We start from the raw sequence: 57,050 nt of genomic DNA on the forward strand, positions 1-57,050 counted from the left end.
GACGCCCGTAATCGGTTCACTTCATGCCTGTCCACACCCTCAAGATGCTCTTGATCAGCACAAACGCACAGACCTAACGAAGCACTACTAGGCCGTGTGTCGAGGTCACGGGCCCGGGAGCCGCGGGACGAGCGCTGCGGCCTGTCCGGCTGTGGCGGAGGCTGGTTCAGGGGTCGGCGGCGTGTTCGGTGAACTGGCCGCAGGCGCGGAATCCCAGTCCGCGATAGACGGGTTCTCCGTCGGCCGAGGCCTGTAGGACCGCGATGCGAAGGTCCCGGTCGCGGGCCGTGCGGAGTGCCGCGCGGGTGACGGCACCGCCGTAGCCCCGGCGGCGGTGGGCGGCCAGGGTGGAGATGTTGTAGATCCCGGCGACTCCCGCGTGGTGAAACACCTCGGCGGTGCAGACCGGGCGGCCTCCCATGTAGCCGACCAGATAGTGGGCCGGGCACTGCGCGGCCAGTGCCTGTGAGGCGGCCCGGGCGAAGAACCGTCGGACGGTGTCGGCAGGCGGATTCCAGTTCGCGGCCAGAACCGTGGCGTAGTCGGCGAGTTGCCCGGGCGTGGTCACTCGCTGAATGTCCAGACCATGGACGGCGGGCGCAGGAGCGACGGTGTCGTCCAGTTCGGCCCACATCGCCGTCTCGCGTGCGGACACCGGCAGACCCGCGGCCGTCAGACGGGTGGTGAGGTCCGCCGGCGTCGAGGCGGGCCCGACCCACCAGGAGAAGGGGCGTCCGGTGCGGGCCAGTGCCTCGGTTGTCTCGGTGATGCGATTCGTAGCCTGATCGGCGGTGAACCGGGCCCCGGCCACGATGTTGAACGTGTCGTCGCCCAGGCCGCTGTCCGCGACCAGCAGGTCACCCGCCTCCGTTACGGTCGCACCGCTCATGCCTCGGTGCAGGTGGCAGGCGTGTTCTGCCAGGTTGCGTTCCATCCGGTCCAGCAGGTCGGGCTCATCGAAGGAATGATCATTCACAGCGGTCGATCCCAGCACGAGTGCGCGAAGACCGCATGCGTTTTTTTGGGCCGCTCTCGATAGCGGCGAGCCGGTGAACGGCACATTCGGCCGGGATCAGTGCCCGCGGATCGGCCACGGCGAAGCCCCCAGTGCCTGTGCACCGGGGGCCTGCCCGAGCCGATCGGTGGTGCCTGGTCCGGCTACGGAACGAGCTTGAGGAGCTTGTTCGGTGAACCGGTGCCGATGCCTGTGAGGACGTTGCTGGTCGCCCCGTTCACCAGGGCGGCGGCCACGGTGGCAGGGGTGGCGCCCGGGTGAGCGGTCAGGTAGAGCGCCGCCGCGCCAGAGACGTGCGGGGCGGCGAAGGACGTGCCGCTGCCGGTGTAGGTGGCGGTGTCCGAGGTGTTCCAGCCGGCGGTGATGCTGCTGCCGGGGGCGAAGATGTCCACGGTCGAGCCGTAGTTGGAGTAGCTGGCCCGCGCGTCGGTGCTGGTGGTGGCGCCCACGGTGATGGCGTTGGCGACCCGGGCCGGGGAGTAGTTGGCCGCGTTGGCGCCCGAGTTGCCCGCGGCTATGGAGTAAGTGACGCCAGAGGCGATCGAGTTGTTCACCGCGGTGTCCAGCGAGGTGCTGGCGCTGCCGCCGAGGGAGACGTTGGCGACGGAGTTGGCGACGTGGTGCGAGGTGATCCAGTCCACGCCCGCGATGACGCCCGCGGTGGTGCCGGAGCCGTCGTTGCCCAGAACCCGCACCGCGACGATCTTCGCCTGCTTGGCCACGCCGTAGGTGCTTCCGGCGACGTTCGTGGCGACGAAGGTGCCGTGGCCGTAGCCGTCCTGCGCGGTCGCGTCGTTGTCGACGAAGTCGTAGCCGTAGGAGGCACGGCCTCCGAACTCCTGGTGGGTGATGCGTACACCGGTGTCCAGGACGTAGACCGTCGCGCCGCTGCCACCGCTGTCCGGGTAGGTGTACGTCCCGCTCAGCGGGAGGTTGGTCTGGTCGATCCGGTCCAGGCCCCAGGGCGCATTGGTCTGCGTCCCGAGTGCGTGCACCACCTGGTCCTGTTCCACCGAGGCGATTTCGGGGTCCGCGGCCAGACGGCGGGCCTCCGTAGCGGTGAGGGTCGCGGAGTAGCCGTTCAGCGCGGAGGTGAAGGTCCGCTTGACCGTGCCGCCGTACCCGGAGATCAGGCTCTTGCCGCGCTGCGCGGTCGCCTTGAACCCGGCGTCGTGCTTCAGGGTGACGATGTAGCTGCCGCTCACGGCGTGGGTGCTGTCGGCGTTCAGCACGGTGCCTAAGGCAGGGGCGGCCGCGGCCGGGAGCGCCGTGGCACTCGCGAAGAGCGCCGTCGCGGCGGCGGTCGTGGTGATCGCCGCGGCGATCCGCCGCTTGATGGTGTGTCTGGCTGCCATGGGGGATGGTCCTCCTCGGTCGGCACGCGTCGATGGGGTGGCGCCGCGTGCTCGGACGGATACGGCTCCGGTGATCGGTGCCGTAGAGCGACGATGTGCCGACGAGGAGTAGCGTTTCAAGGCTTCGCTGGGATTGTCATGAGCGCGCCATTGTCGAGTCATGAAATGCCATCTTCGGCAATGTCTCGGCAATGTCTCATCGGTTGATGCGGGGTGTATTGGCGAGTAACTTCGCCAGTCGGTCAATCGGCCCTTTCCTCTCCGCGCCCGGGCGACGGTGCGGTCGATCGTCTCGTCCTGGAGGGCGGGCGGTCCGTGGACCGCCCGCGACCGGGGGTGGTGGGTCCGTGCCCCACGGGCTCGGCTCTCGCGGTGGGACTACGGCGTGGCAGCGGGTCCGACAGGGGCGTCCCCGCGCAACGTGATGCGGTGCATGACGCGGTGCTGGTCGCCGTAGTCGCGGTTGGCGTAATGGGACGTGCCGCGGTTGTCCCACAGGGCGACGTCGCCCGGCTGCCAGCGATGACGGACCGTGTGCTCGGGCTTGGTCAGATGGGCGTAGAGGATGTCGAGGATGCCTCGGCTCTCGTGCTCCGAGACACCGGCGATGTGGGAGGTGAATCCCGGATTGACGAACAGGCCCTTGCGCCCGCTCTCGGGGTGCACCCGGACCACGGGATGCTCCACGGGGACCAGGTCCGTGAAGACCTCGCCCTCCCAGATGTTTCCGCGACCACCGCGCTGCTGGGCCAGGTAGTAGCCGAACTCGCGGCTTCCGTCGTGGACCGCGGTCAGCGGATCGATCAGCGCGCGCACCCCCGGCGACAGCGATTCGTACGCGAGTTGGCTGTCGGCCCACGAGGTGTCCCCGCCGTGGGGCGGCAGGACCACGGCCCGCAGGATGGAGATCGCCGGCGGGCGTTGTACGAAGGTCACATCGGTGTGCCACACGTCGGCGAATCCGTTGTCCTGGCTGTCCAGGGAGTACACCTCGTCCGGCACGGCGGCGCCGGAGTCGTGCACCGGATGGCCCGCCGTCACCTCGCCAAGCCGCCGTCCGAAATCGATCTGCGCGTGGTCGCTGATGTCCTGGCCCGGCAGGAACAGCACCTTGTACGTGACCAGCGCGGCCCGAACCGCCGCGACCTGCTGGTCGTCGAGGTTGCCGAGATCGACTCCGTGCACTTCGGCACCGAAACTGGGCCCCAGCGGGGTGATCCGCAGGTTGGTGGCGCGGGCGTCGTCAGAGTGTTCGGTGAGGACGGTCATCCTTGTTTCTTCTTTCCGTCACGTCGGCTGGTGGGAGTCCGGCGCACGGGCCGGGTGGAATCCGGTGCGTCCACCGGTGGGTCTCAGGCCGCGGCGGCCTTCACCTCGTGTGCGACACGGGCGCGCAGTTCGGCGAACTCGGCCGAGCCACGCAGCTGTTCAGCGTCGACATCCCCGCGGGGGAGTGGCACGGGCAGGTCGAGGACGACCGTTCCCGGGCGCTTGCTGAGCACCACGACCCGAGAGCCGAGGAACACGGCCTCGTCTGCGGAATGGGTGACGAACACGGCCGTGCGACCGGTCCGGGCGGTGACCAGCCGCACGTCCTCCTGGAGCCGCTCGCGGGTGAGCGCGTCCAGCGCGGCGAAGGGCTCGTCGAGGAGGAAGAGCGGGTTCTCGGCGGCCAGGGCACGAGCTATGGCGAGGCGTTGCTGCTGGCCCCCGGAGATCTCCCAAACCCGACGTCCGTCCGTCCCGTCGAGGCCGACGCGCTCCAGCAACTCGGCTCGCCGTACTGCCCGTTGCTCCCTGGGGACGCCCGCGTAGCGCAGCGCCAGGTCGACGTTGCCACCGACGGTGCGCCACGGGAAGAGGCGCGGTTGCTGGAACACCACACCCGCGGCCTCTCCCGGCCGGGGCTCGGCGCCCGAGACGCGTACGCTGCCGTGGGTGGGCCGTTCGAACCCGGCGATCAGCCGCAGCAGGGTGCTCTTCCCACAGCCGGACGCGCCGACGAGCACGAGGAACTCCCCCGGCGGCACGTCCAGTTCGACCGGCCCCACGGCCGTGACCGCCTCGGAACCCCGGCCGTAGCGGTGGGTGACGTTTTCCAGCCGTACCGCACCGGCCCGCTCGTTCCGTTCCGGGGTCTCGACGGCCGCCGTGCTCTGCTCCTTGCTGCGGATCTCACTTGATGCCATCGGGCAGCCCCTTGAGGTACAGCGCCTTGCTCACGGTGTCCTGCGAGGGCGCGGCGTCGATCTGCTTCTGGTCGGCGAGGAACGCCCCGGTGTCGGTCAGATACGAGGCCAGCTTGCCGGGGCTGCCCTCGGTGCCGAGCCAGTCGGCCGAGGCGACCTGCTCCGGGGTGAGGAAGACGCCCTGGGTGAGCTGGGCCTTGGCGTCGGCGAGGCTGATGCCCAGTTCATTGGCGACGGCCTTGGCCGATCCCTGGGGGTCTGACGTGATCCGGCGCAGGCCCTCGGCCTCCACCTTCCGCCACGTCGCTATCGCCTGAGGGTCCTTGGAGATCAGCGCGTCGGACACCACGGCCAGGTCCAGTGTCGGTTTTCCGCGAGAGCCGATCTCTTTGCTGCTCACGAGCTGGGTTCCCGTCTTGCGTAGTTCGTCGAGGGTCGGCAGCCAGACATAGGCGGCGTCGATGTCACCCCGCTCCCACGCGGCGAGGATGGGCTGCGGCTGAAGGTCGATCAGTTTCACGTCGGATGCCTTCAGACCGGCCTCCTCCAGAGCGGCCAGCAGGCTGTAGTGCGAGGTCGAGGCGAAGGGGGTGGCGACCGTCTTCCCCTTGAGGCCGGCCACATCGGTGATGTTCGTCGACTTGCGGGCCACGAGGGCCTCGTTCTCCCCGGCCACGTCGAGGACGAAGGCGACCTTGTACGGGATCGGGGAGGAGCCGGCGATACCGCGGGCGAACGGACTCGACCCGAGGGCCGCGATGTCGAGGGAGCCGCCGATGAAGGCCTGGTTGACGCTGGCACCCGAGTCGAACTTGATCCAGGTGATCCTGTAGTCGGGCAGGGCCTTTTCCAGGAGTTTCTGGTTCTTGACCAGCAGGTCACCGCTGGGGAAGGCGAAGTACCCGATGCGCAGGCGCTTGGAGCTTCCGGAGGATCCGCCGTCGTCCGACGAGCAGCCGGTGAGAGCGACGGTGGCCGTGCCGAGGGCGGCGGCGAGCAGGGCGCGGCGGGTCGGTCGACCGGTGGGTGGGCCGGGGACGGTTCTGGAGGCCGAAGAGATCATGAAATGCCGTTTCTGATAGGGGTGGTGGTGGGGGTCAGGCGTGCCCGCGCCAGGGCACGACGGTGCGTTCGAGCCGCAGCAGCAGCCCGTCGATGACGAGGCCGGAGATGCCGATGGCGGCGATACCGACGATCACCACGGGGGTGTTGTTGTAGTTGGCGGCGTCCTTGACCATGCCGCCGATGCCCGGCAGACCGTTGACGAGTTCTGCGGCGACGAGCGAGGAGTAGGCCACTCCGACGGATAGCCGCACTCCGGTGAAGATCTCCGGCAATGCCGACGGCAGGATCACGTCCTTGACGACGTCACGGCGCGATCCGCCGAGTGCCCGTGCCGCCTCCTGCAACTGGCGCGGCGCGGCGGCGACGGCCGTGGTGGTGGCGACGGCCACCGGGGGAAACGCGGCCACGGCCAGCAGGGTGATCTTCGGCTCCTCGTTGATGCCCAGCCAGACGATCAGGAGAGAGAAGTAGGCCAGGGGCGGCAGGGTCCGCAGAAAGGTGATCCACGGCTCGAACAGCGACCGCACCCAGCCGACCGTGCCCATGACCAGCCCGAAGACCAACCCGAGGACGATGCCAATACCGGCCCCGAACGCGATGCGCCGCAGGCTGATGCCCAAGTGCTCGATCAGATAGGTGCCGTTGTAGCCGCGGACCCCGTCGTGGGTGGTGGAGACGTCGATGAAGGCGTCCCACACCTTCACTGGCGGCGGTACGAGCGTCTCGCTCCATGCACCGCTGGCAGCCACCACCTGCCACAGGACCAGGAACAGCACCAAGGACCCCAAGGGCAGGGCGAGTCGTCGCGTGGCGGCACCAGTCAGAGCGGAGGCTGGCCAGCGGACGGTGTTGGCTTCCGTCAATGGCGGGAGGTCGTTGGATACCGGCTTTGCAGGGGTGGTGGACATGTGGGGCCTCCTGAGGGCCTCGGACGCGACGGAAGAGCTCGTCCGCCAGATGTGGAACGGCACGGAGGTCGACGGACAGCGTCGACCGGACCGGAACGGTTCAACGAGTGGGCGGGAAACCGGGCGGAAGAACGCCGAATGCCTCAGTGGTGGACGCACGGAACACGGTCCGAGAGGGGTTCGGACGGGCGGGGCGTCTCAGAGGCGGGGAGTCAGAGACAACAACACGAAGCCGTACGGCGGCACAGGTCGACCACGAGGGGGCGCGACAGTGCTTCGTGCATCATGGGGCTGGTTTTACAGCAGATCGGAGCGCCGCACCAGCAGTGTCCACGCTGTGGAACGGGCCTGTCTGTCAAGGAAGTTGAACGCTCACACGGGTCGGGCGAAGTCGTCGATGGCGTATGACCACCGGTGTCGCTTGGCCGCGCCACGATTGTCGCTCAAGTGCCGTCTGGACCTGCCAGTGATCCGACCTGTAACCCGGATGTCCAGTGATCGAGGTGAGATGGCTGGCTCCCCTGCGTCGTTGGTGTCGCACGACTGACCGCCTTCCCCCCGTCGTTCTCCGCAGGGTGTCTCTCGCCCATGAGAAACCGTGGGTTTGAAGGATTTTGCCCCATGCGAGCCCTAAGCGGTTGACGCGTTCCTCCCCAGCCTGGCGGAGCGATGTTGGTGCAGGCTCCCCGGTGCCCCGCCCGGGCAAGGTGAGCATCGAGCTTGTGGAGGCGGCGCGGGCCCGGAGAGCACGGTGGTCACGGGTGACCCGGGAAGGGAAGAGGGCAAGGGCCTTCACAGTGCTTTGCCCGGGTTGAGGATGAGGTGTGGATCGAAGGCAGCCTTGAGGCGTTGCTGGAGGGCGTGCTGCTCGGGGCCGAGCTCTTGGGCGAGCCAGTTCCGCTTGAGCGTTCCCGCTCCGTGCTCTCCCGTGAGGGTGCCGCCCAGGCGCAGCGCTGTGCGGAAGATGTCGCCCGCCGCGTGCCGGGCTGCGTCCGGGATGCCGGGGGTGTCGGAGTCAAGGACGAGGACGGGGTGGAGACTGCCGTCGGAGGCGTGCGCGAAGGTGAAGATCCGCACTCCGCGGCGCTCGGCGATGGCCGTTATCTCCCGTACCGCTGAGGCCAGTTGGGTTCGGGGAACCGCGATGCCTTCGATCAGTACGCGGCCCAGTCGCTCCAGGGAGGGCAGGGCGAGACGGCGGGCCGCGAGCAGCCGATCCGTCTCCGCCGGATCGTTGGTCGTCTCGATTGATGTCGCCCGCTTCCACAACAGCTGTACCGCCCCTTCGGCATCGGCCGCCGCGGACCGTCCCTCCCACTGCAAGAGCAACAGCGCACCGCCGTGCAAGCGCAGGTCGGTGCCCTGCGCGTCGTCCACGGCGGCCAGCACCGGTCCGTCCAGCAACTCGGCCATGGACGGCTCAAGTCGGGCCGCGGTGAGCGCTGTCACCGCGTTGGCGCCCTCGGCGAACGTGGCGAACGACGCCGCGACGGTGACCGTCGCCTCCGGCAGTGGGCGCAGCCGCACCGTCGCGGCGGTGATCACGCCCAGAGTTCCCTCGGAGCCGATGAGCAAGGCTGTCAGGTCGTATCCGGCGACACCTCTGACTGCGCGGCTGCCGGTTCGTATCGCGGTGCCATCCGCGAGAACAACGTCCAGGCCCAGCACCGCGTCCCGGGTCACTCCGTACTTGGCACAGCGCAGCCCACCCGCATTGGTGGCGATGTTGCCGCCGATGGTGGAGATGGCCGCGCTGGCCGGGTCCGGCGCGTAGCGCAATCCGAACTCGCCTGCCGCGTGGTCGAGTTCGGCGATGATGACGCCCGGTTCGACAACGGCGATCTGTTCGTGCGGGTCCAGGTCGAGGATCCTGTTCATCCGGGACAGGTCGAGTACCACGCTGTCCGTACCGGCGTTCGCGCCGCCGGCCAGCCCTGTCCCAGTCCCGCGTGGCACCACCGGTATCCGCAGCGCGTGCGCGCGCCGCAGCGTCGTCCGCACGTGGTCGCTGTTCGCAGCGTGGACTACGGCCAGCGGCACGCCGTCCGGGCGGTTGCCGGAACGGTCGGCGGCATACGGGGCGGTCGTCTCGGGGCCGCTACTGAGGGCTGACCGGGGCAGGTCACGACGCAGATCGGCCAGCAGTGCGTCGGTCGCGCGGGGCGGAGTGGGCGGGTACGTCATACGTCGGTCCTCCGGATCGAGTCCAGGGCTTGCACGGAGGCAGGGTGCCGGCCGTCCCGGCGTGTGTCCGTACGGGGCGAAAGAGCACCCTGCTGGGCGCGGTCGGTGCGAGCCGCGACGCGCCGCTGAAGAAGGTACGGGCAGCCGTCGCCGGACGGATGCCTGCTCCGCCAGGTCGTGTCGCTCGTCGCCGAGACAAGGGCGGCAGGTGTGGCGTCATGGGCGTGTGCGAGGCGTCAGATGCTGGACCTGGCTGACCGGCTGAACCTGTCGGGCGAGGCGAACCACCCGCAGACCTGTTCTGCATCGAGAAGGCGGGTGGCGTTCTGCGCCCCGGGACTTGGCGTACCACTGACAACCCGGATCGACACCATGAGATGCCCCGCTCGCGGAACCGACCGGGACGCTCACGTCAGGGGGCGGGCACGTACTTGTACCCCACCCGTCGCACTGTCGCGATTCGTTGCCGGTGAGCCGTGCCAAGCTTTCGGCGCAAACGTGCGATGTGCACATCGACGGTGCGTCCGTCCCCCATGTGGGTGTGTCCCCACACGTGCTCGACCAACTGTTCCCGTGTGTGGACTCGATACGGATGAATCACGAGTCGGGCAAGCAGCGCGAACTCCATGTACGTGAGGTCGAGTTCGTCTCCGTCCAGTTCGGCGACGTGACGCTCTGTGTCGATGCGGATCGAGTCACCGGCCGGTACAGACTTGTCCGGCGTGCGTGCCAGGAGCGGTACGGTCCCGGGGGCGACGGGATGGATCTGTGGCCGCAGTCCTGTGCCAGCGAAGAGCGCGGCCGGGTCGACCCCCTTGGGGAGCAGCACCAAATAGCCGACGAGCGCTGATCCGTCGTCGGGCGGTGTGCGGTCCCTTCCTTCTTCCGGTCTGCCTTCGTGCACAAGACGCAGGCTAGGAGAAGCGGCTGGCGAGGTGTGGAGCAAGGCTGCGTGAGGTGGGGATGCCGAAGTCATGGCTGTAGTCCCTTCCCTGGGTACGGGGAGTTGTACGGGCGGCACATCGGCCGTCGCGCCAGAGGGGTGGAAACCCTGACGAGCCGGAGCGACTGCTCGATGGGAGGCCCATGGAGACCCGGTGCGGCGATGGCTCAACCATCTGTCGGACCTACGGGTCAAAGGAGGTAGAAAAGACGGGCGATCAGATGTTTCGCAGATCGCCGGTTACTTTTCTAGGCGCGTCGGCAGACGGCGCTGGCCACTCGACGGAAGTCGACGTGCCGACGGCGTACCAGGGGCACTTGCGCGCGGGACATGGCTCCATGGTGAGTCAGTACGATGGCGGCGTCAACGTTTCTCTACTTAAACGGTAGGGATAGCGCGGGGAGGCCGGGGCTCGATCGGCTTGGTTACCCGTTGAGGGCGAGGTTGTGCACGCTGGCGATGTCGCGAAAGGCGTGGTGGACACCGCTGTCTTCGAGTCGGCAGTCGCGGAAGCGGGCCGGATGCTGGTGGAGCGGAGAGTACCTTGTCCCCTCGAGAACGTGACCATGAAATGGGCGGTCCGCAGATCAACCCGGCGGGCTTCCTGGACAGACGCTTCAACGGCTACCTGGGAGTCAGGCTTCCGCATGAACTGGACGCCGAAGTTGATGCTTTCGTCACCGCGTACATGAACTCCCCGGAGCCCCTCGACATGGACCCGTGGGCCGCAGGGGTGTTGAGTGCCTACGGCAAGCGCATGGCGTCGGTGGCGGTCAGGACCCGGTCCCCCGAACCGCTGCGGCGCCGACTCGTGGCCATAGGCCTGGCCGAGGCGTACCTTGAGGACCCGCGCAACAACCTGTACGGATTCACCGCGCTCCATGACGGCGCGTCGCTGATCGGCACTCCGCTGCGAGATCTCATCGCCAAGGTGGCCCGCTCCCTCCCACCGTCCGGCGTGGCGGCACTGCGCGACTTCGGTGAGCGCGAGGACCGCCACAAGTCCATCGAGTCCATGGGACTCAGACGGACCGGCGTGGGCGAAACCTTCCTCTGCCGGTAGTGCGCGAAGCCAAGTGAGCGACATCCACGCGCCACAGGGGACCTGGAGACTGCTCCGGGACGGAGAAGTCGTGTGCACCCTGCACTACCTTCGAGCCGACCAGCCGTTCTTCATCTCTGAGGTCGAACCCTCGCCGGGCTGGCCCTCCGTGAAACCATACTTCGATGAGCTGTCGGCAGTTCCCCGCCCTGACAAGGACGGCCTTCGAACTGCGCGGGCGCTGAAACGGCTTCGTGCGCTTCAACTCGTCCTGGAGGACATGGCGAGCGGACGAGTTGTCGACCGGTACTACCTGGCCATCGACGACGACCTAGCAACTCTCCGAATCAGTGGTTCTTGAAAATCAGGCTGATTCTCGACCTGATGGGGAGCGCCACGGGGAATGAAGTGACGGGGTGAATATGGAGGATGAAGTCCTTCCGCACCGAAGGCGGCCGCGCAGGCGAGGCGCACCGGGTTCTGGCCTCCCTACCGCATCGGTCTGAGCTGCAACGAGGGAGTAGTCGCTCACTGTGTAAGTCAAATTAAGGGATAAATAAAAGGGTAATGCCTGCTAGGCTCTCTTGGTGATGTGGACGGCGGCAGGTGAGGGGTGAGCGGTGACCGGACTCAGACTGCGCGATCACCAGGTTGAAGCCGTGGCCGCCATCGTGCGGGGTCTGGACGTCCCACCCGGCGGGATCCCCTCCAACGGCCTGCGCGGGCAGGTGCACGCGGCGTGCGGGACCGGCAAGACGATCATCGCCGCCGCGGCGGCGAAGCGGATCGCGCCCAGGGGACGCGTCCTTGTGCTCGTGCCGACACTCGATCTGCTGACCCAGACCGTGCGGGCGTGGCGCGCGGCCGGCCACAACGGCCCGGCAGTCGCGGTGTGTTCGCTCCATGACGACCCGGAACTGTGGAACCTGAAGGTCCGGTGCACCACCAATCCCATCCAGCTGGCGCTGTGGCACGGTGACGGGCCGATCACCGTCTACGCCACGTATGCCTCGCTCGGCGTCCTGGCTGACGCCTTCGCCGGTGCGTACGGCCAGCAGCTTTCCCCCATGGACCTGGTGTGTGTCGACGAGGCCCACCGCACCAGTGGATCGCTGGGAAAGGCGTGGGCCGCCGTCCACGACCAGGTGGTCATCCCGGCGGCGCGGCGGCTGTATCTGACGGCGACGCCGCGGATCTGGCAGGAGCGCCCTGCGCACTGGGAGGTCACCGAGGGGGTGCGTAACGCGCTGCCGGAGGAGATGGCGGCCTCCATGGACGACGAAGACGTCTTCGGTCCGGTGCTCTACAGGCTCTCCACGGCGTCGGCGGTCTCCCGCGGTCTGCTCGCCCGCTACCAGATCATCGTCATGGAGCTGAGGGACCCGGTCGTCACCCCGGAGCGGCTGATGGGCGATGAACGGCGCAGTGAGGAGGTGCGCGGACAGCGCCTCGCGGCACTCCACGCCGCGCTGCTGCGGAGCATGGCGGAGCACAACCTCAGCACGTGCATCACCTTCCACCACCGGACGATCGAGGCACAGGCCTACGCCGAGGGCCTGGAGCGCGTCGCGGCGAAGCTGCACGCCGACCAGCCCGAGACGTACCCGGCGACGATGTGGGCCGACTGGCTGTGCGGCGAGCACGACCCGGAACACCGGCGCCAGGTCTTCGGGGAATTCGCCACCACCGCTATGCGGGCGGTCCTGTCGAACTGCCGGGTCCTGGGTGAGGGTGTGGACATCCGGGCCGTGGACTGCGTCGCCCTCCTGGACCCCAAGGGGGCACCCCACGACATCGTCCAGGCCATCGGCCGGGCGCTGCGGCAGCAGCCGGGACAGAACAAGCTCGCCTCGCTGATCGTGCCCGTCTTCCTGCAGCCGGACGCAGGGCCGGAGGACATGTTCACCTCCGGCTCCTACCGGCCGCTGGTGCAGGTCCTGCAAGGACTGCGGGCTCACGACGAAGAGGCCGTAGAACTGCTCGCGATCCCGCAAGAGCCGCAGAAGGCCGACGTGCAGCCGTCCACACACATCGGCACGCCGCCCAAGGACGGCGAGGAAGAAACCCGCCTGCTGCTGCGCTTCGCCACCCCGCGCGATCCGCGCATGGTCGCGGACTGGGTGTCGTTCAACGTCATCGACACCGAACGCCAGGACTGGGGCCGCGGCTGGTCGGCCCTGAAGAAGTACACCGAACGCGAGAAACACGCCCGGGTGCCCTACGGCCACAAGGAAGGCGCCTACCCCCTCGGGCAGTGGATCGCAGAGCAGCGACGGGCGTACGGGGCCGGGCAGATGAACGGCCAGCGCGCCGGGCGGCTGGAGAAGCTCGGCATGGTCTGGTCCGTCGCCGACGAACGCTTCCAGGAGAACCTGGAGGCCGCACGCGCCTACTACGACCAGCACTGGACACTGTGCGCGCCCAGGGATGCGACGGCACTGGATCGGCCGGTGGGGCAATGGCTGTCCAACCTCCGCCGCGCCGGCGCGCTGGCCAAACACCCCGACTGGGAGACCGAGTTGAAGGCGGTCGACCCTGACTGGAACCCACAGTGGCCGGCCGACTGGCAGCGCCACTACGCGGCCGTACGCGAGATGCTCGTCGAGGAGAGCATGCCCGCCTCCGTCGAGCCCGGGGTCACGGTGCATGGCATGGACGTCGGCAAATGGCTGGCCCGTCAGCAGAAACCTGAGGCCTGGGCGGACCTGACGGAGGGCCAGCGCGAGCGACTGGAGCAGCTCGGCGTCCTACCGCAGCCCGCGCAGCAGGAAACCCCCGCACGAGCCCGCAAGAGCGGCGTCGACGCTTTCGAACGCGGACTTGAAGCCCTGCGGCAGTACAAGACCCGGGAAGGCCACCTGACCGTTCCCCGCAAGCATGTCGAGACCGTTGTCATCGACGGCCAGGAACACCCCTTGAAACTGGGCGTCTTCTTGTCGAACACGAAATCGCGGCGGGACAGACTCACCACCCACAGACTCCGCCAGCTCGCCCTCCTCGGGCTTGACTGGGCAACTTAGGCGACCGGTAAGCACCGCCCACGGCTACGTTCCACGTTCTGTGGGCCTCGTCGATCTCGCCGGGCTGGTTGCCGCGCTCAGCCTCTGGCGAGCATGGCGACCAACTCGCTTGCCCTGAAGGGGTGTTGGGTGAAGGTTGGTCCATCGTCCCGTGAGGTCAGACGCGGAAGCACTGCGTCGCGGCGACGCCCGCCCAGGCGGCGGTCGCGATGACGAACAGCTCTATCGCCTCGGTCACGTGGCCGAGGGTGAGGACAACGACGGCTGCGACGAAGACTGCGCTCCCCGCTGTCGTTAGGCACACGGCACCCCTCCAGAAGTTGGGTCGATCGAGTAAAGAAATAGGTTAAATGCAGGGGGGATGCTGGTAGTGTTCATGATGGAGGTGCGCATCGCATGGCAACCGAGGAAGAGCTGTTCGCGAACGTCGACGCTCTGCTGGAGGAGGAGCCGCAGCTCCCGCCCCCGGCGGAGCGGGCCCGGCTGCGGCAGGCCGCCGGGATCACGCAGGCCCGTATGGCGAAGGCCCTCGGGGTGACCGAGCAGACTGTGAAGAACTGGGACAATGGCAGGAGTGAGCCGAAGGAGCCGCGGCTGTCCGCCTACAGGCGGCTGCTGGACGGCTGGGCGGCGAAGTACCCGGCACACACTGCCCCCGCCGCACCCGCCCCGGCCCCCGTTGTCGCCTCGCAGCCGGAGGTGCCCGAGACGTTCACCCGCGTACCCACCGTCGAACAGGACGAGGCTGAGCCGGACACCGGCGTCACGGTGAAGCCGGTACAGGAGCGTCCCGCGGCCCGCCCGGCGACGTCGCGGCGTTCGTCGCCAGCACGCGCCGCCGCGCCCGTGGTTGACCCGCGCTTCCCGCACGGTCCGCTCGCCGTGCTGGATGGGGATGGCTCCGCGTACGGCGTCGGCGGGATCGTGCTGGACTGCCCGGCGACCACGATTGCGCAGCTGGTGGAGTGGACGCTGAAGGAGTCGGCTCTCGGCGCGGCGCGTCTGCACAAGAACGGCAAGGACTCCGACCCGCTGATCGTCCTCACCGCGGCGGCCGCGGTGAAGTTCGGTCTGCCGGAGCGCCTGGAGGACCGCCGGGGTCTGCGCCTGGATGAGGACCATCCGGTCGTCAAGCAGATCACCCGGGCGAAGTGGCAGTTGACGAAGCGCGGGTTCGGCCCGTGGGTGCGGATCTATCGCAAGGCGCAGGGGCGCGAGCGGCAGTGCGTACAACTGGCCATCCTGCCGTGGGACGCCCTCGATACCCGGTCCTGGCCCGGCGTCACAGACATGGAGCCGGCCGACATCGCCCGCGTCCTGGCGGTGTACGCGACCCGGGTCATCACCCCTCGAGGCTCCACGGCCGTCAACGGCCTGGAGCTGATGACCGCGCTGCGCCCGCCGACCCGCGCCGTGCGCGACGCGGAGACCGGCAACTGGGTGAGCGGTCACAACCCGGGCTCTCTCGGCACCGAACCCATTCCGCCCGCGCCGCCGGAGGCCCGGCCCGAGCACCCCGTCGCGCAGGGCTGGAAGGGCGGGTTCCTCAACGAGGAGGCCTACCAGTGGGTGCGGCCGGTTGACCTGCTGACCGCCGTCGAGGTGACGCTGCCGTTCGTGGTCGGCCTAGACCTCAACACGGCGTTCCTCGCGGCCGCGGCCCGGCTCACCGTGGGCCTGTCCGCCCCCGACCACTTCCACGCCCCGACGTTCAACCCGAAGATCCCCGGCTGCTGGCTGGTCGACCTCTCCCACATCGCGCTGGACCCGCGCCTGCCCTCACCGTTCACCCCGGACGGCACCCGGCCGACGGGGCCGGCCTGGTACCAGACGCACACCGTCGCCTACGCCCAGGAACTCGGCCACAACGTCGCCCCGATCGAGGCCTACCTGCGCCGCGAGACCGGCGCCTACCTGGACCCGTGGCACGAGCGCCTCAAGACCGCCTACGTCGACACCCTCGCCGACCTCGGCGTCACCAAAGACCTGTCCGACGCCGAGTTCCTCGCGGCGATGGAACGGCACAAGGAGATCGACCCGGCCCTGACCGCCGTGCTGGCCGCGATCAAGGGCACGGTCAAGGGCGGCATCGGCAAGCTCTTCGAAGGGCCACAGGGCCGGGGCTACAAGGACGGCGACCCGTGGCCGGCCATGCAGCGCGCGACGTGGGCCCCGTGGATCCGTAACGCCGTCATCTCCAAGGCGCGGGTCAACATGCACCGCAAGCTCAACAACATGGTCAAACTCACGGGCCGCTACCCGCTCGCCGTGCTGTCCGACTGTGTCGTCTACGCGAGCCCCGGGGACAGCCCGCTGGACATCCTCCCGTACGCGGCGTCCGGCAAGCCGCAGCCGGGCGGCTTCCGCCTCGGGCCCACCCCGGGCCTGGCGAAGCTGGAAGGCGTCCAGCCGATGCCGTGGGCGGTCGACCTGATGGAACAGGGCTACAACCCCGCCCGCCACATCAAGGGCGGCGACTCCGTCCTTGACGAGGGGGAGTAGGCCGTGGCCACCGACACCGGCTGGACTGCCGCTTGTGACGGATCCGCCACAAGCGGCACGTCGTTGCCGGAGGACGGCGCGGAGCCGGAGCGGACGTCGGATCGCCTGGAGGCCCTGCAGCGCTCCCTGCGTACTTGGCGCCGCTCACCGCGCGTCGAGCTGTGGCGGCATGACCTGCGCGAGACACGCGAGACCTGGTTTCGGCTGGTCGATCCCGACAGCCGGGACCTGACACTGAAAGGGCACTGACGTGGCGCGACGGATCCGTCCCACAAACGCAGACCGCGACGACGCGATCATCGGCGACGCCGTCGAGCGCGCCAGCCAGGAGAAGTTCACGCGCGAGCCGCCCAAGACACTCCAAGGACGAATCAACTTTCTGCTCAGGCAGCTAAGGACGACCAAGGCCGTCGCGGCGGAGCTAGGCATCAGCCAGCGTTCCGTGGAGCGTTACCGCAAGGGCGACCGCAAGCACCCGCCGAAGGCGGTCGCTGACCGCCTCGACGCAGCGGTACGCGCCCGCTGGCAGCCGCGGGTGCGGTTCCAGAAGCAGAAGGAGGCCGCCACCACGGGCGGCATCACGGTGGAGACCAGAGCGCGGTTCGGCTACGACGCTCCCGGCGGTACCACCGACGACGGCCGCTTCCGGCGCCTGACCGTCCGTCTGTCGGCCGCCTACGCCCGCCGCCTGTTCGACGCTCAGCAGGGCCGTAGCAACGAGTCACCGAACGAAGTGATCGCCGAGGGCCTCCAGGAGCACTATTTCAAGGACAACGGCCTCCGTGCTGACCACCTGGAAGTCGAATTCACGGATATCGATTACATCGACATCGAATATTGAGAGCTCTAAATGGCGAACATCAATTACCCCTTCTATGACCGAGCGCTCCACTTGGCCAGTTAGCGGAGAGTTGGCCAATCCCACTGCGTTGTCACCGATCACCCCATCACGGCATCTTTCCGGGAGAGGCGTTATGCCATCGATCGAGACCTTGCTCCACCGACGCACCGACCTATCTGCCTTCGTGGTCCACTTCACTCGCGACACCGCACGCGCCACCGCCGGTGACAACTTGAAGGCGATCTTGGAAGATCAAACGATCGAGGCTCGCAACGTCTTCGGCATGGCGGGTGCCCTGGCCAAGAAGCACGAAGCCATCGCGGACACTCAGCGGACGGTCTGCTTCACCGAGACGCCTCTCGAACACGCCTGGATGATGTGCGAGCGGATACCCAACCGCGCTATGAGCTTCAGCGGTTACGGCCTGGCGTTCACACGCACTTTCGCGCGGCGCATGGGCGCCAACCCCGTGTGGTACCTCGACATCACACCTGGCCACAACTGGCTGACCGTCCCGATCAACAACATGGTCGACGACGCCTGAGAAATCGCCTGTGACCCGTCCGAGGGAGGAGGGGACGCGGCGGCGAAGGCGGACATCCTGCGTTTGACTCCCTTCATCGAGCAGATGGGGAAGCCTGCGGGGACGCGCAAGGAGTTCTGGTGGGAGCGGGAGTGGCGCCACGTCGGCGACTTCCACTTCCGCTTCGCGGACCTGGTGGTGGTCTTCGCTCCGGAGGAAGAGCACGACGAGTTCGAGGCGTACCTCAGGGAGCTGAAAGAGAAGGGGAGGCTCCCCAGTCTGGTCGACGCCACCTGGGGGCTCGAGCGGATGATCGCCGCGCTCGCCAGAGTCGTCGAGTCCGGTCCGTTCCCGGAGTAGCGCAAGCTCAGCCGTCGAGGGGGTTGCGCTGACGTGCCTCGGTTGCCTGGGCACGAACGTACGGGTCAGCGTCTGTTGCCAGCAGGTCAAGCACGGCCGAGGTCGCGGGCTCCGCGGCGGGAAAGCGGCTCAAGGCGATCGCGACCCAGGCTCGAACGCGGGGGTTGTCGTCGTTCGCGAGCGAGCGGATCTTCGGCAGGGTTCTGGGGTGCTGAAGGAAGCCGAGGGAGCTGAGGGTGGAGATGCGCACCTGCGGGGAGGGGTCGTTCAGCAGGTTCAGCAGCATGTCGATGGCCGTCGGCTCTGTGCCGTGGCTGCCGAGCGTGCCCACGACCACGCTGCGGACCCTTTCGTCAGAGTCCTGCGCAGCGTGGGCGAGCAGGTCGAGATCGGCTGGTTCGGGGTGGAAGCCGAGCAGCCAGATTGCCGCTCTGCGAAGGTCCTCATCGTTGCTGACGGCGCACGGCAGGAGGATTTCGCGCGCGGCGGCGGGGTCTTCCTGCGCGAGTACGTGGAGCCTCGTCGAGAGGGAGTCCTGGTCGTCACCGAGGTTGCGGGAGTAGGCCCGCAGCAGGGCGGCAAGGGATGCGCGGCCGGCGGTCTTGGCCAGAATCCGGGCGAGCACATGACGGGCGTACCAGTTGCCCGCCTCCATGGCTGCTGCGAGATGCCGTTCCAGGTGCGGAATCAGCTCCCCCTCGTTGGGCGGCTACGAGCTCTTCTTCGATTTCTGCAAGGTCGCCGAGGTCGCAGTCCGGATCCGTGAGTCCGTCCGCCAGTTCATCAAGGCGCAGGGTGAGATCATCCGCTGCCCGTTGGTCTTCCAATCCGTCCTCCTTGTGGACTTTCACACCGCACCGAACCTGCCACTGCGGGTCTCCCTACTGCGGTCACGGAGCGGATTGTCCAACAGTCCGCTGGCAAGGGGGAGTTGGGGCGGCTCTGGCCGGTCTCGTACGGCTCGGGGTCCCGCGGTCATCTCGCACCCACACCTTCAGCCTCTTCATGAGGAGGATTTCGTGCCGTACGACCACGACGACCATGATGGCGACCTCGCCCGCCGCCGCCAGGTCGGGCGGGTCGCCTACACCGAGAAGGCATCGACCATGCCGACCGGAGCCACCTCGTGGCCACCGATGAGATCGCCGAACGGCTCAGAGAGCCGTCGGTTCGATCATCGAGGACCACACCGAGCAGGATCGTCTCGACCACCCGACCCACGCTCCAGAACACCTTCGGCATGGAGGCCCCCTGGGTGGGGTGCTGACCTGTTGATTTACAGCCCATTAGGTCGCTGACCTGCGCGAACGTGTCTTTCGGCGTCTTTCATAGGGGTACCGTTTTGTGCCGCGCAAACTCCCCAGAGCCTCCCCGAGCGAGGAGAAACTCCCCAGCCCCTCCCCAGGGGGAGTGGCTGCGGAGCGCCCGGTGCAGTGCCGCCTGCCACGAGTCTGTCCGCGTCACTCGTCAGTTGGTACTCGTCGTGTAGCTGCCGTAGTGGCCCACTTCTAGGACCTGTCTGACAAAACGATCAGCACTGGCGGAGCCAGAGGACCAGGGAGGCGACGTGGAGTCCGGCGAGGTAGCGGGCTGCCAGCTTGTCAAAGCGGGTGGCAACGGCACGGAACTGCTTGAGTCTGCCGAAGCAGCGCTCGACGACGTTGCGGGCCTTGTACTGCTCGGAATCGAAGGCTGGCGGTCGCCCGCCGGCCGATCCACGGCGCTGTCGGCCTGCGATCTGGTCGGCTCGTTCAGGGATGACCGCTCGGATGCCGCGCCGCCGTAAATCGGAACGGATGGCCCGCGACGAATACGCTTTGTCCGCGATCACCGTCTCGGGCCGACGGCGCGGTCGACCTGCCCGGACACGGGGTACCCGCACTGCCTCCAGCAGCGTGTCGAACACTGTGGAGTCGTTGATGTTACAGGAGTGACGATTACAGCCAGCGGAAGCCCACGTCCGTCCGCTGCGAGGTGAATCTTGGTGGTCAGACCGCCCCGGGACCTGCCCAGAGCCTGTTCACGCGCCCGACGCACCGGATCAGCCAGTTCGTCCGGCGCGGGTGCCCCTTTTTGCGAGCTCCCGCAGCGTGCTGGTGGGCACGGTTGATGGCCGAGTCGACAGACACCGTCCAATCCAACGCGCCCACGGCGTCGTCATGGACTTGGACGTATTGCAGTAACCTTGCCCAGGTGTCGTCCCGTTCCCAGCGGGCGAATCGCTCATAGACGGTCTGCCACGGGCCGTAATGCTCGGGCATGTCCCGCCAGGGTGCCCCCGTCCGCAATCGCCACAACACACCGTTCACCACCTGCCGGTGACCCGCCACGGCCGGCCGCGACCATCAACACGCGGCAGGAGCGGGGCTATCCGCTCCCATGCCGCATCCGTCACCTCACCTCGACCCACCACAAGATCCATTATCAGGCTGTCCGGTGTGATCTCCCTGCCAGGCGTCAGGCATCCGCCGCCCCCGCCGAGCGTGACTCCCTTCCGCTCCGGCAGGCGAACCACTCGTCAAGCTGTCGTCGGATCCGCAGGGAAGAACGAGAACGAGCTCGCCGGCTCTCCGAGATGAACAGTCCTGGCGTAGGGGGTGAATACGGGAACGGGAGCATCGGCTTTCATCTCCCAGTCACTGGCGTACCGGCACTCCGTCGACGAGGTCCTCAGCAGCTCAACGTACTCACCGAAGGAAGCACCCTTGAACCGTCCGCCGAGAGACACGGTCTTGCTCTCATGGTCGAAGACGGGCACGGGAGTATCGCGCAGCATCCCCCATGCACTGGCGTGTGTGTTCGTCTCTCCGCAATCGATCATGAAGTCCACCCAGAGGGCGAAAGTCAATGCTTGACTGGCCAACATCATCTCCCTTCCACGGACCTTGTAGCGGCAGGCCACGTTGTCACACCACCGGCCGACCCTCACATCCTCTCCGAAGGCTCCCCTCCAGGCGCAGTGGTTTGTCAGACAGGTCCTAGTGGCGCCAGGCCAGTCGATCCTCCGGAAGGCTTCCGCTTCTACGACCTCCGCCACGCCGGACACACTCTCTCAACCCGCTCACGATGGTCCACGCCGGCCCGTCCTCCGGGAAAGCCGCGCTGATCTACCAGTACTCCGACGACGACCGACAGCAGGAGGGTGCAGCCGGTCTGGATGCGACCGTACAAAGCAGGCCAGGAAGCTGCTGCCGTACCAAAACTGGCGACAGCCCACCCCGATGATCAAGTATCTGGCACGCGGCGACTGATTGCTGAGGTCAGCAAAAGGGGCCCGGTTCAGATGGCCTGGGCCTTTGTCATGGAGCCGGTGACGACAATCGAACTCGCACTCTCAGCTTGGTAAGCGACGGCGCTTGGCGTGCTGGATGGCTTCTGAGCTGCACAGATGCGTCGCGGTGTGGTGGTTGCGAGGGCCTGGTGGCGCCGCTGTTGACCGTAGTCGTCCATCCCAAGGGCGCGATGTTCCGCGACGGGCGGATGTCGCGCTGATGTGGCTCTCTTTCTGCCCGAGGTCTGTCGGGGCGTAGGCGGGCCGTCCGAGGTCATTGCGACTGCACATGGATGGCGGCGTCCGAATGCGAAGAATCACTCATCTCGGTAATTCGGCTGATTGGGCGTCAGGGACGCTGCTAGCGTCCACAAACGTCACACGGGGAGTCAAATGCCCCGCCCGCCCCAAACGCCAGGATGACCGTGAAGATCAAGCGCGTTCGCATCGAGAATTTCTGCTGTCTGCACAAGGTGGACGTGACCTTCGAAGACATCACCTCCTTCATCGGGCCGACGGGGGTCGGCAAGTCCACCGTGCTGCGTGCGCTCGACTGGTTCTTCAACGGTGAGAAGGGCGTCGCTCTCAGCGACGACGACATCCACTCGGCGGCCGAGGGCGGCCGTATCTCCGTGGAGGTTGAGTTCGACGGACTCACCGAGCAGGATCGCGAGACCCTTGGGCGGTATGCGCCCGACGGCGCCGCGAGCGTGAGTATCTGGCGGACCTGGCAGAACGGCGAGGACAAGATCACGGGCAAGGCTCTCGCGTACGGGCCGTTCGAGGAGGTGCGCAAGAACGAGAAGGCCATGGAACTACGGCGTGCCTACGACCAGTTGAGGGAGAGCGACACGAGCCTGGGACTGTCAGCCGCCGGCACCAAGGACAAGGTCCTGGAGGCGATGCGCACGTGGGAATTGGCCAATCGCGACCGCCTCACCGAGGCCGAGGTCGAGGACACGCACTTCTTCGGCTTCGCCGGGCAGAGCCGCCTCGCCCAGCTGATCGACTTTGTGTTCGTCTCCGCCGACCTGCGGGCGTACGAGGAGGCCGACGATCAGAAAGCGACTGCGCTAGGCCGTATCCTCGACCACGCCGTGGACCGCTCGCAGGCGAACGAGCAACTCGGTGAGATCGAGGAGAACGCTCATCTGGCCCGGCAGGAAGTACACAGCAAGGTGTATGGACCGGTGCTGGACGAGGTGTCGGCCGCGCTCTCGGCGGAGGTCGCCAGGTTCACCACCGGACGCGACGTGGTCGTGACCCCCACGGTGCAAGCTCCGAGGCCCGCCCGGACGACCTTCCAGGTGAGCATCCGGGACGGTGCCGCCCATACCCCGGTACACCGGCAAGGACACGGCTTCCAGCGCGCCCTGATCATCGCCGCGCTGAAGTACCTCGCCGATCGCAGGCGTTCGGCCGACGGCATGCGGACGCTGTGCCTGGCGATCGAGGAGCCCGAGCTCTTCCAGCACCCTCCTCAGGCGCGGACTTTCGCGAAGGTGCTCCGCGAACTGGTCGCCACCTCGTCGCAGGGGCGTACTCAGGTCATGTACGCCACCCACAACCCGGTCTTCATCGATCCGAAGGGCTACCACCAGATTCGACGCCTGTGCCGTGCTGCCGGTGAGGAGCATCCCGCCACCGAACTGTGGCAGGCCACGGAGGAGGATCTGTGCAGGGCCTTGGACGGGTTCGTCGACAAGAAGGTGATCAGGAGCAGGACTGAGGGCACCCTGGGCGGTGCGCTGGCGGAGGGCTTCTTCGCCCATGCCGTGGTGCTGGTCGAGGGGCGTGGGGACGAGGGAGTGATCACCGGTTGCGCGGACCGGTCGGGGATCAACCTTGGCGCGGAGGGCATCAGCGTCATCGAGGTCCACGGCAAGGACAACCTCATGATCTCCGACGCACTCTTCAGCGCCCTGGGCGTGCCCTGCTACGTCGTGTTCGACGGCGACGCCGGGATGGAGGAGCGCAAGCGGGCGTCGGTGCAACACCTCATCCCGCAGCAACGGCAGGACAAGGAGCAGGAGTTCGAGCGCCAGGCGCGGAAGAACCGGACCAAGAACGCGAATCTTCTGCAGTACCTGGGTGCGGTGCCCAATCCCCAGCCCGCCGACGAGTCGACCGGCCGCTACACCGTGTTCGAGGACACTCTGGAGACCCACCTCGACCAACACTGGCCGACCTGGGAGGAGCGCAGGCAGGAACTCGTTCGTGCCGGCGAGGGCATCGACGGGAAGAACGCGGCGACCTATCTGGAGACGACCCGAACGGCCGCTACGGAGCCACCGTTCCTGCTCCACGCCTTGCTGGAGAACGTCCGGTCGTTGACCGGGCGACGGTAGCCAACTGGTTGCCTCACGCGGGCTCGCAGTTCGACAGCCTGTTGAATCTCTGCGGCTGTGTCGACGGAGTCCTCAACGACACAGTCGCAGAGCCCCTCCAAAAGGTTAACGAACCATGCGGACATGGGCTGTTCTGCGGGACCTGCGTTCAGCTCTTCTGCGGCCAGCGGTTGCGACTCGATGCAATCGGTCGCGACCACGCTTGACCTGCTCGCCCGCGCTGGCGCCGTCGCTCCCTGTTCCTGCAAGGTGTAGCGGCCCGCGATGAGGACGCGGTCCAGATCCGTGCGTCGAACCAGTTCCGCCAGGAGCCGGTCACTGTTCATGCTGGCGCCGATACTGCCGATCACGCCCTCGTCGCGCAGACGTACCAGTGCGGGCATGGTCTCGGCGACAGCCTGATCCAGGTGGTCGTCGGGATCGTGTACGTGGACGATGTCGAAGTGGTCCGTGCCAAGGCGCCGCATGCTGCCTTCCGGGCTGCGCAGCACACCGTCCGCGTCGAAGGCCGGCACCGGTGGGCGGCCTACGGCGATGCTCCAACCCACCTTGGTGGAAAGCTGATAGGAGTTCCGATCGAACGGCGCGATCGCCTGCCCCAGACGCAGCTCGGACAGGCCGTTGTCGTACTTCGGTGCGGTGTCCAGCAGCGTGGAACCCAGTGCGAGTGCCCGGTGCACGGTGGCCACCGCGACCTCTGGATCGACCGCCGTGTAGAGGTCCCCGATGGGTGCACAGCCGAGTCCGCGGACAGCCGTTCGCGACGCTTCGGCTACGGGCGTAACTCTGGCAGCCGACCGTCTACGGCGAGTTCGCCGACATAGACGGGTATTGGCAATGGGTCCACCTCGACTATGCCGTGTTTTAGAAGCCGATCGTCTGGCGACGGTCGAGGATCTTCGCAAGGTGCCATCTGCGCCCAGAGGCAAGCACCTGCACGCTCCGCAGTCTGGTCCGGTAGATGCGAAGTGGATGATGGTTCGGTGACGAACATCAGTGACGACCACGTGAAGGTCCACTTCCGCATGGAGATAGACGAGGACGGATGGCCGCCGGCGAGTGTCGAGAGCCTGTGGGCTATCGACCTGGGCGATGGCAGGGTGCGGCTGGACAACACTCCCTGGTTCGTCCGCGGAGTCGCCAGTGGTGACGTCATCAGGGTTCAACCGGATGATGACGGTCTCCTCTGGGCCGGAGAAACAGTGGAGCCTTCGCAGAACTGCACCATCCGGCTCATCGTGCTGAAGGACGACGGATCTGCCGCTGCGCGGCAGAGCGTACTGGAAGTCTTCCATCGCCTCGGCACGACGGGCGAAGGCATCGAGCGGTTCAGGATGGTGGCCTTGGACATACCGCCGCAGGCAGACCTGCTGAAAATCCGCGAGCTGTTGGAGCACGGCGAGACGAAGGAATGGTGGCACTGGGAAGAAGGCTGTATCACTGCCGCCTGGGAGGCCACTGCGCGACCGTGAGGGCAGCGGTGCTCCGTCCCAGCCTGTAGGCGGCCCGGTGCACTCGCTGGCGTTCTCGCCCGACGGCACCCCCTGGACACCGGCGGCCTCGACGGCACTGTGAGACTCTGGGCCCCGGCCACCCCTGACCTCATCGGAGAACCCCTCGTCGGCCACGGCGGACCAGTATCAGCGGTGGCGTTCTCACTTGACGGGACCGTCCTCGCCACAGGCGGTCACACCGTGCGCTTATGGCTCGTACCCCGATCAACATGAGCGCTCGACAACAGCCCTCACGGCTCGATGGCACGCGCTCGAGGTTGGGTGGCGCAGGATATGCGCCTCCAACTGGTGGACGAAGTTCGTTCGCTATACATTCGAACATGTGAGCGACAATCCGTCTCGTCTTGAACTGCTGCACTTCGCGCGGCGCGTTGTGGTGCAGCAGGCGACTACGGCCCTGGCGCAACTGGACGAATGGATCGCGGCCGAGGAGCGCCGTGAAGCCGAGAGCCGGAAGCGGGAGGCAGCCAGGCCCGCGCCGCCGGATTGGGTGGTCGAGCGAGGTCCGGACCGTAAGGCAGTGGTCGCGGTGCACCGGGGGCACTGCTGGGGTGCGGGGAGGTATCGCGCTTCGGTGACCCGGGCTCAAGCTGTCGAGGTGCTGCAGCAGCAGGTGCCGGCGTGCCCGGAGTGCCGGCCGGATGCGGCGCTCGGACTGTTGGGGTAGGGCCGCGGTCGTGTGTGAGTGCGCCGTGTGTGACGGGGTGCTCCGTTGACGGCGGGTGGCGGTTCCGCTTCCGTCCAGCGCGTGGGCGGCTGGACGGAAGCGGGGCGGTTCCCCTTCGGTGGTTCTTGAGCACAAGGGGGGCCGCGCGGCCTTCCGGACTGGAAGGTGCGACGCCGGGGAGGCGTCCGCTTCTATGGTGTGCCATCCCGTCGGTGCCGCAGTGAGAAGTACGGTTTCGCCACCAAAAGCGTTCATTCCGGCGTGATTTGCCCGTAGTTATGGCGCTCTTGGAGTAACGGGCGGGCCGGGCAGGGGATGCGGCCTATTTGTTCCGTAACCCCGGGATCACATTGAGTGGTGTGCGCCCGGCGCACCATGCTGTCCTCCAGCTCCTCCGGGGCGCGTTTGAGCACCGCCCCGGAGGAGGTCTTCCGGACTTCTTCATTCCTCAAGGGAAGGTGCGATGACAGGAAAGCAGGTGATGACCGTGACCGTACTGGTGGCGGTTCTCGTATGGAGCACGGTGATGACCGTGCTGGGGCAACTCGCGGCCATGGCCGCGCTGTTACCGTCGCTGGGCCTCCTGGTCCAGCAGATCGTCACCGCGCTCGGCGGCAGCACGGACACCCGGCCCGTCCCGCCCCCGGCCGCCGCGGCCGGGAGTGAGGAGCCATCCCGGTGACGCCGCCCCAGACACCCGACCAGCCCGGAGAAGACCCTCCCAGTCGCCGGGGCCGCCCCGCTGAGCCGATCTGCGAGAGCGCCGGTGTGGCGCACCGGACGTGGCTGGAGCCGGTTCGTGGCCGGCTCACCGCCAGCGGCCTGACCCTCGACGAACTCGTGAACCGCTCCGGCTACTCCAAGACCCGGCTGTCCGAACTCCTGCGCGGCAAGGGCTACTACCCGGGCTGGGAGATCACCTACAGCGTGGTCCGGGCCCTGGAGATCCCCGTCGGCCCGGTCCGCCAGCTGTGGAGGATGGCCGCCGTGGAGGCAGACAAGGACACCGCCTGGATCACCAGCCGGATCCAGGACGTCCAGGCACCCGCCCCCGAGGAACAGCCGGTGGCCCACCTCGCCTTCACCCAGGCCATGGGACAGCCCTACACCGCCTACGCCCGCGCCTTCCTCCAGTCCGACCAGCGCGCCCGCCAAGTGGTCTCGGAGACCTTCGACATCCTCTGGCTCACCTGGGACGAAGCGACCGCAAGCCCCGACCTGCCCCGCCACGCCTGGCTCCTGCTGCGCTCACGCGTCCTGGCCCGCGCCCCCAAGCGGCCCGGCGGGCGCCCCGACCTGCGGGCCGCGGCGTTCTCCACGGCCTCCCAGGCCGGCATCCGCGATCTCGCCGAGCGCCTGGCCCACATCGGCAGACTGGCGCGGTTCTTCGACACGATCGCCGGCCTGCCCCCGGACCAGATGGACGTCATCGTCCTGCGCCATCTGTGCGGCATCGGCCTGGACGCCGTGCCCGGCATCGTCGGACTGGCCCCGGCCATCACCCACACCCTGGACCACCACGCCCGAGGGGCCCTGCACGAGCTGCACCCCGACACCGACACCCAGGAGTGATCACCCCGCCATGAGCACCATCGACGACCTCCTCGCCCAGTCCCTGCTGCTGCACCAGCCGCACGTCCCGTGCGACGTCGTCCCCTACGACGACCTCGCCCACGACGACCCCACGGCCGGCCACCTCCTGAGGGACGCCGGACCGCAGACGGCAGACGACAGCGCCGCGCAGCATCTCACCGCCCTGTGCGAGGCGGTCGTCACCCACTGCACCATCGAACAACTCGCCGACTTCCTCACCGAACACGTACCGCAGCCCAGGACCGCCCGGATCCTGGGCTGCGCCCTGCAACTCGCCGGCGCCGACGACGGCGCCCGCTTCTGGTGGCAGTTCGCCGCCGGCGCCGACGACGTCCCCGCCTCCTACTGCCTCTACCTGCAACACCTCACCCAGGGCGACCCCCACGCCGCCGCCCTGTGGCAGACCTGGCCAGACACCCCCGAACTCCTCGACGACGGACCGGATGCGGCCGGTCCGGTCGAGGACGCCCCGGCCTACCGGATGATGACCGCCGACACCAGCCTCACCACCGTCCTGCGCGTCCTCAGCCGCCTCACCCGCGCCAACCCCCGCAGGCACACCCCGATGGCGCAGGCCGTCATCGAGTTCGTGTCCGCCGAAGTCGCCGTCGCCGCCCATCGCCACCCCGACCTCGAGCTCCCCCTGCCCGGAGACGACTTCGCCGAACTCCTGGAGATCCTCGCCATCGCCGCCTCCGACACCGGCCGGCACACCACCGCCACGGACACCGTGACGGCCACACCCCGCAACCTGCCCAACCGGCCACGGGACACGGACAGCGACAGCGAGTGCGCTCCGGCCCGGATGCCGGACCCCGAGAAGGTCCTGATGAACGTCACCGCCGACGGCCACGACGAGCCCGCGATCACGGACAGGTTCTTCAAAGAGGCGAGCGCCGCCTGCGATTGGGAGGCTGTCACCACAGACAGCACGGAGACACGGGGTACCCGCACGTCTTACTACCTCAGCCGCCTGCGTATCCGGGCCGCCAGAACGTTCTCACCCGCACCCTCCGGATTCGGCACCTGGGCCCCCTCCGGCTTCGGGTCCCCGAGCTTCCGCGGGATCTGAGACACCGCCAACGGATGGACGGGTGCCTCCTGGCGGACTTCCTCTCTCCACGGCCTCGCCGCGACGGTCATCGCCGTGCCACGCACAATCCGTGACGCCGACGGCCCTCTCGCTGGCACGAAGAATGAAGGAGCTGCGTGGCTTTTCCCGCGTACCCGGTTGGGTTACTCCGGGTATCAGAGAAGGTGCGGGTGCCGTCGGGTTGAAGGGGGGCGTGTGGTGTCACTCCCGGGAGTGAAACGGGCGCTATTGGGGAACCTGGCGGTTCGGTCGAGAGTCCACACAGACATGTAGCAGATCTTGTTGTTGTACATCTGCCGTATGAGGTTTCCGATTACCGGTGTTGTATTCCTGAGCGCGCGTGTGCCGGGAGCCCTGTGGCTATAGATTGTGTTTCCGTCCGAACGTGACTGCCTCAGGCTGCCCACGGTCGGGGGTGCGCGGGCCCGCAGCGGTGATCAGAGATCGCCGCAGGCTGTGCCGCGTGTGACTGTCTCGTGCGGTGACCGGCGGCTGAAGAGCTGGTGAGCGCGGCAGGGACGGCGCACGCTGCTTCATGTTGTTGTGTATCAGTCAGGAGTTCCAGGTGCCCGATCCCTTTCCCATGGCATCGGGCATGCCTGAGTCGGGTTCAGGAAACCCGAATATCCCGTCGCAGAACGGGGATAGCCCGGATGTAAACAGCGCTCCGGAGCGGCGGCCGGCGGGACACGGTCCGACTGCCGATGATGCAAATATCTACGTCCGTGAGGCCAGTACGGCAAATGGTCGTTCAGATACTGCGCCTGAAGACTTTCTGGATTTTCTGGACCGTCTGTCGGAACGGGTCTTCGCAAAGAACAAGGAGGCGTGGCCTGCCGTGCTCCAGTTCGCCCTGCTCCTCCTGCTGCTGTCGGCGTCGGTGATCACGCTTATGGGCGTCAGTGTGATGGCGGCCCATGCTGCGGGTGTTCCCGGCTGGGCCATCGGTGCGGGGACAGCGGCGTCGGCGGGCGGGGCGGCTGCAGTCAAGGCGAGCCGCCGGCGCACGACCGGTCGCTCCGGGAGCAACCGGGGTCAGGGGCAGCAGGGGCGCGGTCGACGTCCTAACCGGGGTCAGGGATCGCACCGCCGCCGTTGACTGTTGTGCCCTGGTGTCCAGCGGTCCCGGTTGTGTGACCGACGGGCGGGACGTCTGCTGTGCGGCGGGTGCGATGCGTGAGCCCGACGGCCGCCAGGACGGTGGCTGCGACCTGTACGGCCAGGAACACCGCCGTGCGCCCCGAAGGGGGTGCGGCAAGTGCTGCCGCGGTCGCGGTGGCGAGCCCGAACGCAGTACAGGCGGCGATGAACACGGCGGACGACAAGGTCCGCCTGTGCCCGGAACGCGGGCGCCGGTGGCTGCCGCCCGGGTGGTGCGCAGAAAAATCGTACGGAGGGAGCCCCTCCGTGTGGTCGGTTTCCTGTGCGGTCATCGTGGCCCCCACGGCATCGCCCCTCTTCACTTTCCGTCACTGAACAGTTACCCATCATCCAGGGTCCGGGACCCGTGCCGCTGGATATCGGCACATACAACAACGCAACTCTTGTCCAATGGGTTCTTCCGCTCGCCGTACTGCGGTCAGACGGTGATGCCGGTGCGCAGGACAACATCTGTTATCGCCGGCTTCCCAACTGAGGCGTCGACACTCTCACCTTCTGACCGTCCCTGGTCAGTGAAGCCGTTATCGGAGAGTCTGGAGGGATGCTGCTGCCGCCAACCCATGGGAAGACCGAACTCATCGAGGTCGTGCGCATCACCGACCCCGCCAGGCACCTCAGTTCGGAGGATCTGGCGGGCGAGACTGCCGCCATCTGGGAGGGCGACCAAGCCCAGCAGGCCCTGTCTCTGATCGCCGACCTACCAGGCAGTGAGCTGTACCGCTGCTTCCTCCCAGGCTGGGGCATCCGGGCACACCACTCCACCGATCAGCTCTTCGAGATTGCCTTCTGCTTCCGCTGCCACGGCGCTCGCGTCTGGGGGCCGGATCTTCCTGTCGAACAACAAGACCAGACATTCGACGCGCAGAGCCCTGCCGCACTCGAACTGCTCCGCCGATTTCGCTCGTGCCTGCCAGACTGAAGCGCAGGTCTCCCCGACCACTGACGGCGACCGACCAGCCGGCCGCCCACCACGCCAAAGGTAACGTGGTCTTCGTCGGTCCGGCCGTGAGATGTGAGCATTCCGACGGTGGAGGGGCCGTGTTGGATTCCGAGGACGATGAAGGTACCCGGGTTGATACGGCTGCGGCCGGTCAGGCCGCCGGGGCCCTTGCCGTGTCCGCTTCGTCGGCGTCCCCGGCCGAACGGGTGTTGCTGGACTGGCTGGAGGCGCACATCGCGCTGCTGAACCGCCTGGATCTCGATGGCACCGTGGGCTGGAGGTACCGGTCGGTGTATGAGCTCGTGTCCGCGCACGGCCGCTGGTTCACGCCCGCAGTTCTTCCGGCGCAGGTCCGGCCGCTGCCGGAGCGGCAGTGCTTCGCCAACGCGGCGGCCACCGAGCGGGAGCACCCGCACCTGGCCTACGCCGACGGCTTCGCCGTCGCTGCCGGCAGCCCCGCACCAACAACCCACGCCTGGTGCACGGACCCGGACGGCCAGGTGATCGACCCGACCTGGTCGGAGTTCGGCGGCAGCGCCTATCTGGGAATCGTCCTGCCTCCGCGGCTGAGACCGCACGGGCCTCGCAGCTGGGGAGTCCTGGAAGCACCCGACTCCCTCTTCCCGTTGCTGCGCAACGGCCTGTGAGCGGGACGGCCTCGAGACTGAGCTTGCTCTTCAGCCCCTGCGGCTGTCGCGCTCGGTGATGCTCTTGGGGCGGCTCAGACCGTGGTGTGCGGTCGTTGCCCCAGGTGGTGTCAGCGGTCGGTGTTGGCGGATTTCTCCTCGGCCTGGGGCACGGCCACGGGCTCTGGTGTGGCGGGGGCGGTGTAGAAGACGGAGGAGCCTTGCTTGCTGCGCTGGGCCTGGCTCTTAGCCACGAGGCCCTCGGTGGTGACGCGGACGACCTTGGTCTTGATGTTGCGCTCGGGGTGGGCCTGGCTGAGTGCGGTGGAGATTTCCGCGGCGGAGCGCGGCTCGTTCTGCTCGGCGAGGTGGCGGCGGATGAGTTCCACCAGGGTAGGCCGGGCCGCCGTGGTGCTGGTCTTGGGCGTGGGCCTGTGGGCGGCCTGCTTCTCGGCCGTCGTATTCCGCACGGCCGGGACCTTCCGTGCCCTGCGCTTACCAGTGGGTGCAGCCTCGGTCTTCTGCTGACGCGAGGGCGCTGCGGCTTTCTCAGCTGCGGCCGACGGCCCGTCAGGTTCGTGCGTGACACCGAGTGCCTGCTGGACGTTGACCAGCACGCTGTGGTCCTGCTGCAGAGCGGCCAACTGGTGCTGCAGAGCGGCGATTTCCGCGCCGATACGTTCCTGCTCCTTCACGTTGCTTTCGAGGTCGCCAGCGACCTGGGCGATGTACTGGGATGTCAGTCCCGTGGCGACAGTTGTGCTCTCGGACATGATGCTGGCCTTTCCTCGGTGTACGGCAGTGGTCCAGACTCTTGACCTCGAACGGGGGCAGCACTGTCTCTCTGCTGTACCGGCACTGCAGACGCTGTACCTACCGAAAACTACCTTGATGTAGAGATACTACGGACAGGCAGAACCTGTAGTTCCCCCTCAGCCTGTCCGTCCCGACCGTGTTCGGGCCGACAGGGTGTACGCCTCCCGCAGGAACCGTGCCCATCTGCGCCGCCGCGGCATCCGCTGCACTATGCCGGACATCACCGATCAGGCGCGCAACCGCCGAAAGCGCGGTTTCCGAGGCTGCTGGCCACCACACTTCGCCCCGGACGACTATCGAGAGCGCCACATGGTCGAGTGTGGGATCAACTGAGCTTCTTCAGCCGCCCCTCTCGCGAGTGAAGGACCGTCGCGTGTTGACGATGTCTGTGAGCAGGGCGACCAGCGCCGTGCTGACCTGAACCGCCGCCCTGGATGTCACCCGATCGGTGGCCGTTCTGAAGAAGCTCAGTATGTGGCCAGCAACATCAAGCGCCGCCGCTACACCGCCGGTGCCTTCCTGACGTCGGAGACCGTCATGATGAAGATGTACGGCGTCGGCCGGCACACCGTACGATCCGCCATCGGCGAGATGCGCGGCATGGGGCTCGTCGAGTCACTCCAAGGCAGGGGCACCAGGACGAACCATGCACGAGCTCGTAGGAGTTGTCTCGAAACAGGAGGGGCGTGACTGCGCACGCACCGTGTGCGGGGAGACCAGGGCCAGTGTGACAGCGTGTGCCGGCCCTAGGGCGGGCCCGGAGCGGGCCGGCTCGTGTCGCAGGGCTACCGATGCTGTGCCCACCACCCGATGCTCGCTACCAGTGCTGAGCCAGTCGCCCATGCTGCGCCACGTACCAGACTGAAAAGTGCGGCACGGCCCAGCCTTCGTGTGTCGAAGGTGGATTTCTCCATGGGTGTGACCTCCTTGGTGATCGCCGGGCGTCTCTGCCGGCAGGACCACCGTGCCGGTGGAGGGCGGGGGATGTCTGAAAAGGCGGGCACAACGGGCAATGTCCTTCTACGCTCCTGGCTATTGGGGGTGCCCGCTGTGCCCGGGGCGGGCACCCGGGCACAGCGGGCACCAAAGACGGGGGCACAGGTGGGAAAATCGGCCAAGGCCCGTGCCTTGTATGACGCACTACGCGCTCTAGAAGAAAAGGCGAAAAATTCCTATTCCAGACACGGGTCGAATAGGTACTCGCACCGCGAAGTCGCACGGCAGGTTAACGACAACTCTTCGCTGAGCAGGCGTCTCGGAGAGTGGCTCAACGAGGACTGGGACGCGGCGAAGACACCGGATCCCAGCAGCGCAGACCGGCTGATGGCTGTGATCAGTTGGTGGAGCCACTGGGCCAAGGAACGCTTCGACCAGGGTAAATGGGCCACCCTCCTGGAAGAGGCCCAGGCTCCTCACATGCCCAAACTCAGTCGTACGCAGCGAGAGACGACGATCGCACGCGCCGATGCTGTCGAGAGTAGTGCAGCGATACAACGGATAGGGGTGGGGCGTCCTCTGGCGGAGATGACCGACCCATTCGATTTGGAGGTGCACCGTGCCATCGCCTCCCCGGCCGCAGGATTGCCCTTGCTGCCTACGTACATGCGCCGCGGTCATGATCGGGCCCTTGGCGAGGTGGTAGCACACTCCATAAGCGGTACCAGCCAGATCGCAGTGCTGGTGGGCGGGTCATCCACCGGCAAGACGCGTGCTTGCTGGGAGGCCCTGCATCTGCTGCGCGCGCAGAACGAGCCATGGCGGCTGTGGCATCCCATCGCCCCGACGCCTGCTGATGCTCTGCTCTCCGGGCTCAATGACATCGCCCCGTATACGGTGGTGTGGCTCAACGAAGCCCAGACTTACCTGGCAACGAACCCGGGTGGTGAAAAGGTAGCAGCTGGGTTGCGCAGCCTGCTGCGTGACGTGGAGCGGAAGCCGGTCCTCGTGCTGGCCACTCTATGGCCGAACCATTGGGACACCCTGACCACGCGCTTGGATCCGGATCTGCACGGGCAGGCACGGGAGCTGCTGAGCGGGCGCAAGATCGATGTGCCGGATATGTTCACGATCGCTGAGCTTGTCGCGCAATCCAGCGCAGTAGGCGCTGACTCGCGTCTCGGTGAAGCCGCCAAACACGCCCGGGACGGTCAGGTTACTCAGTACCTGGCCGGGGTGCCGGTCCTGATGGACCGCTACCAAAGGGCACCGCCCGCAGCCCGGGCGGTAATTCACGCTGCCATGGATGCTCGCCGCCTGGGAGTTGGCCGTCGCCTGCCCATGGCGTGGTTGGCCAGCTCAGCTCCGGGATATCTCACCGAAAGTGAGTGGGACTCCGAAGGTGACGACTGGCTGCAGCAGGCCGTCGACTACGTCACAACACCCTGCAACGGAATTCCGGGCATGCTCACCTCTGTCAGGAGGGGTGCCCGGCGAAATCAACGTACTCGCACAACCAACAGCCCTGTTTCCGCCCATTCCAACCCGCCTGAGGTTGGGCCCCTCTATCAGCTGGCGGACTATCTCGAACAACACGGCCGCTGGCACCGGGTCGGCGAGATGCCCCCGATCGACTTCTGGAATGGGGCCGCTTCCTATGCGCTCCCCGCCGACTTGAAGGCCCTCGGCGATGCCGCCTGGGCCCGCGGCCTGTATCGCGATAGCGCACAACTCCACAAGCGTTGTGCCGCGGGAGGAGATGTTAGCGCTGCGCAAAGTCTCCTCAGTCATTTCCACGTGCTGCACCCAATCGATCCCCGCCCGGCTCAATGGCTCGCCGATCATGTTGCTCTCGATGACCCGTCTGCTGTGGCATGGGCGTTACAAGCATTGCGACAGGTGGGAGCTCACGAACACGCCGCGGCCTTGCTGGCGCGGCGCCCCGAAACCGCTGTCACCCTGGCTCGGCCTGGCGCTGTGGCGCACTTGCTCAAGGCGTTGCGGGAGGCGGGGGCGCACGAACAGGTTTCCGGGTTGCTGGCCCGGAATCTCGGAGCACGAGCGACCCTCGGATACGCCTACGGCTTGGGCCAACTGATGGAAGAGCTACAGAGGGCGGGGGCCAATGAACAAACCGCCATCCTGGCTGAGCGAGTGGCCACTCATGCGGACGTCGCCAACATAGACTCCGTCTGCTGGCTAATGGACGGCTTGCGGAAAGTGGGCGCATACGAATCGGCCGCACTTCTTGCTACCCGAGCCGTCGTTGCTGTTCCCCTTGATGACCCGGACAGTGCGTTGCGCCTGCTGAACCGTCTACCCGAGGAGAAAAGGCAAGAGCAGATCACGATCTTGTTATCCCGCGACCCAGCTCACCACGCCCCCCTCGACGATCCCGGCAGTGTCACTCGATTGCTGACGGCGCTGCGGGATGCAGGTGCACACGAGCAGGCTGTACATCTGGCAGACCGGGCCAGCAACGAAGTCTCGCTCTCAAGCGCAGACACCCTCGCCCGCCTGTTGTGGAGGCTGCGAGGAGCAGGTCACCTCGAACAGGCCGAACGGCTGGCAAATCGAGCCGTGGCTAAAGTTTCTCTCGCCGACCCAGAGGCCGTCGCCCGTCTACTTGAGGAACTTCGGGAGTCCGGTACGCACGACTGCCTCACTGCACTGCTCGCGCGTATCCCGGATGCACTGACTGACCTAACTGATGCGTATGGTGTCGCGCGGCTGTTGGAAGAGCTGCGAGCAGCTGACGCCAATGATCAAGTCAGAGAGCTGCTGGCCCGCGACCCAGCCGCTCAGGCTGCCCTCGGCGACCCTGATGCCGTCGCCCGCCTTCTGTGGAGTCTGCGGGCAGCAGACGCTGAAGATCAAGTCAGAGTGTTGCTAGCACGGAACCCGGCCTTTCACGCTGACCTCGACGACATGGACGCCGTCGTCCGCCTGATGCGAAGGCTCCAAAGGTTCAGCACCCATGAACAGGCCATAGCGTTCGCGGAGCGGGTCACAGGCCATGCCAAGCTTGACGATGCTAAGGGCGTGTGCGATCTAATCGATCAAATGCAGCAGGCTGGGCTGCACAAGCAAGCCACAGCCCTCGCGGAGCGGGCTGTAGACCAGGTTTCTCTGCGCGAATATCACGTGGGCCGCCTACTGAAACACCTGCTGCAGATTGGCCTCCGCAAACCGGCTGGAGATCTTGCTGCCAGATTCCCTGCCGCGGGACTTTTCGCCAGTCTCGTCCAAACCTGCGGCTTCGAGGAGCGTTTCAAATTCGGTATGGAACCAAACGGGCAGGCAGCAATCCCCTGGGGGTGGGAAGACTTGGCGTAGCGTCCACCTCGTCCGTCAAGGGGGCCGATTCCAGTCATGTCGCAACACGGTGATCATTCCAGTGTTGTGACGAGCTTAGCGAAGAGGTTCGTGGGGGTGTTCTAAGGACCACGCCCCCCCCGCGAGGAACTGCGCAAGAGCCGGATCCTGCCGGCCATCTCCCGCAAGGGCGCCCCGAACATCAAGGGCTTGGGCAAACTCCGCTACGTTGTCGAGCAGACCTTCGCCCTGCTCCATCAGTTCAAGCGCCTCGCCATCCGCTGGGAACGCCGACCCGAACTCCACGACGCATTCGTCTCGTTGGCCTGCGCCCTGATCTGCTGGAGACGCCTCAAGAAACACCGATCATGATCGTATTACGAGCTCTATGCGCGGTCAGACTTTCCTCCCACTCGCCAAGGTTTCCTTGCCTCCTTCCCCCAAGGCGTCCCTGGCAACTCACCGGCATACCGAGCACGAGGTTGCAATACGCCTGCTACATCACCCGTATATCCAACCGTAAACAAGAGAGCTAGGCACAGCCAGTAGTTGGCCAATAGTTCAGATTCTACCCACTCGTAAATCGAGTAATCTCCAGACTGTTGCTTCGTTGGGTGAGTTGCGACGTTTCGCATTTTGATCATGACACCCAGGGCGTCAGCCCGCGCCCCACCTTTGCGCATCCGACGACGTACGTTGGCAAGATATTTAAAATGCCTAGGAATCGCGATTGCGATTCCCATCTTATCGAGAAGGTTTCTAATTTCCCATTCCGTGCCACTGATTTGGGGAATTAGATTTTTCCATCGCCTAGGACTGTACGGGTCGACAGTGACGAAATTGTAATAGGTGAGAAGCTGCAGGCCCGAGATGGGCAAAGAACCCTTGCCGAGTGGCTCTGGTGAGCGTTCGATCGGCCGTACGGTGCCCTTATGGGCAGGGACGGAGTGCCCCGGCTGCGTCTGGTCGTCGTCGCGGTCGACGGGGGCGGGCCAAGGTTGTGCCGGGGGGTGTGGTGGTCCGTTGATGCCGTCGGCGAAGCCGACGGCGGTGTTCTGTGAGGCGCCCTGCCGTTCGAGGCACTGGCGGCGAACGCGTCGGGCGAGGGCTCGGACCGAGGCGGTGAATGCTGGCGTGACAGCTTCGTGTCCGTAGTGTGGGGTGGCGTGGACGGTCGGGGTCGACCGCCCGGTCACGGCGGTGTACTGCTCTTCCGTTGACCAGAACGGAGCAACTGGCCCTCACTCCTCTGACGTTGATGCGCCAGCGACGGTCCGCCTGAGCTCAGCCGCGGGGAAGGGAGTGCGCTTGCTCTTGGTAAGCAGTCGGTGATGGAAGTCGTCCAGGACAATTGCATGCAGAGCGTGACGGTCGATGATCGCGGTGATGTCGGGCGGAACGTCGGCGGGTTGGTGGCCGTCGACCCAGTCGCGCAGGAAGACCCCGTGTTCGGTGCCACCACGCACTTCGTCTGGCAGGTGGTGGCGAAGCAGGTGGTTCGGTGCATAGGAGCGGTCGTACACGAGGTGATCAGCGAGAAAATCACGCTCCTCCGCTGAGAGTTCAAAATCGCGGCTCAACGCGAGCCCGAAGTCTGCGAAGTACACCCGCTGGCCATCGGTGAGCAGATTGGCGAAGTGCGCGTCGAAGTGGACCAGTCCACGCGCGCTCATGAACTCTGTCCCCCGCAGCAGCGCATTCTCGACCCACCGATAGGGCGACTCGCTTCCCCACTCCGGTTGGGCGGCATCACGGCTATCGCCGAGCCACTCGGCGAGCGTCTGCGGCACATGCTCCAGGAAGAGCACCAGGCTGAAGGAGGATCTTCCGATCGCCTCCAGCCGACGGCGCACGGCCGACGAGCCCTCCCAATGCGCCACGGCCCCCTCAACGCCGCCGAGCCCGTCAACGAAGCCGGCAGGGGGACTGTCGGGCAATACCCGCCAGTGATACAGCAGCGGAAACCCCGCGTACTCGTTCTTCAGCGCCCACCCCGTCGTGATGATGTGCGCTGCCAGCTCACGCCAGGCACCGAACCCGGCCGACCCCGCCCCGTACTGGTAGAAGAGAGGAAGATCGAACACATTTACGGTCGACCGCACGTGCTCCGGCTGCAACTCGACGTCCGTCAGCGGGACCCGCTTGACGAAGACGCGTATCCCCTCGACTTCCATCTCCGCGGACCTACCCCCGATACCGGAGCCGAGACTCGGCGCGGCGGACACTGCATCCTCAAGCCGACGGTCGCTCAACAGGGACAGCCGTGCTCCCACGGCCGCGTAAGCGGACACTCGCGCGGCATGCCCTGACTCGGTCACATCCATCGGCGGCTCCAACCTGACATCAAAACTGACTTCTGTTGATCATGCCAGGGCCTTGAACGCGACTCCCGAAGTCGTCGCCAAATGACTCCCTAAGAAACCTCCACAGCCACCCGCAGCACGGTGAAGCCGTCGGCCGGGGCGATGGGTCCCAGCACGCCCAGTACGCCGATGGCCTGGTCGACGACCGCGTGCGCGTCCATCGCCTGCATGGGCTGCTCGTTGGCGGCCCGCAGCTGCTCCGCCTCGGCACGCAGGTGCCCGGCCACCACGGCGCCCGAGGCGGCGGGCTGGGAGGCCGGGCGGGCGGGAGGCTTCATCGGCTGGTCCAGTACAGCAGAACGGCGCGGTGATGCGAGGTCAAGTTTCCCATCTGCTCGGTAGGGCCCTCAGCATCATCCCCGACCTGCACTTTCACAGCACAGGGGCCACGCGGCCAAGGGTGACGTAGGGCCGCGTCGCCCCTACGTGGGGACCGCGCTTACGAACCCCGCCCGGACTGGGTAACCATCCGGGTGCGGGCTATGCCTGGAGCCGGAGAGGTCGGCCCTTGGCCTGCTGGCGGTGCGGGAGTCAGGTGTGGATGGCGTGGGGGGGGTGCCTCTACGGGGTTCGTCAAGGAATCGAGCTGCGTTTGGCCGGGCTGACGGGCAGCATGGCGGCATGCCGGATCTGCTGTGGGATGACGTCAGGAACTTCTTCGACCCTGACCTGATGGGTGCTCTGCCTGATGTGTCCGTGACCGACACCTCGGTCGATGACTGGCAGGCGGTGTTCGACCTGGCTGGGTCGAGCGGGCGGACGTGGGAGTACTCGGAAGGCTGCGTTCGCATGCCTTTGCCCTCGGCGCAGGAGGTGCTGTCACGGCCCACGGATGCGGACACGGCCCTGCTGAAGGTATGGCCTGTCGCGGATGTGCAGGTGAACTTCTGGCCGATGTCAGCCGGTGAGATCGACTTCGATGTCGATCTCCGGGAGTTGCAAGGCCAGGAAGGAGTGGACGTCCTGTGCGGCCTCCTAGGCACGGTCGGGCGCCGGCTGGGCAGGCCCGTGCTGATGACCGGAGAAGGAGACCGGGGGAAGCCGGTGCTCGGGTTCGACCCCAGGGCCGATCGCGTGGTTCTGCTGGCGGATCCCCTCGGAGTTCAACTGAGCGCCGCTGCAGGCCGGGATTCGTAGAAGGCGCCGTCGCGGAGCATGGCGAACAGGACGCTGATGCGGTGGCGGGCGAGACGGAGAAGAGCCTGCGTGTGGGTCTTTCCGCGGGCCCGGCACTTGTCGTAGTTGGTGCAGGAGGCGGGATCGTGCAGGGCGGCGAACGCGGACAGGAACATCGCCCGTTTGAGCTGCCGGTTTCCGCCTCTGGGCGCGTGTTCGCCGTGGATCGAGGTTCCCGAGGACTTCGTCGTCGGGGCGAGCCCGGCGTAGGAGGCCAGATGTGCGGCGGTGGGAAAGCTGGTTCCGTCGCCGACGGTGACCAGCAAGGTGGCGGCGGTCCTGACCGCGACCCCCGGAATCGAGGTCAGGACCGGGGAAAGAGGGTGAGCCTCCAGCAACTGCCGGATCTGTGCTTCAAGGGCTCGTCGCTGTTCATGGACGGCGGCGAGCGAACGAGCAAGGGATGGGATGACGATGTCGAGGGTGCCCGTGCCTGGAACGATGACGCTCTGTTCGTCCAGGGCATCGAAGACCTCGTCGATCAGCCGCTCGGCCATGCGTGGAGCTTTGGGTCTGATGACCTCGACGAGCTTGCGGCGTCCGGCTTTCCGCAGCGCGGCCGGGGAGCCGTAGCGTTCCAGCAGCCAGGTCACCGCGGAGTGGTCCAGGCGTGGGCCAAGGACGCGTTCCAGCGAGGGTGGAACTGAGTGAGGAGGCCGCGTATCCGGTTGGAGGTCCGGGTGGCCTCGGCTGCCAGGTCCTGATCGAAGCCCACCAGCACGGTCAGCTCGGCGGTGATCTCGTCGGTCAGTTTCAGCGAGCGCAGGGTGTGCGGCATCGTCCGGGCGGCGTCCGCGATCACTGCGGCGTCCTTCGCGTCGGTCTTCGCCTCGCCGGGATACAGGTCGGCGGTCCGCCGCATTGCGAGTCCGGGCAGGTAGACGACCTTGCAGCCAGCGTCCCGGGCGACCGTCAGGGGCAGGGCTCCGATCGAGGCGGGCTGGTCCACGATCACCAACACGGTGCCGAACTTCGCGGCCAGCTTGTCGAAGACGGCCTGCAGCTTCGGCTCACTGTTGGGCAGCTGCTTGTCGAAGACCTTCTTGCCGGCCGGGGTCAGCCCGTGGCCGTGGTGGGCACTCTTGCCGACGTCCAGGCCGAGAAAGACGCCCACGTCGTAGATGTCGTACAACCCATCCTCCTGAACCGGGTTCGTGCGGTGCTGGCCAGGACGTTGGCGTCGTATGCGCGCATCCACGTTATGCAGACCTGCCGCCTGCGGGATGCCGGGCATTGCGCCAGACCAGGCGGTGGTCAGACCTCTCATCAGCGTCTCCAACGGCGCCTCTCGGGCCCGGTGACACCACCCCCCAGGTCATCCGTTCGACAGGGGGGAACAGTCATGCCGGGCCTGGAGGCCAGCGGCCCTCTTGCAGGACCGCGGAAAACATAACGGGGGGGGGCCGCCCGCGACCGTCGCAGGCGAGATGGATTTTGGTGGTCAGTCCGCCTCGGGATCGGCCGAGGGCGTGATCGTATGGTTCGCCGGCCTTTGGGTCCCCCTTTTCGCCCGGTGGCGGCGGCGTGCTGGTGGGCGCGGACGATGGTGGAGTCGATCTGGACGAGCCAGTCGATGTCGCCGCCAGCGTCCGCGTGGGCCTGGATCTGCTGGAGGGCCCGGGTGAACACGCCGTCCAGGGCGTAGCGGCGGAAGCGGGTGTAGACCGTCTGCCACGGCCCGTAGCGTTCCGGCAGGTCACGCCAGGAGATCCCGGTCCGGATCTTGTAGACCATCCCGTTGACGACCTGCCGGTCCTCTACGCGCGGTCGGCCCGTCGCAGCCCGCGGTATGAGCGGAGCGAGTAACTCCCACTCCTGATCGGTGAGTTCATGGCGCCGTATCACCCCACCATGATCCACCAACCTGATGATCTTTGAAGACGGACCCTAGTTCGAAGATCGTTCGAGCTGATACGAGGCTCCGTCACACTGTCTCGGCGCTGATAACGATGTCAACGGCGCGAGCCCGTCCCTGCGGATCGTCAACCGAGACCCGAACCCGTCGCCTACCCGGCTTCCCGAGCAGGGAAGTGGTGAATCGGCTCTCTCCAACGACATCCCCCACTACGAGCCGACCGTCACTCAACAGAAGATGCCCGTCGAACACGGTGGTCAGAGGCTCTCTGTCAGTTCCGTGGTCATCCGCATCACCGTGATCTTTGAAAATTCGAACCTTGACCAGCACGACCTGGGCCTGCACCCGAACGATGACGTGCGTATCGCACGCAGCGGCAAGAGCGCCGCCGAGGGCCAGCGTCGTGGGGATCCACTCGGTCGAACCGAGCGCCAACACCGGGTGATTCACATAGAGGTCTACCCCTGCGATCTGCACAGCCTGACTCCCAGTCCATCCGTGACGTTCAGCGGAGGATAGAACCAGGCACTGACAAGAGGGCCCCGAGGTTAAAGAACAAGCTGAGGGTCTGCCCGCGCCGGAGCGTCAGGAGGCCGCGGCGTGGAGGAGGAGTTCCGCGCCGAGGGGGGTGAGAGTGTGGTGGCGGGTCCTGCCGGTGCGGTGCGTGGTCACCAAGCCGGCGCGCCGCAGGACCGTCGCGTGTTCGCTGGCGGAGGCGATCGACAGGCCGACCCGGCGGGCGAGTTGACTCGTGGACGCCCCCTCCGCGATCGCCTCGAGCACAGCCGCGCGGCTGTGCCCCACAAGCGCGGCAAGCCCGCCCTGGGGACCGTAGAGCCCGGTTGCCAGAGCTCGGGGAGGGCCGTCGCCGGCGACGTCGTAGTACAACGTTGGCTGCTCGTTTGCCTGCTCTTCGTCCGGGTCGCAGGGAACGTAGGACATGAAGGCGGATGCGGCGAGCAGCAGTCCCCGCCCGCAAAGGTGGAAGTCCAGGTCGTCTGGAGAATCGATCTCCAGGTGTGGCGGGCGCCAGCGCATGCGCGGATGCAAGGTGCTCAGCACCTGTTCCAGACCGCCGTCCCGTAACTGCCGTGCACGCTCCGCCAAGTCCGCCGCAATCGTGGACGCCAGGCCGCGCCAGTACGGTGCGACGGCGATGCGGTGGTAGTCGCGGATGGACTGGACAAGCCTGGCTGCGGCGCCCTGGTCACCGTCGGCAAGCTCGCGGGCCCACCCGGGCAGGCTCCGGTGCTGGGCCATGTACTCCAGGTCCGCGCGCAACTCCTGTCGGGGCGTAGCCAGCAGCCGGTCCAGTTCCTCCTCCAGCGTGTGCATGCCCTGTTGAGGACGGAGGAAGCGGGGGACGGGGTGGGAGGACGAGGCCGGCGTCAGCCCGCTCAGCAGTGGCGGCGCGGACGGGTTCAACGCAGCCCTCACGGCACGACGCCACAGGTCGAGTTCAGAAGTCCCCGGACGGTGCACAAGCCGACTGGCACTGAAGGCAGTCACGCCAAGGGGACTGGGTACGGCTGCCAGCCGGGTACGCGCCAGGTCAGTGAGCGTGAAGTGGATACGTAACACCGTATTGCCCTCCGCAGTACGTCCGACGTGCTGCCGGTGGTCCCAGGTTTCGGTGAGGGCCGAAACGTATTCTCCTGGCCGCCGACGGCCGGGACCATGTGAATACGCGGGCCCGTGAACGCTGCAGTGGGCCTTCCACATGTGTTCTAAACCGTCCTGTCACGTCACGTCGCGTTCCGGTCCGTTGACCGGAACGGGACGTGACAGGCGGAGCAGCGGTCCGCAGCTTGAAGCAGGAACTCACCCAAGTGATCGGGAGGCAGATATGAGAGACAAGTTCAGACGTCGTGGCGCCTCGATAGCGGCCGTTGCTGCGCTGAGCGCCGGGGGGCTGGTGTTGGCGGCAGCGGGCAGCGCGTCCGCAACCTCGTGGCTCACCGTGCAGACTGGTGCGGCCGTCTTCAAGAGCACCAACCTGGCCGCCGGTACGGTCGGAGTTCCGGACCTCTGGGGTGGTGACACGCTCCTGACCGACTGCTGGAGCACCGGTCAGGACCTGGGCAGGGGAAACATCTGGTACCACACCCTCGACGAGCGCTACAACCACCTCAACGGACTCGAGCTGACCGTCACCGGATGGACGTACGCTCCCTACGTAGACAACAGCGCCGCGGCCAACGGGTCCATTCCGCACTGCTGACCGGACGCCGCTCGGCCGCCATCGGGCGCGTCGGGCCGCGGCCTTTCCAGCGGCGCGTCCGGATGCGGCGGCGGAGTGGCGAACCAGGTGCGCGCCATCGGTTGTGTGGGCTGACGCCCCACTGACACGAGATGCCCACACCACCGACACGGGGCGGCCCGGCCGCTGACACGAGAGCCGCATCAGCTCAGGCGGTAGCTGAGTAGGTGTGTCTGGTAGTCGAACCCTCCGGCGCTCTCGCCGAGCCAGCCCACCGCGGCGATCCGGGAGTTGAAAGGCAGGTACAGGACACGACGCTCACGTGCGCTGCGGCTCAACTCCGGGAGGTAGCACCAGGCGCGGTCGTTGAGTGTGAAGCGCGGGGCTCCGGGGGCTGTGGAGGATAGGCCAGCGCCAGCCTCGCAGCGGTTCCAGACCGTTTTCGAGGGCTTGGAGCCGTACATGGTGGACATCGCCTCCGCGGATACCGGGCTTCCCCCAGTCCGCAAGCCACCCGTTGATCGCATCCTCGAAGTCCGGGTGGCGCACTCCAGCCATGGACGCGTACACGATCAGCGACTCCCGCTCCGCCGCGGTGTCTACGCGTCTCTCGAATCGGTCCACCGCATCTGGAATATGCGGTTCGATGACGTCCCACACCATGTCGACGAGATCCGGATCGACGCCGTCCGCCGGGTTTTAGCCGGTACATCGCCTTGAGTCAGCCGATGGCCTCGGCTTTGGTCTCCAGGACCGCGCTCCAATCCCGGCTGCGCCAGCAGACGAGCGTGTGCCGTGTGCGTTTTCGGCCGGCTGTCTTTCCGAAGCCTCCGATCAACGCGGCGGGTACGTAGTGCTGCTTGCTTACCGAGCTCATGAACTCTCCCTCGCACCATCAGTGAGGTCTTTCAGCGTTGCCGCTCCAGGGTGAGGATGGCGGCGGTGATTGACGTCATTCGATTCGGGCTGCACCGGGCCCTGCGGAAGATCCGCCAGGACTTCAGTCGTGCGATGCCACGCTCGACTGGTGCCCGGGCAGCGGAAAGCGCACGGTTGACGGTCTGTTGGGTGGGGGTGAGCTCGCGGCCGGGCGGGCGTCTGGGGGCTGCGGTCACCCATGGGCCGGCGCCGATATAGGCGCGATCGGCAAGGACTGGGACGCCTTTGCGCTCACAGATCCGGATGATCCGGTGGGCGCGGGCCGCGGTGAGGTCGTGCGCACGACCGGGCAGTGCTGGCGAGATCCACAGCAGTCGCCCGGCCAGGTCGGTCACGACCTGTACGTTCACCCCGTGCCGACGGTGCTTGTGGGAGAGGTCGGCCCGGCTGTCGCCGACCCGGTCGCACTCCGCAAGGGTGCCGTCCAGCAGGACGTAGTCCGGATCGGCCTCGCGCAGGGCACGCAGCGGGCCGGGAGCGCGGTCGGCCAGCAGGTCGACGACGGCTGCCACGTAGGCATGCGCGGTGCCGACAGAAATGCCGAACCCTGCAGCGAGCTGGGTGAGGGTGTCGTGCCGGCGCAGGTACACCGGACCGACCAACGCACGCTGGTGCGGCGCGAGCTTGCAGCGGCGGTCACCCTCGCGGGTGACGATGAGCATGGTCACCCACTCGACCAGCGCATGGGGCAGGTCGAGTGCGGCAGGATCGGGAACCAACAAGGCACCTGCGCCAATGAGTTGAGACGTCGAACACCTCTCTCAACGGCACGGGAGCCTTGTCCGTTGCGCACCCCAACCTCACACCACCAGCGTCACCCGATCCATACCTTTCTTCGTGGGTTGATCCGGGTCATTCGTAGGATTGGGACACCCAGGAGTGCCGGGTGTGGCTGTCACCCGAGAGCCGATGATGTGGCTTCCACTGATTCGCCGCCCGCCGCCCGCCGCCCGCCGCCCGCCGCCCGCCGCCCGCCGCTCCGCGACGGCTCGGCCGCTGATTGGGAATCAGCGGCCACTCAAAAACAGCTCACTGTTTCAAGCGGTTGATTGCGCGCTCGACGGTGTTGCGCTTCTGGCTCCTCAGGCGACGTCTTGACCGCGCCCGATATCCGCCGAAAACACCATGTCCGTCATGCTTCTCTGTCATGATGGGCTTCATGGGCATACATCCGTCCTCACCCATCCCTGAGGGACTGTTCGATGAGATCGCTGTATGTCCTGCAAGCTGGGGCTCGCGGCGCCTTGACAACCGCACCATCCTCTCGGATGCCACCTCGACAGCAATTCCTCAACTTTCACCGGCGACATGAGCGTTGGTCGCGCGCGCCGGTTCTCGGAAAACGGCTGGAGTATATGTGACTCAAGGAAACAGTCGACCCGACGATACCGCAGACGCGGCGGCAGATCCGAGCGATGACGCCGCGTCTGCAGACGGCGCGTCCCCGCCACAGCAATTAGGTGTCACGTCATCCCCGTCATCCGAAAATGACCAAGGGGCACAGCGCGGTACGGCAGGCGGTGGTGGAATCGCCGCCCTGGAACTCCCTCTGGCGTTGGTTCTCTCGCTCATCTCTGCGCCGGTCGCAATCGTCGCCGATCGACCCGCTTCGAGCATCGGAGTGGTAATTGCAGTAACTGCTCTTGCTGGCGCCTGGATCCATAGATCTATTTCTCTCTCCAAAAAGTCCGGAGATGCGGCCCGAGCGAAGCAAAAAATCGCAATGGCCTCGTATGTGGCAGCCGGTGCAGCCGTATTATTTACCGTGCTGTTGGTCGTGCCGGCGACGAGAGCCTTCGTCATGTACGATCTGCTCGGCTTCTCGGCCCCACAGGAATCGATCATTCCGATCTCTGTCCGGACCGGCGAAAAAGGAAGCAATAAAGTCACTCGACAAGATGCGGACGGAGAAGCGAAGAAGGGACGCACTATCGAATTCGTTGTGCAGAACCGGGGTGACACCGACGAGCTGGTGAAAGTAGTGCACCTGACAGTCCCTTCTGATTACGAAATTCTTTGCGAGACGAGCGGCGATTACTCGGCCAAGCTTGACAGTGAAGCCGCAGTAGTGCGCACCGAAACTGCCACGCGCATTGATTGGACCGGTACATTCAAAGAGTCGGGTTCGGGCAATAAAGTCGACTTCGACGCAACTCTGGTCGCACATTGCGGCCGAGGTTCGGAAGTAAAATTCTCCATCCCCATCTTCACTGCTTTGCCGCAACGCAAGTTCACCCGAATCAGCCTGGAGCTTCCTTTGAAGTTCCAGATGTCCGGCGAAGGATTTATTGCGCCTCGGGAGGTGAAGATCGTACTGCCGCATGAGAGCGGTGCAGACAGTTCTGGTGCGGGCGATCACATTCCTGTCGATCTGGAGGTCACCGGAAACAACGTAGTGACCTATCGATAGCGGATCGATAGGGCAGGTGCTGGAGATCTTTAACGGCTGGGGTTGCGGCGGTTGGAGGTTGAGCCCGGTCTTGGTGATGAGGCGTGGGTGGTACTGCATTCGTTTCGGCCGCGTCTTCACCAGTGCGGTGAGTTGGCCGAGGCTGTGCTTGGTGAGGTAGGCCAGCGATCTCTTCAGGTGCGACCAGACGCCCTCGACGGGGTTGAGTTCGGGAACCTACGGCAGCAGCTGGTAGACGGTCAGCCAAAATCGGGCGGGGGACCGCCTGATTGATCGAATGGTCTCTCGAACTTGATGACTTGGAACCGAGTCCGTCGGACGCTTGGCGACCTTCGTCTGATCATGTGTCGGCAGCAACCTTCTCAGTACGCCGATGGTGACGACCGACAAGACTGCGGTCAGCGACACCAACATGCGAAGGCCGAAAGCTGTACGCGGGCCTGGCCTTAACGACTGAACGGTGTCATCTGCCGCATGGGACGGCGACACCGAGGGAATCGACAAGGTGAGACCAAGAGGTCCCGGAGGAATCATGGATGCCAGCTCTGTACCTGGGCAGGACGGATCGGATGGGCCGCGGTTATGGGCGAGGGCCAGCCAAAGCGCGCGTACTTACCAGGCCGCCCGCGATATGACGGTCTCCAACCACGTCGCTGTTTACGACGGCCCTGCCGCGGTCGAGGCGTCCCGTGCCCTACCGCGTGACGTCTTCGCGTTTACCGGGCGGTTAACGGAGCTGCGGATGTTGACCGCCGGTTCCGTCCCTCGATCCAGCGCAGACGATGAATCCGCGGTCTTCGCCGTGGACGGGATGGCCGGTGCGGGGAAGACGGCTCTGGCCGTCCGAGCGGCCCACCAACTCGCCGACGCGTACCCGGACGGTCAGCTCTTCATCCGATTACATGCCCACACCGCGGGACGGCCGCCGGTTTCGTCGGCGGATGCGCTAGGCGCGCTGCTGGTGGCCATAGGCGTGAACCCGCAACAGATCCCCGTCGGTGGTGATGAGCGGGCCGCACTGTGGCGCCACTCACTGTCGGGGAGACGCTTTCTTGTAGTACTTGACGATGCCACCGGGCACGACCAAGTCCGGCCGCTGTTACCCGGAACCGATGACTCGTTAGTCATCGTCACCAGTCGGCGCCGGCTGAGCGCACTCCCGGAGGCCGTCCCAATCAGCCTCGGCATGCTGCCGGCAACGGAGGCTGTCGCGCTCCTAGCCCGTCTGTCTGGCAGATCCGGCGCGGAGGATGCGGCCGCCCAACGGATCGCCGCGCTGTGCGGCTATCTCCCGCTGGCCCTGGCTCTGTTGGCCGGAAAACTCCGCCACCATCCGACGTGGTCGATGACTGACCTGGAGGACGACATCCTCGCGGCCAAGGACCGGCTGGGGGAGATCGAAGCCGAAGACGTCACGATCGTGGCGGCGTTTGCGTCGTCGGTTTCCGAACTCTCACTGGACCGGCTGGAGTTTTTTCGCCTCCTCGGCCTGCACCCGGGCACCGAGATCGGTGAGGCCGCAGCCGCATCGTTGGCCGACTTGCCATCGGCCACCGCCCGCCGACATCTGAACGCCCTATACAGTGACCACCTGCTGGAGGAGCCGGTCCGCGGTCGGTACCGTATGCATGACCTGATTCGTGCATATGTGCGCTCGATGACACTATCCGCCCGGCCCGGGACGGCGTCGAACGCCGAGCCCGAGGGCTCCACACTGTGGGCCGACATGGCCGAACGGCGGCTGTTGGCCCACTACGGCAATATGGCCGCACTCAGCAGCCTGCACTTCACGCCTCTGGTGGAAGAGCCGGGCATCGCCGTCGGCGTGCCGCACTCCGGCGCCCTGACTTCACAGAACACAGCCCCTCCGGCAGCTCCTGAAGGTAGCCCTGTGGCAGGCCCGACAACCCGCCACGACGCTCTGGTGTGGTTACGCACCGAGCGCGCCAACCTGCTGGCCTGTGCTGCTCGCGCCGCCGAAACGGGCGACCACCTGTGGGTGGCCAGACTGTCCTCATCCCTGCATCCCTTCTTCCGCCAGGAAGGGCCGTGGGACCACGCCGCAGCCCTGCACCGGATGGTGGCGGCACAGGCACGGTCCGACGGGCGCTCTGCGGACGAGGCGGTGTCGCTTAACTACCTCGGCGATATCTACCGCCTCACCGGTGAACTACGCGCGGCAGGAGAAGCCGTCGAATCGGCGTACGTGCTGCACACAGCTGCTGGAAATCGTCACGGTCAGGCACTCTCTCTCCACCACCGCGGCGAATTGCAGCGGATTCAGGGTGAGCATGTTGCGGCCGAGATTTCGTTCATGCAATCCCTGGCTCTGAACCGTGCCATCGGCTATCAGCACGGCGAGGCGGACCTACTGGCGCACCTCGGCCACAACAGTGAACAGGCCGGTGATCTGACCGCAGCAGAAAATTCTCTGCTTGCCGCTCTCCAACTCGCCCGCGGCCTGGACAATCTGCATGCCGAAGGGGACACGCTCCAACATCTGGGTCAAGTCTATCGGCGGATGGGACAGTTGGACACTGCCACGGCGCACTTGTCCCGGGCCTGCGAGATCCACAGGCACCTCGGACACCGCTTCGGCGAGGCCAACTCGCTGCGCGATCTGGCCGATGTCCATGCGCTGGCCGGTGACCTCACCGCTGCCTTCGGCGCACTCGACACCGCATTGCAGATTCACCGCACACTGGGCGGCAGACTGGCCCAGGCCGAGTGCCTCAACGCGATCGGCGAGCTCCTGCTGAAGACCTCCCGGCTTGATCCTGCGGCAACACGTTTCGGGGAAGCGCTCCAGTTGGCCAACGAGGCGGCCAACCCCCCGCAGGAGGCGCGCGCCCGTACTGGGCTCGAAGCCTGCACGCGCAGAACGACGGCAGGTCCCGGTTCGTTGAGCGAGTGAGAAGGGCAGCCCGTGAAAGTCCACGAGCACTTACTGGACGCCGTCGGCGGGACTCCGCTGATCCGGCTAAGTCGTATCACCGAGGGGGTGGCCGTTCCCATCTATGGAAAGGCCGAATTCCTCAACCCGAGCGGGAGTGTAAAGGACCGCACCGCCCTCGGGATGGTTTTGGCCGCCGAGCGGTCCGGCGCACTGCGCCCTGGCGGCGTGATCGTCGAGGCGACGTCGGGCAACACGGGTCTCGGCCTAGTCATGGTCGCCGCGCAGCGCGGCTACGGTGCAATCATCGTCGTCCCAGATCGCAGCAGCAAGGAGAAAGTCACGCTCATGCGTGCCCTGGGCGCCGAGGTCGTTATCACTCCAAGTGCCCTCCCGCGGGAACACCCCAACCATGTTCTGCGCGTTGCCCAGCGCATCACCGAACGGACCCCCGGCGCCTGGTACGCCAATCAATACGACAACCCAGCCAACCCCGAAATCCACCGAACCACCACCGGCCCGGAGATCTGGGAGCAGACCGAACATCGCATCACGCATTTCGTCGCAGGCATCGGTACCGGGGGCACCATTAGCGGAGCCGGCGAATTCCTGAAGGAAGTCAGCGGAGGCCGGGTCAGCGTTGTGGGTGCTGACCCGTTCCGTTCCGCATACGCGGGGGGCGACGGTGGTCCATTTCACGTCGAAAGCATCGGCCGTTACATACATCCGGACGCGGAGGCGGATATATGGCCGCGCGCATACAACACCAAGATCGCCGACTGGTTCGAGCGCGTATCCGACCGTGAGTCGATCCTGACCACCCGCCGGCTGGCCAGCAGGGAAGGTTTGCTCTTGGGCGGTTCGGCCGGCACCGCCGTGACGGCCGCCCTGCGAGTGGCGGCCACCGCACCCGCGAACAGCCTCATCGTGGTCATCCTGCCGGACACCGGACGCTCCTACCTATCCAAATATTTCGACGACACGTGGCTGCGACGCCTGGGATTCGGCGACCTGCCACCCGGCAGCATCGGGCAGCTCCTGCAGCCCGAGCAGCCCCCAGCATTGCCCTATCTGACGGCTAATCAGACCGTAGCGGATGCGCTGCGGACTCTCCGCGCGGTACCTGACGCACACGGCCCGTACCCGGTGGTCCAACCGCGGACGCGCGAGGCCGTGGCCGCGGACGCCTCCGAAGCGGTCGGTGCGGTCGACCCCACCGGACTACGGAAACGTGCACAGACCTCCCCCAGGATCGCGGACGAACCCCTCGCCCGTCACATGGACCCACCGCTGCTGGCGTTCGGTGCGGGCGAAACCGTCGGCGATGTACTGGCCACCCTCGATGCACCGCCCGCTGTGCACATAGGCGGAGGAACCTCGGAATCATCGCCCCAGCCCCAGCCCCAGCCCCGGGACGAGATCTGGATCTTGGTAGACGGGGCAATTGTCGGCGTCCTCACGCGTACCCGCCTCCAGGCAACCGCGCACGCCCTAGGCTACGCAACGTGAACAATCCGTCGCTTGCCGTCCATCAGCGGTCCCTCGGCGATCCCGCAGTGACCTTCCCCCTTTGGCCGCCGATCACCGACGGCTGCCCGCGGACCAGCACCGGTGACATCGCCTTCCCTGTGGAAGTCGACTACGCGTATGACAAGGTCGACCGTGGCGCGTTCGGCATCGAAAACTGCCACGGCCTGGAGCGGTGGGCTCCCCTCCTGCCGCCGCTGCTCGCGCCCGGTCTGGGAGAAGGCGCGACTCCGATGGTGGAGATCCGCCCAGGCGTATGGGTCAAGGACGAATCCCGCAACCCGACCTGGAGCCACAAGGACCGGCTCAACCGCTGCACCCTCAGCGCCGCCGTGGGCGTCGGCGCCCCCGGAGTCGTCGTGGCTTCATCCGGCAACCACGGCGCGTCGGCCGCCGCGTACGCCGCTCGCGCTGGCCTGCGCTGCATCGTCATCGTCTCGGCCGGAGCGCCGCCGGCGGTCATGGACTTCATCCGCGCCTACGGCGCGGTCGTGGTCCAAGCGCCGATCGCCGCGCGCGCCGGACTGCTACGCCGGATCGTGACCGATCTCGGCTATCACCCCGTCAGCAACGTCACGCCCACCCACACCGGCCACGCATTCGGTCCGGAGGGATACAAAACCATCGCCTACGAGATCCACCGGGACATCGGCACACCATCCGCGATCTTCGTCCCCACGGGCTATGGAGAACTGCTCTTCGGCGTGTGGAAGGGCTTCAGAGAACTGAGCCAACTCGGCATCGCAGAGGATGTACCCCGCATCTTCGCCTGCGAGACCGCCAGCGGTGGCCCGCTCGGCAAGGCCCTGGCAGCCGGCCGGCCGACCGCTGCAGTCACAGTGCGACCCAGCGCCGCGTACGCCATCAACTGCGCGGTCAACAGTTACCGCGGCGTCATCGCTGTCCGGGAGAGCCAGGGGCAGGCGATTCTGGTGGACGACGACGAGATGCACAAAGCACAGGCCGAACTGGCTGGAAGCGGCCTGTGGGCTGAGACATCAAGCGCAGCCGCGCTCGCCGGGCTGCGTCAATACGGCGAGCAAGCCGGTCAGGTGGTTTGTATCAGCACCTCCAGCGGCTTCAAGGACATCGGCGTCGGTACTCGGACCCCTCCACCAGATGTGACCAGCTGGGACGAGGTCCGTGCCCACTTGCGCCACGAGGGCATCAGCGCCACCTAACAAGGAGGAAACCGTGGATCCAGTCATACTGGCCGCTGCCAGCAGCTTGGTCGGCACGATGGCGACGGATGGCTGGCAGCACGTACACGACGCGACCGTAGCGCTATGGCGTCGGCTCCACCCCGCGGCAGCCGACGCCATCAACGAGCACCTCATCGAGGACCGCACAGCGGTGCTGGCGGCGCGGCAGGCTGGTGACCTCCGAACCGAGCAGTTCCTGGTCGAGTCGTGGCAGCGACGCTTCGCAGAACTCCGCACCGAGCGCGCCGACGAATTCCTGGACCGCCTGGTTACTCAGGTGCTGGCCCCGGCCCTGGCCGCAGCGCAGGCCCCTGCATCCGCGCCGTCTGCGGTCAGAATGTCCGCTCAAGCGTCGGACAACGGACGCGTCTACCAATCAGGGAGGGATCAGACAATCAACGAGGGCTGACCCGAGTATGCGGTTGGCTCGGCTTACACTCCCCCGGAGTCGACGGGCGGAATGGCGGCAACACGTCGCGTGGCCCACCGTTCCACACCTGAGGGGGCCAATTCCTCGACGCGAGCGACGAGTAGCTGAACGCCTGAGTCGCGGTCGTACGGCGCGCAGGCGTTCAGGTAAAGGGCTATCTCGCGCTCGATGCCGTAGCGGATCTGGCTGAACTCGACGCAGGCGTCGTGCGAACCGAAGAGCACACGCGTTCCCGAGGTGATCACGACGATCGCTCCCAGTACGGCGATGACGGACGACCCCAGCCGCATGGCAACCGCCGCTGGAACAGCAGCGGCGCTGACGAGTCCCAACAGCTCGGTAACCATGTACCGCCACCGATGGCGGGCACAGGCCGCCTTGTACCACTGCCATCTGGTCATCACCACGGGAGGCACCGTGCGACCGTCCTGGCCCGCAACAACCATCCAGCGGAAGTCGGGGGCGTTGCTCCGTTCCTGTGCCAATCCGAGGCCTCCTGAATGGTCTGGGTCGCGCCGTCCAGCTCCGGCCGCGGTGCCGTAGCGGGATCGAAGACCACCGCGCTCGGCCACGACACCGCCCAAATAGGAACCAAACGACTCGCGGCTCGACGAACTACGCGTCTCGCATCGTGTCAGGTCGCCCCGTGCTAACTGCCTGTTCTCTATCCGTCCGCGCGGTCGGACAGGTTCGAACGGGAGCCTGGTTCGGGTGAGTTGTCCGGGGTGGGTGCATGAAGGAAGGGCCTCTTGGTAGCTCGCGGATGTCGAGTCCAGCGAAAACCAAGAGGCCCTGTTGTCGAAGTGTCGCGTGGTCGTGGTCGCCGAGTCCAGTTCGTCCACTCGTGGGTGTGACTGCCTCGCCCACATCTTCGGGAACGCGGTCGACCGGCCGCAGCGCCGGCCCCGATATGGCTCGGACATGAGCGATGCCGAGTGGGCTGTGGTGAGGGATCTGCTGCCGGTTCCGGGCTGGCTTTCGGGTCGTGGCGGGCGTCCGGAGGGCTACTGCCACCGGCAGATGATCGACGCGGTGCGCTACCTCGTCGACAACGGCATCAAGTGGCGGGCGATGCCCGCGGACTTCCCGCCCTGGCCGCGCGTCTATGCCTTCTTCGCCCGCTGGCGGGAGGCGGGACTGGTCACCGAGCTGCACGAACGGCTGCGGGAGGCCGTCCGCGCCGGCGAAGGCCGCAGCCCCGAGCCGAGCGCGGGGATCGTGGACTCGCAGTCGGTGAAGGCCGACGCTACCGTCACCTTCGGCTCACGGGGCTTCGACGCAGGCAAGAAGATCAACGGCCGCAAGCGGCACCTGCTCACCGACACGCTCGGACTTCTCCTGGCCGTGCTGGTCACACCGGCGTCCGTGACCGACCGGGACGGCGCCCGGACACTCCTTCCGCGGGCGGCCAGCAGTTTTCGGCGGCTGGCGCGGGTCTGGGCCGACGGCGGCTACACCGGCCACCTCGCCGACTGGACCGCCCATCACCTCGGGCTGGTCCTCGACATCGTCCGCCGGGGCGAGGACGTCCGCGGCTTCCAGCCACTGCCCCGCCGCTGGGTCGTGGAGCGGTCCTTCGCCTGGTTTCTGCGCAGCCGACGCCTGGTCCGGGACTACGAACGACGCACTGACACGAGCGAAGCCGTCATCCGCTGGTCGATGATCGCCCTCATGAACCGCCGCCTGGCCGCACAGCCCCATCGGCCTGCCGCTCTGTCGGCAGGGTGAACCTTCCGGGCTTCGTCTCCACCAGCCAGCCTCGTTCCACCAGCCTCTTCAGCCGTGCTCTCGCGCCCTCGACGCGTGAGGCGGAGGCGCTGTCCCAGCCGAGCACCACGGCAGCCCGCCGGGCACCCAGCCCGTCGTTCCCAGCCTCGGCCGCGGCTGCCATCAACGCCTGGTAGTCCACCGACAGGTCTTCGGCCCCGACCGCACTCTCCCGATACGGCACCGCACGGCGCGGGCCCACCGGCTTCCCCGGTGACGGGCCAACGACCGTCTCGGCCGGCTGTTCCTCCTCGGCGAGCGCTTCCAGATACTGCTCGAGGCCGATCGTCCGGAGCTTGAGAACCTCCTCGGCATCCACCAAGTCCGCCCGCACCCGCTCCAGTTCGGCTTCGAGCTCCTCCACCCGCACGGCAGCGGTCTTCCGCCGCGTTTCCAGGACTGCCCGCATCGACGGCATCCGTCACCCCCAGACCGACTCGACCAGCAACGAGTCGAGACTCCCGCCACAGCCGCAACCTCATGCCTGACCAGCGGAATCCGCACACGGCATTCGGAAAGCGAACGGCCTCTCAGACGTCGGGGCCACTCCGGCCTCCGCCGCGATGCGCTTGGTGACTGCCTCAGCAAGCTCGACTGTGAAGTAGGCGCTGGGCACGCTGTGGGCAATGGCCCGCCGGAACAGCCCCCGTGTCCGCTCCATGGCCATCAGACAGAGCACGGAGCCTCCTCCGGCGGAGTGCCCGGCGATCGTGACGTTTCCTCGGTCGCCCCCGAAGGCTGCGATGTTCTCCCGGACCCAGCGCAGCGCGGCGGCCTGATCCAGCAGCCCGCGGTTGTCGGGAAACCCGGAGATGTGGCCAAACCCTTCGAAGCCCACCCGGTAGTTGCAGCTGACCACGACCAGTCCCGCGCGGGCCAGGGCCCTTCCGTCGAAGTCGGGCTGGGCGGAGGAGCCGAAGGTGTAGGCACCGCCGTGGATCCAGAAGAACACCGGCAGCAGGCCGCGCTCTGTCTTCTCGGGCACCCAAATGTTGAGGGTGAGGATGTCTTCGTCGCCGGGATGCCAAACCGGCGCTCCCGGCAGCTCGGCCGACTGCGGGGCGATGGGGCCGAAGGCCGTGCAGTCCCGAACTCCGCTCCAGGCCGGCGCCGGCTGCGGCTCCCGAAACCGGCGGGTGTCGAAAGGCGGGGCCGCGTAGGGGACACCGAGAACGGCGGTTATGCCGTCGCTGGCTCCTTTGCCGCGCACACGGCCGTTCATCGTCCGAAAGGTTGCCTCAGCACCGCATGGCTGCTCACTCATTTCACTCATTGCGTATCAGTCTCGCCTGTCGACAGGCGGACGCGGGAAAGGGCCTGATCGTGGAGTGCTGCCCGCCCCAGTTGGTGGCCGCGACAGTTCGCCCGTCTGTAGCTGCTGTCGATCTCGCCGCTGCCCAGACCGTGTCACGACCGGAACCGACGGTGCGTGGCCCACTCTCGTTCAAAGTGCGCCACCTGCTTGCCACGGACCTGGTCGCAGGGCGGTGGCCACCGGTCACTCGTGATCGACGCGGCTACAAGACTGTCCAGGGGCGCAGGTCGCCTCCCGTCAGTGGTAACCACACGTCTCCTGATGGACCGTGGTCCTTTATACCCGGGCTGCGGTCGTGGCGGCTGGGCGTGAGGAGTTCGAGTGTGTGCTTCGGGATCCGGAGCGGTTTCTGTCGTATGTCAGCGGATTTGTTTGGGCTGAAGTCTTGCTCTGTGTACCCGACCGGGCGTGTAGGCGCCTCACCGGTGACGAATGGGGACGTAGTGCCTGCTGCAGTTACGAGTCGTACTCCAATGAAGCCGGGTGGACTGCCGTGTAGGCGCCCGAAGTCCTCCCGCCCTCTTTCGGCCGGGGTTAGACGTCGTCTCCTTCTTCTTCGTTTTTGGTTCCGTTGTCGGTGTTTCCGTTGTTGGTGTTGCCTTCGTTGCCTTGGTTGTTGTTTTCGTTGGTGTTGTTGGTGTTGTGGGTGAGGTGGGTGAGGTGGGTGATGTTGGGGGTGAGGTTGAGGGTGGTGAGGGTGGCGGGGTGGGTGGTGGTGGGGAGGGTGTGTTTGAGGAGGGTGGTGA

At 66.6% G+C, this 57,050-nt stretch carries 49 protein-coding genes and 6 pseudogenes; 28 read left to right on the forward strand and 27 right to left on the reverse strand.

The genetic code is table 11. The features are described from left to right. Nucleotides 1-166: 166 nt before the first annotated feature. The 9 genes from ACIPTO_RS42415 to ACIPTO_RS42455 all read right to left on the reverse strand — a co-directional run bounded on the left by ACIPTO_RS42415 (nucleotide 167) and on the right by ACIPTO_RS42455 (nucleotide 9,991). Nucleotides 167-934, reverse strand: coding sequence for a GNAT family N-acetyltransferase (locus ACIPTO_RS42415; RefSeq protein WP_401201244.1), 768 nt, complete (start codon nucleotides 932-934; stop codon nucleotides 167-169). A 224-nt stretch (nucleotides 935-1,158) separates the two neighbouring features. Next, entirely contained in the window at nucleotides 1,159-2,370 is a 1,212-nt protein-coding gene (locus tag ACIPTO_RS42420) for a S8 family peptidase (RefSeq protein ID WP_401201126.1), read from the reverse strand. Between the two features lie 378 nt (nucleotides 2,371-2,748). Continuing rightward, on the reverse strand, nucleotides 2,749-3,639 hold the full coding sequence (locus tag ACIPTO_RS42425) for a TauD/TfdA dioxygenase family protein (protein ID WP_401201129.1): 891 nt from the start codon (nucleotides 3,637-3,639) through the stop codon (nucleotides 2,749-2,751). An 83-nt stretch (nucleotides 3,640-3,722) separates the two neighbouring features. Next, nucleotides 3,723-4,559 carry an ABC transporter ATP-binding protein gene (locus tag ACIPTO_RS42430; protein WP_401201132.1) on the reverse strand — a complete coding sequence of 279 codons (837 nt, stop codon included), beginning with the start codon at nucleotides 4,557-4,559 and terminating at the stop codon, nucleotides 3,723-3,725. Further along, complete coding sequence (locus tag ACIPTO_RS42435) at nucleotides 4,546-5,559, reverse strand: ABC transporter substrate-binding protein (RefSeq protein ID WP_401201247.1); 1,014 nt, start codon at nucleotides 5,557-5,559, stop codon at nucleotides 4,546-4,548. Before ACIPTO_RS42435 ends, ACIPTO_RS42430 begins: the two co-directional genes overlap by 14 nt. Before the next feature lie 97 nt (nucleotides 5,560-5,656). Continuing rightward, on the reverse strand, nucleotides 5,657-6,532 hold the full coding sequence (locus ACIPTO_RS42440) for an ABC transporter permease (RefSeq protein ID WP_401201134.1): 876 nt from the start codon (nucleotides 6,530-6,532) through the stop codon (nucleotides 5,657-5,659). A 792-nt stretch (nucleotides 6,533-7,324) separates the two neighbouring features. Further along, a complete protein-coding gene (locus ACIPTO_RS42445) occupies nucleotides 7,325-8,716 on the reverse strand; it encodes an FAD-binding oxidoreductase (protein ID WP_401201137.1) in 1,392 nt (463 codons plus the stop codon). Between the two features lie 412 nt (nucleotides 8,717-9,128). Beyond that, entirely contained in the window at nucleotides 9,129-9,692 is a 564-nt protein-coding gene (locus ACIPTO_RS42450; protein WP_401201140.1) for a winged helix-turn-helix domain-containing protein, read from the reverse strand. Nucleotides 9,693-9,907: 215 nt separating this feature from the next. Further along, a complete protein-coding gene (locus ACIPTO_RS42455) occupies nucleotides 9,908-9,991 on the reverse strand; it encodes a putative leader peptide (protein WP_401201248.1) in 84 nt (27 codons plus the stop codon). 239 nt (nucleotides 9,992-10,230) lie between these two features. On the opposite strand from ACIPTO_RS42455, the gene ACIPTO_RS42460 reads away from it, so the two are divergent. The 3 genes from ACIPTO_RS42460 (at nucleotide 10,231) to ACIPTO_RS42470 (ending at nucleotide 13,721) form a co-directional block, all read left to right on the forward strand. Next, nucleotides 10,231-10,722 (forward strand): hypothetical protein, encoded by a 492-nt coding sequence (locus ACIPTO_RS42460; RefSeq protein WP_401201143.1) that lies wholly within the window; start codon nucleotides 10,231-10,233, stop codon nucleotides 10,720-10,722. A gap of 13 nt (nucleotides 10,723-10,735) precedes the next feature. Beyond that, nucleotides 10,736-11,062, forward strand: coding sequence for a hypothetical protein (locus ACIPTO_RS42465; protein ID WP_401201146.1), 327 nt, complete (start codon nucleotides 10,736-10,738; stop codon nucleotides 11,060-11,062). A gap of 259 nt (nucleotides 11,063-11,321) precedes the next feature. Then, nucleotides 11,322-13,721, forward strand: a complete 2,400-nt coding sequence (locus tag ACIPTO_RS42470) for a Helicase associated domain protein (protein ID WP_401201148.1) — start codon at nucleotides 11,322-11,324, stop codon at nucleotides 13,719-13,721. Between the two features lie 157 nt (nucleotides 13,722-13,878). On the opposite strand, the gene ACIPTO_RS42475 is transcribed toward ACIPTO_RS42470, so the two are convergent. Beyond that, nucleotides 13,879-14,025, reverse strand: coding sequence for a hypothetical protein (locus ACIPTO_RS42475; protein WP_401201151.1), 147 nt, complete (start codon nucleotides 14,023-14,025; stop codon nucleotides 13,879-13,881). Between the two features lie 92 nt (nucleotides 14,026-14,117). Between ACIPTO_RS42475 and tap the strand changes: the two genes are divergently transcribed. The 5 genes from tap to ACIPTO_RS42500 all read left to right on the forward strand — a co-directional run bounded on the left by tap (nucleotide 14,118) and on the right by ACIPTO_RS42500 (nucleotide 17,947). Beyond that, the gene (gene tap / locus ACIPTO_RS42480) at nucleotides 14,118-16,223 is read left to right on the forward strand and encodes a telomere-associated protein Tap (protein WP_401201154.1); all 2,106 of its coding nucleotides are present in this window, start codon (nucleotides 14,118-14,120) and stop codon (nucleotides 16,221-16,223) included. A 3-nt stretch (nucleotides 16,224-16,226) separates the two neighbouring features. Continuing rightward, nucleotides 16,227-16,472, forward strand: coding sequence for a hypothetical protein (locus ACIPTO_RS42485; RefSeq protein WP_401201157.1), 246 nt, complete (start codon nucleotides 16,227-16,229; stop codon nucleotides 16,470-16,472). Nucleotide 16,473: 1 nt separating this feature from the next. Beyond that, entirely contained in the window at nucleotides 16,474-17,064 is a 591-nt protein-coding gene (gene tpg / locus ACIPTO_RS42490) for a telomere-protecting terminal protein Tpg (RefSeq protein ID WP_401201159.1), read from the forward strand. Nucleotides 17,065-17,197: 133 nt separating this feature from the next. Beyond that, entirely contained in the window at nucleotides 17,198-17,608 is a 411-nt protein-coding gene (locus tag ACIPTO_RS42495) for a hypothetical protein (protein WP_401201161.1), read from the forward strand. Between the two features lie 84 nt (nucleotides 17,609-17,692). After that, entirely contained in the window at nucleotides 17,693-17,947 is a 255-nt protein-coding gene (locus ACIPTO_RS42500; protein WP_401201164.1) for a hypothetical protein, read from the forward strand. 7 nt (nucleotides 17,948-17,954) lie between these two features. On the opposite strand, the gene ACIPTO_RS42505 is transcribed toward ACIPTO_RS42500, so the two are convergent. From ACIPTO_RS42505 to ACIPTO_RS42515, 3 genes and pseudogenes are all read right to left on the reverse strand, one after another. Further along, nucleotides 17,955-18,602, reverse strand: coding sequence for a HEAT repeat domain-containing protein (locus ACIPTO_RS42505; RefSeq protein WP_401201167.1), 648 nt, complete (start codon nucleotides 18,600-18,602; stop codon nucleotides 17,955-17,957). Nucleotides 18,603-19,478: 876 nt separating this feature from the next. Continuing rightward, nucleotides 19,479-20,369, reverse strand: a pseudogene (locus ACIPTO_RS42510) (IS5 family transposase). A gap of 96 nt (nucleotides 20,370-20,465) precedes the next feature. Further along, nucleotides 20,466-20,984: a hypothetical protein gene (locus tag ACIPTO_RS42515; protein WP_401201250.1), complete on the reverse strand. Its 519-nt coding sequence runs from the start codon at nucleotides 20,982-20,984 to the stop codon at nucleotides 20,466-20,468. Here ACIPTO_RS42515 and ACIPTO_RS42520 point away from each other — a divergent pair. Further along, nucleotides 20,952-21,172: pseudogene (locus ACIPTO_RS42520) on the forward strand (site-specific integrase); the annotation flags it as partial. The gene ACIPTO_RS42515 and the pseudogene ACIPTO_RS42520 overlap by 33 nt on opposite strands. 471 nt (nucleotides 21,173-21,643) lie before the next feature. Continuing rightward, nucleotides 21,644-23,566, forward strand: coding sequence for an AAA family ATPase (locus ACIPTO_RS42525; protein WP_401201170.1), 1,923 nt, complete (start codon nucleotides 21,644-21,646; stop codon nucleotides 23,564-23,566). Here ACIPTO_RS42525 and ACIPTO_RS42530 read toward each other — a convergent pair. Then, entirely contained in the window at nucleotides 23,473-24,585 is a 1,113-nt protein-coding gene (locus tag ACIPTO_RS42530) for an aldo/keto reductase (RefSeq protein WP_401201173.1), read from the reverse strand. The genes ACIPTO_RS42525 and ACIPTO_RS42530 overlap by 94 nt on opposite strands. Between ACIPTO_RS42530 and ACIPTO_RS42535 the strand changes: the two genes are divergently transcribed. From ACIPTO_RS42535 to ACIPTO_RS42570, 8 genes are all read left to right on the forward strand, one after another. Beyond that, on the forward strand, nucleotides 24,550-25,038 hold the full coding sequence (locus tag ACIPTO_RS42535) for a DUF4265 domain-containing protein (protein ID WP_401201175.1): 489 nt from the start codon (nucleotides 24,550-24,552) through the stop codon (nucleotides 25,036-25,038). The two genes, ACIPTO_RS42530 and ACIPTO_RS42535, sit on opposite strands and share 36 nt — an antisense overlap. Before the next feature lie 99 nt (nucleotides 25,039-25,137). Continuing rightward, on the forward strand, nucleotides 25,138-25,293 hold the full coding sequence (locus tag ACIPTO_RS42540; RefSeq protein ID WP_401201177.1) for a hypothetical protein: 156 nt from the start codon (nucleotides 25,138-25,140) through the stop codon (nucleotides 25,291-25,293). 109 nt (nucleotides 25,294-25,402) lie between these two features. Continuing rightward, nucleotides 25,403-25,747 carry a DUF6233 domain-containing protein gene (locus ACIPTO_RS42545; protein ID WP_401201180.1) on the forward strand — a complete coding sequence of 115 codons (345 nt, stop codon included), beginning with the start codon at nucleotides 25,403-25,405 and terminating at the stop codon, nucleotides 25,745-25,747. Nucleotides 25,748-26,210: 463 nt separating this feature from the next. After that, nucleotides 26,211-26,429 (forward strand): hypothetical protein, encoded by a 219-nt coding sequence (locus tag ACIPTO_RS42550; protein ID WP_401201182.1) that lies wholly within the window; start codon nucleotides 26,211-26,213, stop codon nucleotides 26,427-26,429. An 86-nt stretch (nucleotides 26,430-26,515) separates the two neighbouring features. Next, complete coding sequence (locus tag ACIPTO_RS42555; RefSeq protein ID WP_401201184.1) at nucleotides 26,516-27,319, forward strand: XRE family transcriptional regulator; 804 nt, start codon at nucleotides 26,516-26,518, stop codon at nucleotides 27,317-27,319. Between the two features lie 10 nt (nucleotides 27,320-27,329). Continuing rightward, on the forward strand, nucleotides 27,330-28,412 hold the full coding sequence (locus ACIPTO_RS42560) for a hypothetical protein (protein WP_401201186.1): 1,083 nt from the start codon (nucleotides 27,330-27,332) through the stop codon (nucleotides 28,410-28,412). Between the two features lie 1,723 nt (nucleotides 28,413-30,135). Continuing rightward, the gene (locus tag ACIPTO_RS42565) at nucleotides 30,136-30,513 is read left to right on the forward strand and encodes a hypothetical protein (RefSeq protein ID WP_401201188.1); all 378 of its coding nucleotides are present in this window, start codon (nucleotides 30,136-30,138) and stop codon (nucleotides 30,511-30,513) included. 194 nt (nucleotides 30,514-30,707) lie between these two features. Continuing rightward, complete coding sequence (locus tag ACIPTO_RS42570) at nucleotides 30,708-31,181, forward strand: hypothetical protein (protein WP_401201190.1); 474 nt, start codon at nucleotides 30,708-30,710, stop codon at nucleotides 31,179-31,181. Between the two features lie 110 nt (nucleotides 31,182-31,291). Here the strand turns inward: ACIPTO_RS42570 and ACIPTO_RS42575 are convergent, their stop codons facing one another. Beyond that, nucleotides 31,292-31,933 (reverse strand): hypothetical protein, encoded by a 642-nt coding sequence (locus tag ACIPTO_RS42575; RefSeq protein ID WP_401201192.1) that lies wholly within the window; start codon nucleotides 31,931-31,933, stop codon nucleotides 31,292-31,294. 517 nt (nucleotides 31,934-32,450) lie between these two features. Between ACIPTO_RS42575 and ACIPTO_RS42580 the strand changes: the two genes are divergently transcribed. Then, complete coding sequence (locus ACIPTO_RS42580) at nucleotides 32,451-32,666, forward strand: GntR family transcriptional regulator (protein WP_401201195.1); 216 nt, start codon at nucleotides 32,451-32,453, stop codon at nucleotides 32,664-32,666. Between the two features lie 222 nt (nucleotides 32,667-32,888). Then, nucleotides 32,889-36,248, forward strand: coding sequence for a hypothetical protein (locus tag ACIPTO_RS42585; RefSeq protein ID WP_401201198.1), 3,360 nt, complete (start codon nucleotides 32,889-32,891; stop codon nucleotides 36,246-36,248). Between the two features lie 1,220 nt (nucleotides 36,249-37,468). On the opposite strand, the gene ACIPTO_RS42590 is transcribed toward ACIPTO_RS42585, so the two are convergent. Continuing rightward, nucleotides 37,469-38,551, reverse strand: coding sequence for a protein kinase family protein (locus ACIPTO_RS42590; RefSeq protein ID WP_401201201.1), 1,083 nt, complete (start codon nucleotides 38,549-38,551; stop codon nucleotides 37,469-37,471). An 89-nt stretch (nucleotides 38,552-38,640) separates the two neighbouring features. Further along, a complete protein-coding gene (locus tag ACIPTO_RS42595) occupies nucleotides 38,641-38,868 on the reverse strand; it encodes a hypothetical protein (protein WP_401201204.1) in 228 nt (75 codons plus the stop codon). A gap of 343 nt (nucleotides 38,869-39,211) precedes the next feature. Between ACIPTO_RS42595 and ACIPTO_RS42600 the strand changes: the two genes are divergently transcribed. Then, nucleotides 39,212-39,727, forward strand: coding sequence for a hypothetical protein (locus ACIPTO_RS42600; protein WP_401201207.1), 516 nt, complete (start codon nucleotides 39,212-39,214; stop codon nucleotides 39,725-39,727). Here the strand turns inward: ACIPTO_RS42600 and ACIPTO_RS42605 are convergent. The 4 genes and pseudogenes from ACIPTO_RS42605 to ACIPTO_RS42620 form a co-directional block, all read right to left on the reverse strand. After that, a pseudogene (locus ACIPTO_RS42605) lies at nucleotides 39,694-40,898 on the reverse strand (IS110 family transposase). The gene ACIPTO_RS42600 and the pseudogene ACIPTO_RS42605 overlap by 34 nt on opposite strands. Nucleotides 40,899-41,166: 268 nt before the next feature. After that, nucleotides 41,167-41,629 (reverse strand): annotated as a pseudogene (locus ACIPTO_RS42610) (IS5 family transposase); the annotation flags it as partial. 61 nt (nucleotides 41,630-41,690) lie between these two features. Continuing rightward, the gene (locus tag ACIPTO_RS42615; protein WP_401201209.1) at nucleotides 41,691-42,098 is read right to left on the reverse strand and encodes a hypothetical protein; all 408 of its coding nucleotides are present in this window, start codon (nucleotides 42,096-42,098) and stop codon (nucleotides 41,691-41,693) included. Nucleotides 42,099-42,206: 108 nt separating this feature from the next. After that, nucleotides 42,207-42,956 (reverse strand): ArsR/SmtB family transcription factor, encoded by a 750-nt coding sequence (locus ACIPTO_RS42620; protein WP_401201212.1) that lies wholly within the window; start codon nucleotides 42,954-42,956, stop codon nucleotides 42,207-42,209. 511 nt (nucleotides 42,957-43,467) lie between these two features. On the opposite strand from ACIPTO_RS42620, the gene ACIPTO_RS42625 reads away from it, so the two are divergent. After that, on the forward strand, nucleotides 43,468-43,842 hold the full coding sequence (locus tag ACIPTO_RS42625; RefSeq protein WP_401201214.1) for a hypothetical protein: 375 nt from the start codon (nucleotides 43,468-43,470) through the stop codon (nucleotides 43,840-43,842). Between the two features lie 700 nt (nucleotides 43,843-44,542). Here the strand turns inward: ACIPTO_RS42625 and ACIPTO_RS42630 are convergent. Together ACIPTO_RS42630 and ACIPTO_RS42635 are read right to left on the reverse strand one after the other, a co-directional pair. Continuing rightward, nucleotides 44,543-44,698, reverse strand: coding sequence for a hypothetical protein (locus ACIPTO_RS42630; protein WP_401201216.1), 156 nt, complete (start codon nucleotides 44,696-44,698; stop codon nucleotides 44,543-44,545). 31 nt (nucleotides 44,699-44,729) lie between these two features. Beyond that, the gene (locus ACIPTO_RS42635; RefSeq protein WP_401201218.1) at nucleotides 44,730-45,479 is read right to left on the reverse strand and encodes a transposase family protein; all 750 of its coding nucleotides are present in this window, start codon (nucleotides 45,477-45,479) and stop codon (nucleotides 44,730-44,732) included. 638 nt (nucleotides 45,480-46,117) lie between these two features. Here ACIPTO_RS42635 and ACIPTO_RS42640 point away from each other — a divergent pair. From ACIPTO_RS42640 to ACIPTO_RS42660, 5 genes are all read left to right on the forward strand, one after another. Further along, nucleotides 46,118-47,170, forward strand: coding sequence for a hypothetical protein (locus ACIPTO_RS42640; RefSeq protein WP_401201221.1), 1,053 nt, complete (start codon nucleotides 46,118-46,120; stop codon nucleotides 47,168-47,170). A 631-nt stretch (nucleotides 47,171-47,801) separates the two neighbouring features. Further along, nucleotides 47,802-50,084 carry a tetratricopeptide repeat protein gene (locus tag ACIPTO_RS42645; RefSeq protein WP_401201224.1) on the forward strand — a complete coding sequence of 761 codons (2,283 nt, stop codon included), beginning with the start codon at nucleotides 47,802-47,804 and terminating at the stop codon, nucleotides 50,082-50,084. 12 nt (nucleotides 50,085-50,096) lie between these two features. Then, nucleotides 50,097-51,572, forward strand: a complete 1,476-nt coding sequence (locus ACIPTO_RS42650; RefSeq protein WP_401201227.1) for a PLP-dependent cysteine synthase family protein — start codon at nucleotides 50,097-50,099, stop codon at nucleotides 51,570-51,572. Next, entirely contained in the window at nucleotides 51,569-52,771 is a 1,203-nt protein-coding gene (locus tag ACIPTO_RS42655) for a pyridoxal-phosphate dependent enzyme (RefSeq protein WP_401201230.1), read from the forward strand. The genes ACIPTO_RS42650 and ACIPTO_RS42655 overlap by 4 nt, the downstream gene beginning before the upstream one ends. Nucleotides 52,772-52,784: 13 nt before the next feature. Continuing rightward, entirely contained in the window at nucleotides 52,785-53,201 is a 417-nt protein-coding gene (locus ACIPTO_RS42660) for a hypothetical protein (protein WP_401201233.1), read from the forward strand. 23 nt (nucleotides 53,202-53,224) lie between these two features. On the opposite strand, the gene ACIPTO_RS42665 is transcribed toward ACIPTO_RS42660, so the two are convergent. Continuing rightward, complete coding sequence (locus tag ACIPTO_RS42665; RefSeq protein WP_401201235.1) at nucleotides 53,225-54,145, reverse strand: DUF4231 domain-containing protein; 921 nt, start codon at nucleotides 54,143-54,145, stop codon at nucleotides 53,225-53,227. Here ACIPTO_RS42665 and ACIPTO_RS42670 point away from each other — a divergent pair. Further along, nucleotides 54,144-54,950 (forward strand): IS5 family transposase, encoded by an 807-nt coding sequence (locus tag ACIPTO_RS42670; protein WP_401201238.1) that lies wholly within the window; start codon nucleotides 54,144-54,146, stop codon nucleotides 54,948-54,950. The genes ACIPTO_RS42665 and ACIPTO_RS42670 overlap by 2 nt on opposite strands. Here ACIPTO_RS42670 and ACIPTO_RS42675 read toward each other — a convergent pair. The 3 genes and pseudogenes from ACIPTO_RS42675 to ACIPTO_RS42685 all read right to left on the reverse strand — a co-directional run. Beyond that, nucleotides 54,892-55,398: a hypothetical protein gene (locus ACIPTO_RS42675; RefSeq protein ID WP_401201241.1), complete on the reverse strand. Its 507-nt coding sequence runs from the start codon at nucleotides 55,396-55,398 to the stop codon at nucleotides 54,892-54,894. The genes ACIPTO_RS42670 and ACIPTO_RS42675 overlap by 59 nt on opposite strands. A gap of 123 nt (nucleotides 55,399-55,521) precedes the next feature. After that, nucleotides 55,522-56,253 (reverse strand): annotated as a pseudogene (locus ACIPTO_RS42680) (carboxylesterase family protein); the annotation flags it as partial. A gap of 585 nt (nucleotides 56,254-56,838) precedes the next feature. Beyond that, nucleotides 56,839-57,050 (reverse strand): annotated as a pseudogene (locus ACIPTO_RS42685) (hypothetical protein); the annotation flags it as partial.

The organism is Streptomyces sp. NPDC090083 (assembly GCF_044747445.1).
Taxonomy (GTDB): Bacteria; Actinomycetota; Actinomycetes; order Streptomycetales; family Streptomycetaceae; genus Streptomyces.

What these genes read in the sequence shown, in the direction of transcription:
- ACIPTO_RS42415 (WP_401201244.1), bottom strand. Translation starts at nt 934, where the DNA reads ATGGAACGCAACCTGGCAGAACACGCCTGCCACCTGCACCGAGGCATG.
- ACIPTO_RS42420 (WP_401201126.1), bottom strand. Translation starts at nt 2,370, where the DNA reads ATGGCAGCCAGACACACCATCAAGCGGCGGATCGCCGCGGCGATCACC.
- ACIPTO_RS42425 (WP_401201129.1), bottom strand. Translation starts at nt 3,639, where the DNA reads ATGACCGTCCTCACCGAACACTCTGACGACGCCCGCGCCACCAACCTG.
- ACIPTO_RS42430 (WP_401201132.1), bottom strand. Translation starts at nt 4,559, where the DNA reads ATGGCATCAAGTGAGATCCGCAGCAAGGAGCAGAGCACGGCGGCCGTC.
- ACIPTO_RS42440 (WP_401201134.1), bottom strand. Translation starts at nt 6,532, where the DNA reads ATGTCCACCACCCCTGCAAAGCCGGTATCCAACGACCTCCCGCCATTG.
- ACIPTO_RS42445 (WP_401201137.1), bottom strand. Translation starts at nt 8,716, where the DNA reads ATGACGTACCCGCCCACTCCGCCCCGCGCGACCGACGCACTGCTGGCC.
- ACIPTO_RS42450 (WP_401201140.1), bottom strand. Translation starts at nt 9,692, where the DNA reads ATGACTTCGGCATCCCCACCTCACGCAGCCTTGCTCCACACCTCGCCA.
- ACIPTO_RS42455 (WP_401201248.1), bottom strand. Translation starts at nt 9,991, where the DNA reads ATGTCCCGCGCGCAAGTGCCCCTGGTACGCCGTCGGCACGTCGACTTC.
- ACIPTO_RS42460 (WP_401201143.1), top strand. Translation starts at nt 10,231, where the DNA reads ATGGGCGGTCCGCAGATCAACCCGGCGGGCTTCCTGGACAGACGCTTC.
- tap (WP_401201154.1), top strand. Translation starts at nt 14,118, where the DNA reads ATGGCAACCGAGGAAGAGCTGTTCGCGAACGTCGACGCTCTGCTGGAG.
- ACIPTO_RS42495 (WP_401201161.1), top strand. Translation starts at nt 17,198, where the DNA reads ATGCCATCGATCGAGACCTTGCTCCACCGACGCACCGACCTATCTGCC.
- ACIPTO_RS42500 (WP_401201164.1), top strand. Translation starts at nt 17,693, where the DNA reads ATGGGGAAGCCTGCGGGGACGCGCAAGGAGTTCTGGTGGGAGCGGGAG.
- ACIPTO_RS42505 (WP_401201167.1), bottom strand. Translation starts at nt 18,602, where the DNA reads ATGGAGGCGGGCAACTGGTACGCCCGTCATGTGCTCGCCCGGATTCTG.
- ACIPTO_RS42550 (WP_401201182.1), top strand. Translation starts at nt 26,211, where the DNA reads ATGACAGGAAAGCAGGTGATGACCGTGACCGTACTGGTGGCGGTTCTC.
- ACIPTO_RS42560 (WP_401201186.1), top strand. Translation starts at nt 27,330, where the DNA reads ATGAGCACCATCGACGACCTCCTCGCCCAGTCCCTGCTGCTGCACCAG.
- ACIPTO_RS42565 (WP_401201188.1), top strand. Translation starts at nt 30,136, where the DNA reads ATGCTGCTGCCGCCAACCCATGGGAAGACCGAACTCATCGAGGTCGTG.
- ACIPTO_RS42575 (WP_401201192.1), bottom strand. Translation starts at nt 31,933, where the DNA reads ATGTCCGAGAGCACAACTGTCGCCACGGGACTGACATCCCAGTACATC.
- ACIPTO_RS42585 (WP_401201198.1), top strand. Translation starts at nt 32,889, where the DNA reads ATGGGTGTGACCTCCTTGGTGATCGCCGGGCGTCTCTGCCGGCAGGAC.
- ACIPTO_RS42590 (WP_401201201.1), bottom strand. Translation starts at nt 38,551, where the DNA reads ATGGATGTGACCGAGTCAGGGCATGCCGCGCGAGTGTCCGCTTACGCG.
- ACIPTO_RS42595 (WP_401201204.1), bottom strand. Translation starts at nt 38,868, where the DNA reads ATGAAGCCTCCCGCCCGCCCGGCCTCCCAGCCCGCCGCCTCGGGCGCC.
- ACIPTO_RS42600 (WP_401201207.1), top strand. Translation starts at nt 39,212, where the DNA reads ATGCCGGATCTGCTGTGGGATGACGTCAGGAACTTCTTCGACCCTGAC.
- ACIPTO_RS42620 (WP_401201212.1), bottom strand. Translation starts at nt 42,956, where the DNA reads ATGCACACGCTGGAGGAGGAACTGGACCGGCTGCTGGCTACGCCCCGA.
- ACIPTO_RS42625 (WP_401201214.1), top strand. Translation starts at nt 43,468, where the DNA reads ATGAGAGACAAGTTCAGACGTCGTGGCGCCTCGATAGCGGCCGTTGCT.
- ACIPTO_RS42630 (WP_401201216.1), bottom strand. Translation starts at nt 44,698, where the DNA reads ATGAGCTCGGTAAGCAAGCAGCACTACGTACCCGCCGCGTTGATCGGA.
- ACIPTO_RS42645 (WP_401201224.1), top strand. Translation starts at nt 47,802, where the DNA reads ATGACGGTCTCCAACCACGTCGCTGTTTACGACGGCCCTGCCGCGGTC.
- ACIPTO_RS42670 (WP_401201238.1), top strand. Translation starts at nt 54,144, where the DNA reads ATGAGCGATGCCGAGTGGGCTGTGGTGAGGGATCTGCTGCCGGTTCCG.
- ACIPTO_RS42665 (WP_401201235.1), bottom strand. Translation starts at nt 54,145, where the DNA reads ATGTCCGAGCCATATCGGGGCCGGCGCTGCGGCCGGTCGACCGCGTTC.
- ACIPTO_RS42675 (WP_401201241.1), bottom strand. Translation starts at nt 55,398, where the DNA reads ATGCGGGCAGTCCTGGAAACGCGGCGGAAGACCGCTGCCGTGCGGGTG.